Here is a 57,671-nt window from a genome sequence, read left to right on the forward strand (position 1 = left end):
AAGGCCCTGGCCGAGTGCCCGGACGTGCACACCTGCCTGGTGGTGCGCCGCACCGGCGGCGCGGTGGCCTGGAACGCCGACCACGATGTCTGGTACGACGAACTGGTGGACAGCCAGGACAATGACTGCGCACCGGAGTCCATGCCCGCCGAGGCGCCGCTGTTCATCCTGTATACCTCCGGTTCCACCGGCAAGCCCAAGGGCGTGCTGCACACCACCGGCGGCTACCTGCTGCAGAGCGCGATGACCTTCAAGTACGCCTTCGACTACCGCGAGGGCGAGGTCTACTGGTGCACCGCCGATGTCGGCTGGGTCACCGGCCACAGCTACATCGTCTACGGCCCGCTGGCCTGCGGCGCCACCTCGCTGATGTTCGAGGGCGTGCCCACCTACCCGGACCACAGCCGCTGCTGGAACGTGGTGGACAAGCACCAGGTCAATATCTTCTACACCGCCCCCACCGCCATCCGCGCCCTGCACGCGGAGGGCGACGGCCCGGTGAAGAAAACCTCCCGGGCCAGCCTGCGCCTGCTCGGCAGCGTCGGCGAGCCGATCAACCCGGAAGCCTGGGAGTGGTACTACCGCACCGTGGGCGATTCGCGCTGCCCGATCGTCGACACCTGGTGGCAGACCGAGACCGGCGCCCACATGATCACCCCGCTGCCCGGGGCCACACCGCTGAAGCCCGGCTCCGCCAGCTTCCCCTTCTTCGGGGTGGACGTGGCGCTGCTGGACGAGCAGGGCAAGGAGATCGAGGGCCCCGGCGCGGGTTACCTGGTGGTAAAAGCCTCCTGGCCGGCACAGATCCGTTCGGTCTACGGCGACCACCAGCGCATGGTGGACACCTACTTCAAGAACTACCCCGGCTACTACTTCACCGGTGACGGGGCGACCCGCGACGCCGACGGCTACTACTGGATCACCGGGCGGGTGGACGACGTGCTCAACGTCTCCGGCCACCGCATGGGCACGGCGGAGGTGGAGAGCGCGCTGGTGCTCCACGAGGACGTGGCGGAAGCCGCGGTGGTGGGCTTCCCCCACGACATCAAGGGCCAGGGTATCTACGCCTATGTCACCCTGATGCACGGCAAGGAGCCCAGTGACGCCCTGCGCAAGGAGCTGGTGGACATGTGCATCCAGGAGATCGGCCCGATCGCCAAGCCGGACGTGATCCAGTGGGCGCCGGACCTGCCGAAGACCCGCTCGGGCAAGATCATGCGGCGCATCCTGCGCAAGATTGCGGAGAACGAGCTGGGGTCGCTGGGGGATACCAGTACGCTGGCCGATCCTTCGGTGGTCGACAAGCTGATTGCCAACCGGCCAGTCTGAACTGCCTTCCAGGACTGTTCCTGTCCTACGTGAAAAGCGGAGCCCTGGATGCGGGCTCCGGTCTTGGGGGAAAAGCGGTGCCTTGAACCCGGACTCCGCTCCCACACCCCGCCCACGGCTCGAAGGACTTTTTACTCACCGTGGGCGGGGTGTGGGAGCGAAGCCCTCGTCACCAGTGAATTCGACTCTTTACCCCTGAACCTGAACCTGGCGGAATTACGCGCGGAAAGAGCAAGCGCAGGCGCCTGTTCCGTGCGTCGAGTTAAAAGTCTTTCGAGTAAGCACGGGACAGGCGCCTGCGCTTGCGTGACCGAAGCCACCCCACCAGACAACAGGAATCATCCCGCAAAGGCCTTTGACCAGAGGTCATCCATCGTTTAGCGTCAGCGAAAACCAGAACGAGCACTGCGCCATGCCCCTCGAACGCCTGTTGCAGCACATCACCCCGCTGTTCATCGCAATTGGCCTGGCGTCCTGCGCCCATGCTCCTGCCCCGGTGACGCCGGGGGTATCGCTGGAACTGGCGCAACAGCGGCGCGCGCAACTGGACGACGTGCATTACGCGCTGTTCCTCTCGCTGCCGGCTGATCCCGAGGCGCCGATACCGGGGCGGATGGCGATCAGCTTTACACTTGCCAATGGCGGCCAGCCCCTGCAGCTCGATTTTCGTGAAGACCCTGCGCTGATCGGCGGGGTGACGGTTAACGGCGCCTTGTCGTCCTGGCGCTTCGAGGCGGAGCACCTGGTGATTCCACAGGCCGAGCTCAAGCGCGGTAACAACACGGTGGAAGTCACGTTCAACGCCGGTTCCAGTTCGCTCAATCGCAACCCGGATTATCTCTACACACTATTCGTGCCGGACCGCGCCCGCACGGCATTCCCGCTGTTCGACCAGCCGGACATCAAGGCCACCTGGGATCTCACCCTGGAACTGCCCCGGGACTGGCGGGCGATCTCCGCCGGACCGCTGCTGGAAGAGCGCGTCGAAGGTGAGCGCAAGACCCTGCGCTTTGATACCTCGGACCTGCTCAGCTCCTACCTGTTTTCGTTTGTTGCCGGGCGCTTCGAGGCGGAAACCCGAGAGGTGGGCGGGCGGCAGATGACCCTGCTGTACCGCGAGCCGGACGCCGAAAAGTTCGCCCGCAATATCGACGAGATTTTCCGCCTGCACGGCCAGGCGCTGGCCTGGCTGGAGGACTATACGGGCATCGATTTTCCCTTCCAGAAGCTGGACTTCGCCGCCATCCCCGCTTTCCAGTACGGTGGCATGGAGCATGTGGGCGCCATTCAGTACAACGCCGGAGCGCTGTTCCTGGAGGAGGCGCCTTCCGATGGCCAGTTGCTCGATCGCGCCAACCTGATCGCCCACGAGGTCGCGCACATGTGGTTCGGCGACCTGGTGACTATGCGCTGGTTCGACGATGTCTGGACCAAGGAAGTGTTTGCCAATTTCATGGCGGCGAAGATCGTCAACCCGGCCTTTCCGCAGGTCGACCACGAATTGAACTTCCTGGTCAGCCACTACCCCAGTGCCTATTCGGTCGACCGCAGTGCCGGCGCCAACCCGATCCGCCAGCCGCTGGCCAACCTCAACGACGCCGGGCAGATGTACGGGTCGATCATCTACCACAAGGCGCCGATCATGATGCGCCAGCTGGAATTACTGCTGGGCGAAGAGGCGTTTCACCAGGGGATGCGTAACTACCTGCGCACCTACGCCTATGGCAACGCGGACTGGCCGGCGCTGATCGCGATCCTGGATGAACTGACGGATTACGACCTCGCCGCCTGGAGCGGGGTCTGGGTCAACACGCCCGGGCGGCCGGAGTTCAGGCTCGCCGGAAACTCCACGGCGCCGCAACTTGAGCAGATCGATCCGGCGGGTGAGGGCCGGCTCTGGCCGCAGCGCTTTTCGCTGCTGACGCTCGGCGCCCAGGGGCAGGAGGAGTTCTCCCTGCTCACCGAGGATGCCCTGACACCGCTCCCCGAGGGACTGGCTGCTACAGGGGGGTTCCAGCTATTCAGCGCTGACGGCCGGGGCTACGGCCTGTTTCCCGCGCAACTCGCGATGCTCGAGCGCTGGCAGGAACTGGATGCCGTCGCCCGCGGTACCCTGCTGATCAACCTCTACGAAAACCTTGTCGATGCCCGCGGCCCCGCCCCTGGCGAGTACCTCGACCGCCTGTCCGGCCTCTTAGAGGAAGAAGACAACCAGCTGCTCCTGGAACTCATGCTCGGCCAGATTCAGCGTATCTACTGGACCATGCTGCCGGCAGCCCAGCGCGACGCCCGCGCCGCCGCCCTGGAGGAAACCGTCTGGGAGAATTTTTCCGCGCGCGACTCCGCCAGCCAGCGCAAGCTGCTGTTCGGCGCCTACGCCCAGCTGGCGCTGACCCCGGCAGCGTTGCAGCGGGTTCACGCGGTGTGGTCGGGGGAATTCGATCCCGGTGCGCTGCCTCTGTCGGAAACGGACCGCATCGCCCTGGCCCAGCAACTGGCGATCAAACTGCCCGGCCAGGCCGCGGAGATTCTCGCCACTCAACTGGAGAACACGCGCAACCCCGACCAGCAGCGCCGCCTGCGCTACCTGCTGCCCTCACTGTCCGCCGATCCCGGCGAGCGCGATGCCTTCTTCGCCGCGCTGGCGGATGAGCGCATGCGCCGCACCGAGAGCTGGGTCACCGAGGCCGTGGCAAACCTGCACCACCCCCTGCGCCGGGAGCATTCGGTCAGGTACATTCCGGCGAGCCTGGCGCTGTTGCGGGAAATCCAGGTGACCGGGGATATCTTTTTCCCCTCCGCCTGGCTGCAGGCGACACTGGCGAATCACAACAGTGCGCAGGTAGTGGCTGATATCGAAACTTTCCTGGACGCGAACCCGGACTACTATCCCCAATTGCGGATGAAGATACTGCAGGCGGCCGATCCAGTGTTTCGCGCTAACCGCTTGTTGCACTAAAAGGGGTCTGGCCCCGTTATTGCCAAGCGGTTCAATCCAGTGTGTTTTTGTAAATCTTGCCGTCCTTCATGATCATCACAAAGTTGCGTTCCGGGTCAGCCACAAGATCGAGATTTTCGAGCGGATTGCCGTCGACCAGCAGCAGGTCAGCGAGGGCTCCTTCTTTCACCACGCCGAGCTCGCCGGGATACGGATCGCGCGGCCCGCACATCTTGACCAGTTGGGCGTTATCATAGGTGGCCATCTTCAGTGTCTCCTAGGGGGTGTACCAGCGCTTGAGCTTGGCCAGCAGTTTGCCGTGCTTCGCACCAAGCGCCGGATCGAACAGCACGTCGGTGCCGAAGGCCGTCTTCACCTTGTGCTTCTTGGCCAGCTGAATCACCTTGTCCGTGCCGTCAGTTACCTGGATCCACTTGGCCTGGTTCGCCGAGCCCGGCGGGAAATAGATTGCGTCTTCGTCGTTCAACAGCGGCTGCATGCTGAACCAGACGTCCTTCTCGGCCATCAGCTTCAAAGTCCCTTCTTCCATCAGGAAACCATGGTCGATCGACAGCACGCCCGCCTCTATCGCCTGGCGGACCGCAGCGTCCGTATTGACATGGACCGCCACATACGTATTCCAGGTCTTGGCGACATCGACGGCGGCTTTCAGTTCCTCGAAGGTGTATTCCGTCACGTCAAGGGGATCGTAGTTCGACGAAACACCGCCGCCGGCGGCAAGTTTGATCTGCGTGGCCCCCATACGCAGGTCCCGGTACTACTGCTTGACGGTGCGCCGCTGTTTGCGGTGCCGGCGCGACTCCCGGAACAACCAGTTAGTGAGCGTCTCCTCGTAATCATCCAGTTTGCTGGGCGACTTGCGCGCCGGGTAAACCGGCTCCAGGCATGCACTGGCGAGGTATTTGCGCACGGTGTTTCTGGACAGCCCGGTGCGGCGGGCGATCTCCCGGATGGGCATCTGATCCCGCAGGTGCCAACGGCGAATTACACTGACTAAAGCCACGTCTATCACTCCTTGTACCCCTGCTGAAACCTCAACAGGGGAGGGTTATACGTGGGTCAAAATTCGATGCAAATCCGGGGGGTTAGTGGGTCAATTTTGGATGCAAATCAACAGTACAGGCCACAATTACCCGGGGAAAACTTCTAGAAAACCCCTGCTATTATGACGGTTATTGCGGTTCGTAAATGTCGGTGGCCAGTGTACTGGTACTGGGATAAAAACAACGAGTCTGTTTCGCATTGCGCACGTTGCATTCTCTGCTACTTTTCTTAGACGCCAATCACCCGGGCACAAAGCCAGTGCATATTTTCTTGCCGGCGGTAATGTTGTTTTTCAGTCTGGTGACAGGATCACGTGTTGTCGCTGAAGAGCCTGCGCCGTCCGGGGAGCAGGTACTCGGTAACTTCGGTTTGCCGCTGGTCTTTTCGAGTACCAAGATGGTTCGCGACGCCGCACCCGGCTCAGCCTGGGCGGAGTATGCAACCGGCCGCTGGACCTCGGCTGCGGTCATCCCCGCGGACGCGGTAGCTATTTCGCCTTTCCATGTGCTAAACCGCCGGGTCAGCCGGGACCTGTCACTGGTGCTGGAAGATGCTGCGACCCGCAGTGCACAGGCCAGGAAGGGCACGCCGCTGCAGCAAGTGGGGGATTTCTATGCATCGGGCATGGATGTCGAGAAAATCAATGCGCTTGGCGTGCAGCCATTCGAGGCGGTAGTGAGCGATCTCGGCCCGCTGGCCACGCCGGCGGAACGTGGCCGTGCGTTCGCCCGCCTGAGCATGTTGGCCGGCGAACCGGTGATGGCCGAATTCGCCGTCGGTACCGACATCGCGGATCGTACCCGCTATGCCATTTACCTGGGTGATGCCGATCTCACGCTTATTTCGAACGACATCTACCTGAACCCGGATTACGAGTTCGCCCGCAAGGCATTGCTGGACTTTATCGGGTCTTCGCTGGTGCTGCGCGGTCTTTCCGCTGACGAGGCCCGGGCGTCTGCGCAGAAAATCCTCGCCTGGGAAACCCGTATCGCCGCAGCCAAGTTGACACCCGTCGAAAAGGCCGACCCCACCAGGCGTTTCGTGCCTATGCCCATGGCTCAGGTGCGCGAGCTGTTCTCGAATGTCGACCTCGATGCATTCCTCGGGGTTTACGGCGGTAAAGCGCCAGACAGGATTATCGTGGTTGAAGGCGAAGCGCTGGCAGAACGCAATGCCCTGCTGGGCGAGATGTCTCCCGCGGACTTGCGCCTCTTCCTTGAATGGGGGTTACTGATTCATACCCTCGGCTATCTCACCGAAGAATTCCAGGTGCCGAACCAGGCGCTCAGCCAGGCGATACTGGGGCAGTCGGCCATGCCGCCGCGCGAAACACTCGTCACCTTGAAACTTCAGGGCCTGATCGGCCATCCGATCTCGCAACTGTACATTGCCCGCCATTTTTCCGCCGAGAGCAAGGCCCGGGTGGAAGCCCTGGTGGCGCGCATCCGCGCCACCTTTCGTGATCGGCTGGAATCCAATACCTGGCTGACGCCGCCGACGCGGGAGTACGCCATCCAGAAGCTGGATAGGGCGGACATCCTGGTGGGTTATCCAGCCCGCTGGATAGACTACTCGCCGGTGGAAATCCGGCGTGATGATTACTACGGCAACGCCTTGCGCACGAACGAATATTTGCAGCGCCGGCAATGGGCAAGGCTCGGCGGCCCGGTGGTAGTGGATCGATTCTCCATTGCAGGTTCGACCTTGCCCATCGACACCAACGCGGCCTTTAACGCCGCCAACAACGGTATCGAAATTCCCGCGGCATTCCTGCAGCCCCCGTTCTATTCCCCGGAGCAGGACGTTGTAGCCAACACGTGCGCCATGGGTGCCGTGATCGGACATGAACTCACGCACGGTTTCGATACCCGTGGCCGGCTATACGATGCGGATGGCAGGTTGCGCGACTGGTGGACGAAAGAGGATGCAGAAAATTTCCTGGCCCAGGCGGATACGCTGATCGCGCAGGCCGACAGCTTTGAGGTGCTGCCCGGCTTGCACATCAACGGCAAGCTGACGGTGGGGGAAAATATGGCGGATATTGGGGGGGTCAACTTTGCCTTCCAGGCGCTGGAGAAGGAGCTTCAGGAGCATCCAGAGGACGATGTCGTGAAAGACGGGCTGACACCCCGGCAACGCTGCTTCCTGGCCTGGGCGCAGCTGTGGCCCACCCGGACCAGGGAGGGGGCGCTGCGCCAGACGGTAGCCACCGACCCTCACGCCGATGGCAATTATCGGGTGGAGGCGCCAATGCGGCATGTGGATGGCTTTTTCGAAGCGTTTGAACTCGGGCCCGATGACCCGATGTGGATCGCGCCAGACAGGCGCTCGCATATCTGGTAGGTCGTCGAGGTCGGTAATGGAGCATACCTGCCCGGTGCAGATTTTTATCCAATCATTCCTGGACCATGGAGAAACAACAGATGACGTTAAAGCAGCAGATTCTCGGCACCCTTCCAATTGCCTTGATGACCATCAGTTTTGTAGCGGAGGCTAACTTCAAGGTGTCCCGGTCCGGTGACAACTATCTGGTCACCAATAATGATGGCTGTATCGCCGTCTTCGACAAGCACGGCAGGGAGAAGTCGTCCACAGACGCCTGCTCGAGCCGCGACCTCCGCGATGCAGAGGAGGCAATAGATGACTTTCGCGACGGCAAGCATAGCGACAGCAACAGGTATAGCAGCTCCAGTCACCACTCCAGCCGGTACAGCGATACCTACTGGGAAGTGCACCGGGGTTCGGATGGCAGCCTGAGCCTCCGTCGCGATCCCTCTGAAGGTGCGAAAGCGGTGGTCAGTAAAGTTCGCAATGGAGAGCGCCTGCGCGGGCTCGGTGACTGCGAGGAACATCACGATACACAATGGTGCCGGGTTGAGTACAAGGGTGATACCGGTTGGGTCAAGAAGAAGTACCTGCGGGAAGTCAGTGGCGGGAGCGGCTACAGCCGCCACGATTCCTATGATCGACAGCACGAAAATTATAGCGGTGGCCGCGGCTCTGGCAACAAGGAGAAGTTCGCGGACCTGCAGGGCTCGCGCGCCAGCAGCGCGGACAGTGAATTGCGGCAGCGCGGATTTGACCATGTCGACACTTTCAAGAGTGGTTATACGTCCTACAGCATCTGGTATAACGACAATACCAGGCAATGTCTGCAGATGGCGGTCGCGGATGGCAAGGCCGACAGCATCGTCGATATCAAGACGCACAAGAAATGCCATTGAGGGGCGCTGCGATGGGGAGGACAACGTTCCTTGTTGTTGTGGCGGCAGGGCTGATCACGGCCCGCCTTGCTTTCGTCGTACAGGCTGAAGCCAGTGGCCCGGATTTTTTTGCCGTAGCCGGTGTGCCGGCTGATACGCCTGTGCAACTCCACGCCGGTCCCGCGATGGACGCAGATGTGGTCGGCGAATTGGGCGAGGCGGAGGTGGTGCGCAACCTCGGTTGCGAGGAAACCCCGGACAACATGCGCTGGTGCCGGGTGGGTACCCTGGCCGATGAGTCGGTGGACGGATGGGTCCTTTCACGGTATCTGTCCGAATCCGCGCCGCCCCCCGCGGAGGGGGAAGGGCGGGTATTATCTGCCGGTGATAAACCGGGCCAACCCGCGGTCTACCAGCGCGCCAGTGGTGAATTCGAAGTAAACTTCCAGGGTGGCTGTGGTGCGCTGTTTGCGAGGGACGGCAGCCGCATCACCGCGGGTTCCAGCTGTTCGGCGGATCAGTTGCAGGCGGCGGAAGATGTAATCAGTTCACTGCGGCAGCCCTGAACCGAAAAAGGGGGCAGCGCCCGTGTTAGAGGTGACGGATTAAAACGCGCTGTCCCCCTGTCTATTCAGATTCATCTTGCTTATTTTTCGCCCGCAGACTCGTCTCTATGGCGGCACCGATAGCTAATCCGACACCGATACCGAGCGTGAGGTTATCTACTGCCGCACCAATTCCCGCTCCCAGGGCGAGACCAGCAGCAACCCCAAAACCAACTGGTTTTTCAGTTTTACGATTCTTCTTCCTCAAATTCCGCATGTGGGTTCTCTGGGAAAGCAAAATTTAAACAACGACTAACCAACACTATATCAAGTCTTCCAGTTTCAAGGGCTTGTTGATTCCAGCTCCATCGAGCCCGCCGCGATAGCCGGCGATAGCAAGAAAAAGTTCAGCGGTTGCCAGCGCATCCACCAGCGCATTGTGCACCGGGTAGTCCGGCAGTCCGTAGCGCTGGCGACAGCCCGCCAGGGTCAGCTCTCCCTTGCGCGGGTGTTCCTCCCGCCGCTGGAAGCGGCGCAGCTCCAGCGTCAGGGTGTCCAGGTGGGGCAGCAGCAGGGGCACGCCGAAGTAGCGCTTGCTGGCGCGGTTGAGGTAGGCCAGGTCCAGGGGGGCGTGATGGAATACCAGCACACGGCCCCGCGCGGCGGCGCAGAAACGCGCCATGACCTGTTCTTCGCTTTCGGCGCCCTCCAGGTCGCAGTCGCGCAGCTGGTGAATGCCGGCGCTCTGGCCGACGCTTTCGTCGCTGGCGACCAGGTGGTGTTCAGCGCTGGCCAGTGCAATGCGACCGTTATCTATCGCTACCCAGCCGAGGCTCAATAATTTGCCGCTGGCGATTTCAAGCGAGGACATCTCGGCGTCGCACACCAGGTAGGACTGCGCCTGCCAGGGTTGGCGGCCATTCGGCAGCGGCGCCGACCAGCAGGCTTCGAGTGGCGTACCCGCGGCCCGCCCGCGGTAGCGCAGGCGGCGCCAGCGCAGGGTCCACATCACGCCTTGACCCTCCTCAACTTTCGACCCGCTTCAACCCAGGCCCGCCCGGTACTGCAGGCGCACGCTGCTCTGGGCGTCGTGGATGATGGAGAAAGCGTCGCGCAGCTGTTCCCGCGCCATTTTCGACAGGCCGCGGGGATTGATGAAGTTGCTCAGTTGCTCGCCGTCCAGCAGCAGGTCGGCCTGGTGCTGCAGGCGCATGCGCTGCAGGCAGTGCAGGGCATCGGTAAGGTTGCGCGCGTCCACCTTGGCCAGCGCCCCGCACTGTTCCAGTGCCCGCAGGCGCTCGTCGGTGTTCACTGCGGCAATGCCGTGGCGCAGGGCGTGCAGTCGGGCAATGTCGGTCACCGGCATGACGCCGTGTTTCTTCAGGTCCAGGCTGTCGCGGTGCTGGCCGTCGCGCTCGACCACGAAGCGGCGGAAGATGCCCAGCGGCGCGGGGCTGTCCAGCGCGTTGGCCGCGAGCGCCGCGAGAAAGATACTGTTGCGCGAGGCGGTTTCCAGCATGGTCTGCTGCAGTTGCTGGCAGAGGCTGGCGTCACCGTGGATCGCCCGCAGGTCGAAGAAAATTGATACCCGCATCACCGCGTCCGGGGTGGGGCTGCGCGACCAGCCCAGCACTTCTTCCCGCCAGCCGGACAGGGGCCGGCGCCAGCGCGCGGTTGTGGCCATGATGCCGCCGTTGCAGTAGGGATAGCCACAGGCATTGAGGCCGTCGCAGACGAAAGTCGCCAGGGCCTCAAAATAGGCGTCGTGTTCCGGGCGCGCGCTGTTGTCGAGCACCAGCCCGTTGTCCTGGTCCGCGCCCAGTAGTTGCTCCTGCCGGCCCTGGGAACCGAAGCCCAGCCAGCAGTAGGGCACCGGCGGCGGTCCCAACTGCGCCTCGGCCAGTTGCAGCAGGCGCAGGGTGATGGCATCGCTGACCGCGGTGAGTACGCGGCTGATCTGCCGTGCACGCACGCCGGCGTTGACCCACTGGGCCACCAGGGTGGGTCCGCCTACCAGCAGCTCCCTGATGCCCTCCACGCTGTCCTGGCGGGAGATGTGCTGCACCAGGTACACCGGGTCGTCGCGGCGCGCCAGCATCAGGTCCGAGGTGGTGATGACACCGGCCAGGCGGGTGTCATCCATCACCGGCAGGTGATGGCAGCCCTGGCGGGTCATGGTCAGCACCGCTTCGAAGAGGCTGGTCTGGGTGGAAATCCGGTACGGCTCGGGAGTCATGATCTCGCGCACCGGCGTGTCCGGCGCGCGGCCTGCGGCCAGCACGCGCTCGCGCAGGTCGCGGTCGGTGATGACGCCCAGCAGTTGCTCACCCTGGGTAACGAAGGCCGAAGACACCCGCCGTACGCTCATCACCTGTGCCGCCGACTGGATCGACTGGTCGGGGCCGATGGTCAGCAGGTCGCGGCTCATGATGTTTTCCACCGGCTGCGCCATCAGGTGGGGCTGCGGTTCGTAGCGGGCGGCGCGGCGCAGGCGGCGGCTGCGCTGGGTGTGGAAGTAGCGGTCGAAATCGCGGTCGGCCTCGCGCAGGCTGGCGTAGGTACTGTCGGGCAGCAGGTAGACCAGGGCGTCCTCGATCACGCTGGCGGTGACGGTGTCCTCGTGGGCGTTGCTAAGCCGCTCGAGATGGAAGTTCTCACCTTCGCCGAGGCGGTCGAGCAGCTTGTTGTTGCTGTCGCGCAGGTCCACCGCGCCGCTGCGCAATATGCGCAAGCCGCCGCCGTCATTGGCGGTTAGATGAGTGCCGTGGCGGTAATAGACCACCTCGAGTGTCGCCGCGGCCCGGCGCAGTGCATCGGTGTCGAGTTCGCTGAATGGCAGGGTCTGGGCGAGAAACTCGGCCACGGACTGCAATTCCGGTGAAAGGGGTGCCGTCGAAGAATTGTTGACTGAATGCTCCTGTGAAGACGCCATGCTTCGCAGCCTCGCAATCCCGGCTCAAAAAAAAGGGGCGACAGGCACCCCCAGGGTTGGACCCCCGTCTCAGCCTTCGCGGCTGAAGCGGGTGGAAGTCTCGGCAGTAAAGCGGTTATTCGGCGTTACCGCAACCAGCCGCAGGCGTTCGCCCTCTGCGAGGGGGGCGGCCAGCGAAAGTTGCCAGAGGGTGTTGTCGCCGCTGACGCTGCGCATAGTCTGCGGCGGCACGTCATCGCCTGCACCCTCGGGTACCACGGCGACAGCCACCGCCTGCAAGCTGACGTTGGACTGCAGTTCCAGCAGCGGCGAGGCCGCGCTGCCCAATACCTTGAGTTGCAGGCTGACGTTGCCGTTGACCAGGTCGCAGGCGCCGCTCTCGTAGCGGCAGTTGCTTTTCTCCAGCAGCGAATAGACTTCGCCGGGTTTCGCGGCGTGGGGCTTTTCACCGATCAGGTTGCCCACCGCGAACCAGGCGAGGATGGAAAGAATGGGAGCAACCAACAGGGCGACGACGACGTGTTTGTTGGTCAGTAGCATGTCAGTTGCTCCTCAAGCCCTTGCTTCAGTGGTCCTGGGCGGCGGCGGCGCCGACCGGGATGCGGATGTGTTCCACCAGTTCACGCACCGACTCCGGCGGTTCCGCAGTGACCCGCGATATCGCAAAGGCTACCGCAAAGTTCACGATCGCGCCCACCACGCCGAAGGCGTTGGGCTCGATACCGAGGAACCAGTTCTCCGGGGTGTCGCCGAGGAAGGCGGTGCCGGGGATGAACATGATGCCCTTGTGCTGGAACACGTAGAACAGGGTCACGCCGATACCGGCCACCATGCCCGCGATAGCCCCTTCCTTGTTCACGTGAGTGGAGAAGATCCCCATCATCAGTGCCGGGAAGATCGACGAGGCGGCGAGGCCGAAGGCCAGAGCCACCGTACCGGCGGCGAAGCCGGGCGGGTTGAGGCCGAGGTAACCGGCGCCGACAATGGCCAGGGCCATCGCCACGCGGCTGGCGTTCAGTTCCGCTTTTTCCGAGATGTTCGGCGCGATCATGCCCTTGAGCAGGTCGTGGGAGATCGCCGAGGAGATCGCCAGCAACAGTCCCGCCGCGGTGGACAGCGCCGCGGCCAGGCCGCCGGCAGCCACCAGGGCGATGATCCAGTTGGGCAGGCGGGCGATTTCCGGGTTGGCCAGTACCATGATGTCGTTGTCGATTTTCACCATTTCGTTGGTTTCGGCATTCGAGGTGTACTGGATCAGGCCGTCGCCGTTCTTGTCCTCGAAGCCGAGCAGGCCGGTTTTCTCCCAGTTCTTGAACCACTGCGGGCGCTCGTCATAGGCGAGGTACTGGCCCGGTTGCGGCTCGATGGTCTGCATCAGGTTGAGGCGCGCCATGCCGGCCACTGCGGGAGCGGTGGTGTAGAGGATGGCGATGAACACCAGGGCCCAACCCGCGGAGGAACGCGCGTCCTTCACCTTGGGTACGGTGAAGAAGCGGATGATCACGTGGGGCAGGCCCGCGGTGCCGATCATCAGCGAGGCGGTGTAGGCGAACATGTTGAGCATCGACAGCCGCGCGCTGGTGGTGTACTCGGCGAAGCCGAGGTCGGTGACCACCTGGTCCAGCCGGTCCAGCAGGTACACGTCGGAACCGGCCATGGTGCTGCCGAGGCCCAGTTGCGGGATCGGGTTGCCGGTCAGGTGCAGGCTGATGAAAATCGCCGGCACGGTGTAGGCGAGGATCAGCACGCAGTACTGGGCGATCTGGGTGTAGGTAATGCCCTTCATGCCGCCGAGTACCGCGTAGAAGAACACGATAATCATGCCCACGTAGAGCCCGGTATCGTAGTCCACCTCGAGGAAGCGGGAGAAAGCCACGCCGACACCTTTCATCTGGCCGATAACGTAGGTCACCGAGCAGATGATCAGGCAGATCACCGCCACCACCCGCGCCGCTTTCGAGTAGTAGCGGTCACCGATGAACTCGGGCACGGTGAACTTGCCGTACTTGCGCAGGTAGGGGGCGAGCAGCATCGCCAGGATCACGTAGCCGCCGGTCCAGCCCATCAGGAAGACCGAGCCGCCGTAACCCATGAAAGCGATCAGGCCGGCCATGGAAATGAACGAGGCCGCGGACATCCAGTCGGCCGCCGTGGCCATGCCGTTCTGGATCGGGTGAATGCCGCCGCCGGCGACGTAGAAGTCCTTGGTGGAGCCGGCACGCGCCCAGATGGCGATGCCGATGTAGAGGGCGAAGCTGGCGCCCACCACGATATAGGTCAATGTTCGCAGGTCCATGTCAGAGCCTCCTATTCGTCTTCGTCCACGCCGAACTCACGGTCCAGCGCAGCCATTTTGCGGGCGTAGTAGAAAATCAGTACCACGAATACGTAGATGGAGCCCTGTTGGGCGAACCAGAAGCCGAGCTTGTAGCCGCCGATGCGAACCTCGTTGAGCACGTCGACGAGCAGGATGCCGCAACCGTAGCTGACCACGAACCAGATGACGAACATCTTGACCACGAGGCTCAGGTTGCGGCGCCAGTAGGCGCGGGCCTGTTCTTCATTCAAGGGGGACATTGCCTATCTCCTCACTGTTGTTATGTTGTCTGACGTCCCGATACTACGCGAGACGCCAGGGCCATACTGTTGGACTTTGGTCGAACGCTCAGAACGCGTACTTGGCGGCGAACTGGAAGCGGCTCATGTCGCCGTCGCGGCCGTCCTCGAGCTCCTTGCTGGCGTAGACCAACTCGCCGCCGAACTGCAGCTTGGGCATCGGCAGGTAGTTGAGGCTGGCGTGCATGGAACGGTATTCCTTGGCCAGCGAGTCGGCGCCGGCGTAGTCACCCACACCAGGGTTGTCGGCCTCCGCCATGGAAATGGAGAATGTGCTGTTCCAGTGCGGGGTCCAGAAGTGCCGGTAGGCCAGGAAGCCGCCCCACTGGTCGATGGTGTCGATGTCGCCACCGGCGTCCACGTAGCCGTCGTTGAAGATGTTGAGGCCCATGTAGCGGCCCAGCGCGTCGCCGTAGTTGAACATGAAACGGAAGTCATCCATGCCCAGCATCCACTTGCCGGCGAAGGACAGCGCGTAGCCGTACTGGCTGTCGCTGTCGCCCTCGATGGCCGGGTCCGAGCGGTTCTCGTAACTCAACTCGCGGCCCATGCCGGCGACCGACCAGGACAGGTCGCCGAGATTGCCGTTGTAGCGCGCGATCAGGTCGGGGATGCCCTCGTGGTCGTTGTCCCAGTCGACGCCGTTCAAGCGGGTCGCGGCGTTCTCGACCGCCAGTTGCAGGCCGCCCATGGTCCAGCGCACCTGGGGCTGGCGGACGAAGATGGTGCCCACCGGGCCGACGAAGTCCAGGTTGTCGGGCAACGCGCCGACGTTGAAGAAGGTCGACCAGCTCTGGCCGGCCATGATCGAGCTGCCTTCGTCGTAATCCCACTGCAGGAAGGCGTGGCGCAGGCGCGAACTCCAGGAGTTGGAGATGCGCTCGTCACCCTGGCTGCTGAGCATGAAATCCAGTTCGATGCGCGAGGAGATCTTGCCCACGTCGGTGTTGGTCGCCGTGGTGAAGAAGAAGCGCGAACTCTTGGCGCTGAGGTTGGTGGACTGGTAGCTGTCGCTGGGACCTGACGCCGGTTCCACCGGAATCAGCGAGGCCACCAGGAAATCATCGATCAGCTTGTTGCCGGGCTTGCCGTCGCTGTAGTCAGAGGTGATGCCGTCGAGCTGGATATAGCCGCCGTAGGTGAACTTGGTGCCCTTGGCCATGGGCCGGGCTTCCTCGATCTCCACGCTCTGGGTGGCGATGGATTCCTTGTTGGAGGTGACCTGTGCCTTGAGTTCGGCGATCTGCCGTTCCAGTTCCGCGATGCGGTCGGTGACCGCGTCGGCGGACGCAGGGGTGGACAGTGCGGCGAGACTGGCGGCGGTCAGGATGGGTACTATCTGCTTGCGCATGATTATCGCTCCTGTTTTCTGGTTATGGATTGAGCCGCTAGCAGTATTGGTTGGAGGTCGCTATTGCGGTATTCGACTTTGGTCTTGATTCGACCAAAGTCGATGGTTTCGGACTTTCGTTTGCCGGTAGCGGGGTTTACATTGCATTGACCGGGTTGGAGCCTGCTCCGGCCAGTAACGAGAATGACCGGGAGCGCCGTGACTACCCATACCATCCTGATAGCCGACGACCACCCCCTGTTTCGCGCCGCTCTGCAGCAGGTGATCGTGCAACGGTTCCCCGGGCACGCGGTGGAACTGGCCTCCGATGTGAACGCGCTGCAGCAACTCGCCCAGGGTGTCGGCGCCATTGACCTGCTGCTGCTCGACCTGCACATGCCGGGGGCGGTCGGCTTTTCCGCCCTGTCCTGGTTCGGCGGGCACTTCCCGGCGGCGCCGGTGATCATGATCTCCGCCAACACCCATCCCGACACCGTGCGCCGCGCGCTGGACCACGGCGCCGCCGCGTTCCTTTCCAAGTCGGCGGATATCAACGACATCCAGTCCTGTATCGAGGCGGTGATGGCGGGGCAGCGCGGCCTGCACCCGGGCCTGAAATCAGGCAGCAGTGGGGCCAGCTTACAGGCGCTGGATGTGGCGGAGGCGCTGTCCACCCTGACACCGCAGCAGTTCCGCGTGGCCTCGATGCTGGTGGAAGGCCTGCTCAACAAGCAGATCGCCTACGAGCTGGACGTGAAGGAGGCGACGGTGAAGGCGCACATGACGGAGATATTCCGCAAGCTGGGCGTCAATTCGCGCACCCAGGCGGTGCTGGCGCTGGCCAGCCTCAGTGTTGATCCGCCGGAGGATCTGACGGCGCCGGTTTAATTGGAGGTTGGGAAAGGTTGTAAAAGGGGTTTAAAAAAGGGGTCAGAGTCACGACTCTGACCCCTTTTTTAAACCCTTTTTAACATCCCTTTTCCCTAAAATTTACTGCCGCAACAGCGCCAGCAACAACGCCCGCAGCCTCGCGGTATTCACCGGCTTGGGCAGGAACCGGAAGCCGGTATCGCGCACCCGCTGGCGCACGTCCTCGCTGTCGTCGGCAGAGAGAATCACCACCGGCGGCAACTCCATCCCCTGCGCCAGCAGGGCATCGACACCGGTGTCGCCATCGTCCAGGTGGTAGTCGGCGAGGATGATGTCGGGGCGTTCGCCGCCCAGTAGGGTGGCGAGTCCGCGGCGGTCGGTGGCGGCGGCGACCCGCGCGCCGGAATCCACCAGCAGGCGCTGCAGGCCTTCCAGCACCAGCGGTTCGTTGTCGAGGCAGACGATGCTGACGCCGGCGAGGTCGGCCTGGTTGCCATCCACCGTCGCTACCGGCAGGGCCTGGGGCGCCGTGGTCGGCACCGAAACGGCGAACAGTGTCCCCCTGGCCTCCTCTGACTCGAGGCGCAGGGGCAGCTCCAGCAGGCGGGCGCAGCGCTGTACGATCGCCAGCCCCAGCCCCAGTCCATCACTGTGCCCGGCGCCGACCTTGGTCAGGCGCTGGAATTCCTGGAAGATCGCCACCCGGTCCCGCTCCGCAATGCCGGGTCCCGTGTCCAGCACCTGCAGTTCGGCGCAGCCCGGCCGCCGGCGCACGCCCACCACGATGTGGCCGTGTGGCGCGTAGCGCAGGGCATTGGAGAGCAGGTTCTGCAGGATGCGGTGCAACAGGGCTTCGTCGCTGTGCAGCCAGAGGGAGCTCGGCATGACGGTCAGCCGCTGGGCGGGACTGTTCACCGCATCGCGAAACTCGTCGCGCAGGGCGTCCAGCAGTCGTGCGGCGGGGAAGGGCTGGCGCTGCGGTTGCAGGCGCCCGGAGTCGAGCCGGGCGATCTCTCGCAGCTCCGAGATCATCTGTTCCGCCCGGTGCAGCGAGCGATCCACCTGTTGCACCACGTGCAGGGTTTCCGGGCGGGCTTCGCCGTTCAACTGCTGGCGCAGGCTGGCGGTGAACAGGCGCGCCGCGTTGATCGGCTGCAGCAGGTCGTGGCTGGCCGCCGACATGAAGTGCGACTTACTTATGTGCGCCTCGCGCAGGCGCGATTCGGCTTCCGCGCGCAGGCGGTTTTCCTGCCGCAGCAGGGCATTGCTGGCGCTCAGCGACTCCGAGCCCGAGGCCACTTTCTGCTCCAGTTCTTCCTTGGTGTCGCGCAGCTCGGCCAGCATCTCGTGGTAGCGGGTGATGTCCATGTAGGTGGTGACGAAGCCGCCGCGGGGCATCGGCTTGCCCTGGATCTCGATCAGGCGGCCGTCCGGCAGGGTGCGTTCCAGCCGGTAGGCGCTGCCCTCGCGCAGCCAGCGCAGGCGGCGGGCGATCTGTTCCTCGGTGCTCTCCTCGCTGTTGGCGGCGAGGTAGCCGCGTTCCGCGTTGTAGCGGTAGACCCGCTCGATCGGGCAGCCGATATAGAGGAAGCGTTCGGGGTAGTTGAACATGTCCTGGTACACCGCGTTCCAGGCCACCACGCGCAGTTCCTCGTCCACTACCGAGACGCCGTGTACCAGGCTTTCCACCGTGGTTTGCAGCAGTTCCCGGTTGAAGGTGTTGAGGCGGCTGGCGTCGCTGACCATGGCCGCGAGGTCGCTGTAGGCCAGTTGCTGGAAGCTTTCCAGCTGTTCCATGGCCTTGTGTGCCGAGGAGGCGCCAATCATGCTCGCCAGCACCGACTCGGTCTGGTTGACCACGAAGCGCGGTACCCGGTCGCCCGGCAACAGGCGCTGCTGGTAGCGGTCCTCATAGGACTGCCACATGCGCTGCAGTTCGCCGGCTTCGACAAAGGGCAGCAACAGCGCCTGCAACTGGCTGGCGCGGATCAGCGACAGCTCGAAGTCATCGTTGGCATCGTTGTGCAGGTCCTCGGGGTCGGAGAGGAACAGGCGGGTCTGGCGCAGGTCGGCGTTGGAGGGCCGCAGCAGCAGCGACAGGCTCACCAGGCACAGGAGGTTCACGCCGAGGCTCCAGGCGGTGGCGTAGGCCAGCCGCGAATCGCCCTCCATGCCGAGCAGACCCATGGGCCGCAGCCAGGCCAGGTCGAAGGGCCCGCGGGTCAGCAGCGGGTCCGATACCGGCAGCAGCGCGGGCAGCAGGCCGCAGTAGAACCACAGGGCCAGCCCGGCGAGGATGCCGACCATCACCGCCACCCCGTGGGCGCGCCGCCAGTACAGCCCCGCCAGCACCGCCGGCGCCAGTTGCGCCGAGGCGAGAAAGGAGATGAAGCCGATCTGGGTCAGCCAGGGCAGGGACATCAGCTGCCCGGTGACTCCCCAGGCCGCCAGCAGGATGGCGACGATAATGATCTGCCGGGTGCGCCGCAGGCTGTCGCCCAGGTGCAGCACCGCGGTGGGCGAGCGGCGGTTGAAGCGCATCAGGAGGGGGGCGACCACCTCGTTGGTGAGCATGATGGCGAGGCTCACGGTGGCCACGATCACCATGCCGGTGGCCGCGGAAATGCCGCCGACAAAGGCGGCCACCGTGGCCAGGTCCGACTGCAGCGCGATCGGCAGCAACTGCACGAAGGTGTCCGGGTCGACATCGTCCGCCACCGCGAATACTTCGCTGCCGGCGATGCCGATAGGCACCACCAGCAGCATGAACAGCAGCAGGTAGAGCGGGAAAATCCAGCGCGCCAGGCGCACGTCGGTGCCCGGCTGCGCCTCCACCACCATGACGTGGAACTGGCGCGGCAGGCAGAGGATGGCGAGCCCGCTGATCAGGGTGCTGGCGAGAAAGTCGGGGCTCAGGTCGAATTGCCACAGGGCGCTGGTCGTCGCGGTGAGTTCTTGACCCTCGGGCAGGCGGTAGAGGTAGCCTATGGCGAGCGCAGCCACCAGGATGAAGGCCAGCAGTTTCACCAGCGATTCGACCGAGATGGCGGCCATCATGCCGAAGTGGCGCTCGTGGCCGTCGAGGCGGCGGGCGCCAAACAGGATGGTGAACACCGCCAGCAGGATGGCGGTGAACATGACGGTGTCGATACCGATCTCGCGCAGCGGCGCCTCGGAACCACCGACGATGGCCCAGGCCTGGGCGAGGGCGCGGAACTGCAGGGCAATATAGGGCAGCACCGCGGCGGTGGCGACCAGCGTGGCGAGGATCGCCAGGCTCTGGCGTTTGCCGAAGCGGGCGCCGATATAGTCGGCGATGGAGGTCACCCGGTGGCGCTCGCCCATGTCGAGCAGGCGGCGCACCAGCGGCCAGCCGACCAGGAATACCAGGATCGGGCCGAGATAGATCGGCACGTGTCCCCAGGGTTGTGCCGTGGCGCTGCCCACGGCGCCGTAGAAGGTCCAGGAGCTGCAGTAGACGCCCAGCGAGAGGGCGTAGACAAAACCGCGCCAGGTGGCGCTGCGCGTCGGGCTCAGGCCCAGGTCGGAATTGCGGTCCACCCGCCAGGCCACCGTGAACAGGACGCAGACGTACAGCAGGGCGAGACTGAGCAGGATTGAGGATGACACCAGTGGGCGGGCCTCAGCGTTGTTATGGGTCGGCCGGCGGCCGCTGTCTCCGGATGATAACAGAGGCCGCCCGCGCCCGAGTATCGGCGTCAATCGACTTTGGTCGAATGGCCCTGCGCTGCAGGTCGGACTACATTGGACAGTTACATAAAGACTGTCTGCAGGTACCCGTATGCTCTATCAGGACGAATACCGTCGCTCCATCGAACAACCCGAGGAATTCTGGGGAGAGCGGGCGGCCGCGCTGGACTGGTTCACCCCGCCCACCACAGTGCTCGGCGTGGACGACAACGGCGTGGAGCGCTGGTTCGTGGACGGTGAACTCAATACCTGCCACCTGGCGTTGGACTACCAGGTCGCCCAGGGCCGCGGCGAGCAGGTGGCCATCTACTACGATTCCCCGGTCACTGGCAGCAAGCGGGCGATTACCTACGCCGAGCTGCTCGACCAGGTCGCGCGTTTCGCCGGCGTCCTGCAGGCGCAGGGCGTGGCGAAGGGCGACCGGGTGCTGATCTACATGCCGATGGTGCCGGAGGCGGCGGTCGCCATGCTCGCCTGCGCCCGTATCGGCGCGGTGCACTCGGTGGTGTTCGGCGGTTTCGCCGCCCACGAGCTGGCCATCCGCATCGACGATGCCGAACCGGTGGTCCTGGTGTCCGCCTCCTGCGGTATCGAGGTGGACCGGGTCATTCCCTACAAGCCCCTGCTGGACGCGGCGATCGAGGCGGCCACCCACAAGCCCCGCGCCACGCTCATCCTGCAGCGGCCGCAGGTAGAGGCGGCAATGCGCGAAGGGCGCGACCACGACTGGCAGGAGGCCATGCAGCGCGCCGAGCCGGCCGGTTGCACGCCGGTCCTCGGCACCGATCCCCTCTATGTGCTCTACACCTCCGGCACCACCGGGCGGCCCAAGGGCGTGGTGCGCGACAACGGCGGCCATGCGGTGGCCATGCATTACAGCATGAAGGCGGTCTACGACATGGACCCGGGCGATGTGTTCTGGGCGGCCTCGGACGTCGGCTGGGTGGTCGGTCACTCCTACATCGTCTACGCCCCGCTGATCGCCGGCCTGTCTACGGTGTTCTACGAGGGGAAGCCGGTGAAAACCCCGGATGCCGGCGCTTTCTGGCGGGTGGTCAGCGAGTACGGGGTGAAGGCCCTGTTCGCCGCGCCCACCGCGTTCCGCGCGATCCGCAAGGAAGACCCCGAGGGCAAGTTGCTGGCCCGCTACGACGTATCCTGCATGAAAACCCTGTTCATGGCCGGCGAGCGCCTCGACCCGCCGACCTACGAGTGGGCCAGCGAATTGCTCGGCGTACCGGTGGTGGATCACTGGTGGCAGACTGAAACCGGTTGGGCGATCTGCGCCAACCCCATGGGTATCGAGCCGGTGGCGGCGCGGCCCGGTTCCTCGACCTTTCCGGTCCCCGGCTACGACGTGCGCATCCTCGACGAGCGCGGGCAGCCGGTGGAGGCGGGCGAACAGGGTATCGTCGCCCTGCGCCGGCCGTTGCCGCCCGGCTGCCTGCCGACCATCTGGGGGAACTATCCACGTTTTCGCGATGGCTACCTCGCCACCTTCGACGGCTACTACGTGACCGGAGACGGCGGCTACCGCGACGAGGACGGCTACGTCTTCATCATGGGGCGCACCGACGATGTGATGAATGTCGCCGGCCACCGCCTCTCCACCGGTGAGATGGAAGAAGTACTGGCGGCGCATCCCGCGGTGGCCGAGTGCGCGGTGATCGGCATCCACGACGAACTGAAAGGGCAGAAACCGCTGGGACTGCTGTTGCTGAAGGACGGTGTCGACATCAGTCCGCAGCAACTGCACGACGAACTGGTGGCCAGCGTGCGCCAGGAGATCGGCGCTGTCGCCAGTTTCAAGGACACACTGGTGGTGCCGCGCCTGCCGAAAACCCGCTCCGGCAAGATCCTGCGCAAGATCCTGCGGCAGATGGCGGACGGCGAGGAGTACAGCGTGCCCTCGACCATCGATGACGCGGCCTGCCTGCCGGAGCTGGAAGCGCTGCTGCGCCCGCTGGCGCAACAGGCCTGATCTCACCGCGCCGCGAGGCGCGGCAGGTCAGGCGCTGCCGAGCTGGGCCAGGGTCCAGCGCTGGATATCGGCGGCGCCCATTGCGCCGGCCTGGCGCGCCAGCTCCCGCCCGGACTTGAACAGGATCAGCGTGGGAATGCTGCGCACGGCGTAGCGCGCCGCCACCGCCTGTTCGGTTTCCGTATTCAGTTTGGCGAGCCGCACCCGCGGCTCCAGAACCTGCGCCGCCTGTGCAAAGGCCGGCGCCATCATCTTGCAGGGGCCGCACCACGCGGCCCAGAAATCCACCAGCAGGGGAATATCGCTGCGCTCCAGGTGTTGCTGGAAGCGGCGGCTGTCGAGCTCCACGGGCACGCCGGTGAAGATGGCTGCGTGGCATTTGCCGCAGCGCGGGTGGGCGGCGAGCCGCTCCGTCGGCAGCCGGTTGACCGCGTCGCAGTGGGGACAAACAATATGGCATGGGCTATTCACGAAAGCGTCCTCGCTCACTTTTTCGACTACCATCCTGTACAGGTTTACACCCGAAAGCGTAGACCGCCGGTGCCTTAAAGACCATTCCCCTACTCAGGAGTTGCCATGGAACTGCTGGAAATTACCGACAAACTCACCCTCAGCCGCGAAGCCGCCGCGGACCAGTTGCGCGCCATTGCCGACGCCCTGTCGCGTCACAACGGCCTGGAATACCTGTACGAAGGAAAGAAGCTGCACGTCCGCGTGCCGGACGAGGTCAGGCTGGAGATCGAGGTGGAGGTAAAAAAGAAAAAGGGCAGTATCGAAATCGAACTGAAGTGGAAACAATAAAAAACCTCCCGCGTGTTTTCGCGGGAGGTGTGCAATACCGGTTGCGGGCGCTATTGCTCGATCAGAACTTGTAGGCGATACCGAAGTTGTAAACCCAGGGATCGATATCCACGTCAAATTTCACCGGCGCCTTGCTGCCGTCGGCAAATTTCGCGGTGAGCGTCGCTTCGGTGTCGATATCGATGTACCACAGGCCGGCGTTCAGCGACCAGTGCTCGCCGAGCGGAATGTCCACGCCCGCCGAGGCAGACAGGCCGAAGGAATCGTCCAGCTTGAGGTTCGCATCGGTCGCCCCGAGCACCGCGTTCAGTGCGCCCTTGAGCTCGCCATCCACGTCCTCGGAGAAAAACAGCGTGTAGTTGAGGCCGATACCGAGGTAGGGCTGCCAGCCGGTTTGCCCGCCGCGCGGATACCACTGCAGGGTCAGGGTCGGCGGCAGTTGCTTGGTCTTGCCGGCGTCGAGGTTGAGGCCGCCACCGGAGACGCTGATGTCGTGGTCGAAGGGCGTGGCCGCCAGCAGTTCGAGCCCCCAGCTCTCGGTGAGCATCCACACCGGAATAATCGACAGCTGGGTGCTGGAATCGACATCGGCCTCCAGCGTCGGGACGCCTTCGACACCCAGGTCGATGGTGTCGGAGCTGGCGTCAGGGTCCACCGTGACGACACCGGCGCGCAGGATCAGGTCGCCGGTTTCGTAGGCTTGGGTGCTTGCGGCAGCGCCGGCCACCAGTGTGGCGAGCGCCAGGTTCAGTAGTTTTTTCAAGTTCAACTCTCCCTTCTTTGGACACAGGGCGAGTGGCGTCGTGCGCCTTGCCCCCCTATTGCTGTTCATCATAGGGAGGAACCCGCAGCGACTCATTGATGTGAATCAAGCAAATTGCAGTACGCGGGCGATAACGCCCGCGTTGTATTGACGGGTCAGGGCAGCGCGCGCACCGGGTGTACTTCGGCGACGTCCGCGACTCGGCCGCTGCCGTGACAGACACTGCACTGTTCGACCACGTCGGCATTGTCCAGGGCGGCCTGTGAGGTGCTGAAATTACCGCCGTTGGCGCTCATGTGCGACTTGGCCACCGTATCGTCGTGGCAGCTGGAGCATACCGCCGCGGTTGGCGAGACCACCACGTCGTCGCGTGGGTCGTCGTGCAGGGCGCCGGTATCCACGCTGCTGCCGAGCACGCCCTCCGCCAGCGGCAGGGTGAAGCCACTGCTGGTATGGCAGGCCTGGCAATTGCCGATATTCCCCGGGTAATGCACGCTGTCGGTGTCGTAGACGTAGGTAGTGCGGCCGCTGAAACCGACGACCTGCAGCGGGTTTTCACGGATTGCCGCAGCGTGGATGCCGTGGATCATGGTCTTGAAGTCCAGCGACTCCTCATCCTTGCCATCGGTCGGCGGGTTGGCGGCAATCTCGCGCACCTCGCGGTCGGTGTTGCGCGGGTTGTGGCAGGTCACGCAGCTGTCGATGCTGTTGGTGCGATTGTTGCCGTGCAGGGACAGGGTCTCGTGGCACACCTGGCACTGGCCGATGGTCACCGACTGGCGCCGGGCGACGGCGCTGCCGTCGGCCTCGTCGATACTGAAGAAGCCGTGGGCGTTGTCCAGCGGCACGCGCAGGGCTTCCCCTTCGTCCTCGACTGCGATGCGACCCTCGACGACGGCCACACCGCTGCCGCTGGCGGCGATGCCGGGCGCGGTAGCGGCATCGGGAATCGGCTGGCCAAGGGTGATGCGGTAACTGCCGTCACCGTTGGCGACCGCGTTGCCGGCCACGCTCACGGCAACCGAACTGGCGTCATCCGCCCCGTTGCCGGTGTTGTGGTAATCGGCGGTGTCCCAGGCCACCCGCACGTTGAGGGAGGTGCCGGAACCGGTAAACACCGGGTCGTTGAGGAGATCGTAGTCCTCGCCGGTCAGGGGGTTGCTCACCCGGAAGCTGATCACCGGCTGCTGGCCGGGCGCGCTGTTGTCCACCCCGATCACCGTCGCCGCAAATTCCTTGGCCCGTTCCTCCGCCGGGATACGGTGGCTTTCGGCGATGCTGCCGGCGAAGCCGCTGGCGGAGTGGCAGCTGGCGCAGCGGCTGTCGTCCTCCTGGCCGCCGGCGTGCTGGCTGAAGTCGAGGTCGTCGTGGCAGCTGCCGCAGGCGGCCTGGCTCGGGTACTCGTTCCAGTTGTCGCCCTGCGCAGTGAGGACGACAGTGCCGTCCGCATCGCCGGTGGCAGTGCCGGCGTGGCAGTTGCTGCAGTGGCGGATGTCCTGGGGGTACTGCAGCAGCGAGTAGTCGTGGGCCGCGTCGCGGAAGCCGTAAATCACGTACTCTCCGCCGGCCTGCACGCTGGGCAGGTTGGCGCCGCGGTGGATCTTGTGGGCCATCACCTTGAGGTCCACGCTGTTGCCGCTGTTGGCGTCGGTGCTGCCCGGGTTATGGCAGGTCACGCAGTATTCGATTTCCACCCGTCCCCCGCCGTGCAGGGCGAGTTGGTCGTGACAGCGGTTGCAGTTGGCGGTGGCGGCGATATCGCGATGGAAGATGTTGGCCGTGGCGCCGCTGTCGGGCACCCAGTCGTAGACCGGGTTGGCGGTGTCGCCGCTGTTGCTGAACTGGATGGCGATACGATGGGTGCGCGCCGTTTCCAGCGACAGGTCGAGCCCCTCGCTCTGGGCCTGGGCGAGGATGTCGGCGGGCAGGGCGCTGATGTCGGTAGTAAAGCGGTAGCGGTAAGTGCCGTCGCCGTTGTTGGTCAGCTCGCCACCGCTCTCGGTGGTGGCCTGCAGCCGCGGTTCGGTGCCGGTGCCGACGCCGGGTTGTTCGATCTGGTTGATGTAGGATTGCCAGTTGCCGGTGAGGTTGCCCAGCGGGCTGCCGCGCAGTTTGGCGATGATGAAGCGCACGTCATCCACGCTGAGGTCGGTAATCGCGGTGTTGCTCTCATTGGCGAGCTGGAAATTGACCACCGGGCGTCCGTCCGCCGGCAGCGCGGCGGCGGTGATGGTGGCGAACAGCTGCGTTGCGTCGGCATAGGGCGCCGGGCTGGGGTCCGGAATCTCCGGCGTCGGCGGGGTCACATCGCCGCCGGGAGCGGTCGGCCCGGGATCCACGCCCTCGGCGCGGTCGCCGCCACCGCCGCCGCCACAGGCGGCCAGCAGGCAGGCCAGCAGGGTCACCCCGGCCAGTCCGAGACGGCGGCGGCATTTTCCTGTGCTGTAGTCCGATGTGCTCATAATCCTCTCCCGCTGCCTATCGCCAGCGATAAATCACCGATGCCCCGATGTAATTGACGGCCTCGTTGGGGTTGCGCTCACCGAAACCGAGTACCTTGTCCAGGGTGTTGGGCGCGACGCCCTGCCAGGCCCAGTCGTCGCTCTGGTAGCGGTAGTACTGGTAGTCCAGCGCCAGGCTCAGGTCGTCCCGCAGGTGCCACTGGCCGCCAATAGTCAGTTGGTGCAGGCGCGTCTCGATGTCCGGCAGGTCCGCCACCGAGAGGTCGCTGGCGCCCTTGCCCGCCATGGCCTGTGCCGCGTTGCTGTCGAGGTAGCTGTAGGCCACTTCCAGCTCGATACGCTCCACCGGTTGCCAGTGCAGGGAGGCGCCGAGGTTGAAACTCTCGTCCTCCGCCGCCAGGGTCCAGTTGCGCGTCGGGTCGCTGGCCTGCGGCAGCGGGGGCGTCAGCGCAAAGGCATTTTTCTCCTGGCCGCCGCGGAAGGCGCGCGAGCGCTGGTCCGCCCGGTAGCGGTCGTAGCCGCCGTAGACGGTGGCGGTGAGCTGTTCGGCGGGGTGGTAGCTGGCACTGAGCTGCAGGCTCTGCCACTGCGCCCCGGTGAGCCCGAGATCGCTCTGGTCGTAGTCGTCGTCGCGCCACTGCAGGTCGAGGTCCAGGCCCCACTGCGCCGCCGGGCTGTAGTTGAGGCCGGCCTTCGCGGCGAGTTGCTCGCGGTTGGCGAGGTAGTACTGGCTCAGCTGCGGGTGGTTAATGAAGCGCTGGTTGTCCGGCGTGACGTTGATCAGTTCGGCGTCGAGCAGCGCGTAGTAGGACTGGTCCCAGTGGTAGGTACTGGCGGCGCGGTCGGCACCGGCCAGTTCCAGCCGCGCCTGCAGGCCGTCGAGCACGCGGAAGCGGTAGCCGAGGGTGAGGCGATTTTCCTCGGTGGTTTCCACCGCCGCATTGCGCCGGTCGATTTCCTCGTAGGCATATTCGAGGCTCAGGCGGTGGCGGCTGTTTATGCGGTAGCGCAGCTCGCCGCCCAGGGACTGGGACAGGTAGTCGTGGGCGCTGTTGTAGACCGCGAGGGCGTCCCGCGGCTGGTCGGCGCCGTCGCCGCGGATGTACAGGTAGCGGTCCCGGGGCACGTCGTAGTCGCGGTCGCGGATGCGGACCCAGCCCTCGGCTTCCAGCTTCGGCAGCAGGCGCCACCACAGCTTGCCGTTGAACACCGACTGCGCGACCTCGCCGTCGAGGCTGTTGCGGGGGACGGCTTCGGTAACGGTGAGCAGCGGGTTGACGCTGTAATCGGCGAGGGTGTCGTCCTGGCGGGCGAGGCTGTAGCTGCCGTCGAGGGTCAGGCGCAGGGTCGGGCGCAGCAGCCACACCGCGCTCAGCCGGCCGCTCCACTGGTCGTTGTCCGGGGCCAGCGCCAGGCCGCCCTCGCCATCGGGATAGCGCACCGCCGGGCCGTAGCTGCTGTAGGGGTTCTGCCAGCTGAGCAGCCGTTGGTCGTTGTCGAAGGCGCTGTAGTGAATGCTGCCGTCGACCTGCAGGCCGCCGTCGCTGAAACGCAGGCCAAATTCGCCCTCCTGGCTGAGGTAGTCAACCGGGTAGGGCAGCAGCGCCGCGTCCGCCGAGGCCGCGTCGATGTAGATCCCGGCGCCGATATCGCCGGTGCCCTCCTTGTGCTCGTATTGCCAGCTGCCGTAGAGCGACCACTGCTGCGACAGGCGGCTGTCCACGGCGAGCCGGTAGCGGTCCCGTTCGAGGACCCGGTTGAAACCGTGCAGGCTGTCTTGCAGCGCGGCGAAATCCCCGGTGACCAGGCCGCTCTGCCAGTTGTCCGGCAGGCGCAGCTGGTTGTCGCCGCGAAACGGGGTGGCGCCGCTGTCATTGCGCACCTGCTGCTGGGAGTCGAGCTCCAGGGTGACCTTCAGGCGCTCGCCGATGCCCCAGGCCACGCGGCCCTCGCGGGTCGGCAGGCCGAGGTCCTGCAGGCGGATGTCCCAGTGGCTGTCGGCGTTGCTGTAATCCTTCCACTGCAGCGCGCCGATCAGGCTGGCGCCTTTCTGCTCGAGGCCGTTGTACTGGCCGAACATGAAATTGTCCGCGCTGGTATAGCCGGCTCCCAGCTGCAGGGTGCCCCGGTAGTCGGTCTGCCAGCGGGTTGCGAGGGGCCGGGTTTCCGCCAGCAGCGCGGCGAAGGGATCCTCCTGCGGGCTGTCCGCGGACTGGGCCAGCGACGGGCCGGCGCAGCAGGCCAGCAGCGCAGCTCCCAGCCGGCGCGCGCCGTTCACCGCGTCAGCCTCGCCCCGGAGGGGTGGTTGGAGCCGTGTACCTGGCCGTGGCAGTTCAGGCAGTTCTTGCCCAGCAGGTTCTGGTTCGGCGCGGCGCCCGCCACGCCCTCGCCGCCGTAGGGCAGGCTGGGGTGAAAGGCCGCGGCGTGGCACTGCTGGCACAGGGCGGGACCGCGGGCAGTCAGCAGCCGCGGGTGCACCGAGCCGTGGGGGCGGTGGCAGAGGCTGCAGTCCTCGCTGGCCGGGGGGTGCTCCCAGAGGAAGGGTCCGCGCTTTTCGCTGTGGCAGGTGAAGCATGTGTCGTTGAGAGTCACCGCCGCCAGTTCGCCGGGAGTCGGCGAGCCGTGGGGGTTGTGGCAGTCGGTGCAGGCGGTCTTGCCCTCGGCGATGGGGTGCCGGGAGGGCAGGCGCAGTTCGGCGCGGACCTCGCTGTGGCAGGTCAGGCAGCCGGAGGTCGCCGGGTCCGGCGCTGGCGCGAGCTGCGACTGGCGGTGCAGGCTGTGGCAGTCGGTGCAGGCCAGGTCCGCCGCGGCGTGGGCGCTGCCCGCCCAGTGCAGCTGTTCACCCCCGGCGTGGCAGGTGAGGCAGCGGGCGCCGCCCTCGGCTGCAGGCATCGGCCAGTGGGGCCCAAAACTGAAATCCGGCGCGCTGCTGGCGGGGGCGGCAATGTGGCCGGCACTGTCGCCGTGGCAGGCGCGACAGGCTTCGTTGCCGCCGCCGGCGAGGGCCGCGTGGGCGCTGTGTTGTATCGCCAGTACCGGCTGGTCGGCGCTGGCCAGGTGGCAGTCGAGGCAGTCCTGCGCCGCGCCGGCCAGCGCGCTCACCAGCAGCGCGAGTGAGCACAGCGTCCGGCGGAACCATTTTCCCCTGTCAGGCATCGCTATCATCGCCGGTGTATTACTGCGCCCGGAAGTCGCTGTCATCACCCTGGAAGCCGAGCGTCTGCGGCAGGGATATCCAGTGGCGTCCGCCGGGGTTGTCCTTGCCGTGCAGGGCGATGCCGAAGGTGTAGGTGCCGTCCTGCAGCAGCGGTTTCAGGCCATCGCCGCCGGCCATGGGGCGGCTCAGGCTGACCCGCCAGCGGCCGTCCCGGTAACTGGCGCTGCCACTCAGGGCAGAGGATGAGTTCCAGGCCGGCGGCGTCAGCAGGACGGCGGTCTGGACGGATGTGGCGCTGCCATTGGCCAGTTGTACCCGCCACAGTTCGCCGAACTGGCCGGCGTCGCGCATCGCCTGCAGTTCGTCCGCGTCCTTGAACAGGGCCGGGCGGCCGATGGCGCGCTGCTGGGCGAGGGCGCCGAGCAGGTACTTGCCGCGCTCCTCGCCGCGGTCGCGGCTCATGCCGCTCATATCGCTGTGGCAGGCGGCGAAGCAGCCGGCGCGCTGGATGGTGGGGGTGTTGTCGTCGCCCCAGAGCAGGGCGATATCGGCGTCATCCGCCGGGCCCTGCCAGTCCAGCTCGACCCGCAGCGAGCCACTGGCCCGGGACACACTGACCCGGACATCGCGGGTCGCCGGCTGGAAGTCGCCGGCGAGGCTGGCGCCCATGCGCGCCTCCTCGCCGCGGTGGCACTGCTGGCAGCTGGCGCCGTGGCGCAGGGGCTGGGAGCCCGGGTGTTTGCCCAGCAGCCACTCGCTGTCGGACTGGCCGGGGAAGAACAGGTGCACGGTCTTGCTGGCCACCGCAGTGGGCACCATCGGGGCCACGGAGTCGGCGGGTGCGTGGGCGATTCCCTGGTGACAGTCGAGGCAACTGCGATCCTGCCGCGCCATCACCTTGTGATAGCTCTTGGCCTTGTCGCTGACGTCGGCCGCACTGGCCATGGCCACCAGGTCGTGGCAGCTGCGGCAGCCCGCCGAACGGTTTTCCAGGGTGGTCGCCAGCGGCGGACTCGCGTCGTGGGGGCTGTGGCAGGTGGTGCAGGCCGGGTTGCTGTCCAGGTGGCTGGAGAGGCCGTGAATGCCCTCGCGCTGGACCTTGTGGCAGACCGTGCAGACCTGGCCCTGGGTGTCCGCCGCGAGCACTTTGTCCGGCAGGTGGTGAATGTCGTGGCAGGTGGTGCAGGCGAGGTCCGAGCGGTTGTGCGGCGCGCTGTCCCAGTGGGCCAGCGCCGTGTCCTTGTGGCAGGCGAGGCACTGGCCGTCCTGGGTGCCGGTACTGGCGGTCCAGCGGGGGCCGAAGCTGACCCCGGGAGACACCTGGGTCGGTGCCGCGGCGTGGTTACCGCTGGGGCCGTGGCAGGCTTCGCAGCCTTCGTTGGCCATCGGCGTGCGCGGGTTGTCCGCGGCGCCGTGGGGGCTTTGCAGCATCGGGTGCACGGGGGATTCGGGCCCGAAGTCGTGGCAGCCCAGGCACTGGCTGCTGCCGCCCTCGGCGAACTTGTCCTGGGCCTGCAGTGCACCGCCCGCGAGCAGCAGTGCAAGCGCCAGCAGTCCGGGCAGCGCGAACCGCCCGCCGGTCAGCCTGGCGAATATGGCGGTTGCAAAAACCTTGTCCATGTCTGGGCTCCTCGCGCTTGTCAGGCTAGTTGTGGTCGGCCAGTCCCGCGGTATTGAGCGGATGGGCGATACCGGTGTGACAGTCGATGCAGGTTTTGCCCTGGCTCTCCATGGCCATGTGGTATTTGCGCGCCTGCGCGGACTGGGCGCTCGCCAGCATGCGCCCGGCGTTGTGGCAGTTGCGGCATTCCTGCGAGTCGTTGGCCCGCAGTCGGGCAATTTCCCGCGCTTTCATCGCCGGGGCGTGGGCAATGTATTTTTCCGGGGTGTCGATAATGCCGGTGAGATGCCCCCAGACTTCCCGCGAAGCCTCGATCTTGCGGATCATCTTGGGCAGGAATTCGTGCGGCACGTGACAGTCGGAGCAGCTGGCGCTGACCCCGCTGGCGTTGCTGAAGTGGCTGGTTTCCTGCAGCTGGGCGAAGGGGTTGCTGCTCATCTCATGGCAGCTGGTGCAGAAGGCCTCGCTGCTGGTGGCGTGCATGGTGGCGTTGAAGGCGAGCACACCCACCACGCCGAGCACCAGCCCCGCGGCCACCAGTGCCAGCACTGAAAACCGCGGAGAAGGTCGCAACAGACCGCGCAACCACGCCAGCATTCCTTCCCCTTAAAAAAACCTTAAAAAACTAGTGGAAATAAAGGTAGTCCAGCACCTCCGGCCATGCAATATCCGCCGGGATGTTTTTATTGCCAGGAGCGGGAGCGGCCCCGGCTCAGGTGGCCTGCAACAGGTAGTTGTCCAGCTCCCGGTGCATGTTGAGGATCAGCTTTTCCTGGTTTTCCGCCAGCCAGGCGCGCTGCATCCCCCTGGCGTGGAGGCCGGTCTGCACCCGGCCGAGGTTGGCCAGGTCCTGCTGGGGAATCAGGCCGAGGTCGGTTGTGGAATCGACCACTTCCTCGACTACCGCGCGCTGCGCCAGCTCGCCCTGTGGCAAGGTCTTCAGCGAACGGATTTCAAAGACGCACAGGTCGGGGTTGGTGGGGTGCGGCCGGGCGCGGTACATGGCGACATTGCCTGCCTGCGGCAGGATCAGGATATTGGGAAAGATGAAGTTCACGCCGCCCCACTTGCCGACGGTTTCCGGGCTCAGTTTCGGCATGGGCCGGCCCTGTTGCGCGGCCTTGGCGTACTGCAGCTTGACGTACTCGGCACCGAGGTTGGCGTCTGCCGGCAGCTCAGCGTCCTTCAGGGTGAGCAGCAGCTCGATGTCTTCTTTCAGTATCATCGCGCCGAGCCCCTCGGCGGTGAGATTCATGCGCGCGGCCATCGCCTCCACCAGGCTGGCGGTCGGCACCGGTTCCTGCACGTGGCCGCTGATCGGTGTCTTGTCGCCGCCGTAGAAGTGGCCGTGGCCGTTGGGCTGGGCGACATAGGTCAGGTTCTCGAACATCATCTCCCCGTCCTGGCGGTCGCCGTAGACGATTTCGCTGCCCACCTTCTCCAGCTGCGGGTGGGTGGCGGAGACGTGGTAGGCCTCGAAGAAGGCCTCCTGCGCCACTTTCCAGTTGCAGGGAATTTCGGCGCGCTTCCACCATACCGGGCGCATTTCTCCCAGCACGAAGTCATCAAGGAACTGTTTTACCGGGGCGATGAAGGCCTCGAAGGACTGCGGTTGTTCGGCCAGGTTGATAAACACGAAGCCGGCGTAGACCTCGCAGTGGACCTCGCGCATGGCCACATCCTCGTCGCGCAGCTGGCCGCCGGCGAATTCCTCCCGGCCGAGGACCATCTGCACCTGGCCTTCGAGATTCCAGCGCCAACCGTGGAAGGGGCAGATGATCCTGCCGTCCTGGAAGTGGCCGCAGCCCTCGCCCAGGGCGGTGCCGCGGTGCGGGCAGAAGTTGTAGTAGGCCTTGATGTCCTGTTCGTTCACTCGCACCAGCAGGATCGACTGGTCGCCGATGGTATAGGTGGTGAAGTCCCCGCGGTGGGGAATTTCATCGACGCGGGCGGCGACCTGCCAGACGCGGCTCCACAGGCGCTCGAACTCCAGCGCGGCAAATGCCGGGTCGATGTAGCGGTCCACGCCGACGCCCTGGGCGAAGGTCTGCCAGCGTTCTGGCCAGGCGCTGGCGGCCTCGCGTTTGCTGTCGGAATCCTGGTCGAGTACGGGCTGAAGGGATGCGCTCATGGTGTGTGCCTCATTATGCGTCACTGCTTATGGACGCCATCTTAGGTGCGGCTACCGCGGCATTCGTTGATCTGGATCAAGGGTCCGCTACAAAGCCGGGTGCAAGATAGATCGCAACCCAGGCCGTGAAACAGGGCAGAGCGCCCGCTTCCGGCAGGCGTCCTGCAGTTTCGCCGCGGCCAATGCCCGGTGGCGGCGAGCACCGGGGCAGCTAACGATAAAACCCTGATTGGAGGTGTCCAGCGTGACGACAGCACTGGCAAACAATTCGAACCGCCTGGCGGCGGACGAGATATCCCCCCTCATCGGCAGCCGGGTGCTGCTGGGCAAGCCGGACCTGCTGAGCGGGGAATACGCCGCAGACCTGCGCGACCTGCTGGAACAGCGCGGCGTCCTGGTGTTCCCGCGGATCAATTTCAGCGATGACGAGCAGGCTGCTTTTACCGCCACCATCGGCGAGTTCATGCCCGAGATGCAGGGACAGAAGGTCTACAACATCTCGCTGGACAAGCGGCAGAATCCCAACCGTGACTACCTCAAGGGCTCGCTGTACTGGCATATCGACGGCACCATGAATCGCAAGCCGATCGGCGCGGCGATTCTGTCCAGCAAAGTGCTCCCGACCTGGGGCGGCAATACCGAGTTCTGCAACACCTATGCCGCCTACGATGCGCTGCCCGAGGAGAAAAAGCAGGAAATCGAGAACCTCCGGGTGATTCACTCCATGTGGAATACCCAGCTCTACCACACCCCCGAGCCCACCCTGGCGCAACTGGAACAGTGGATGGCGATGGGCGAGGTTGAGTTGCCGCTGGTCTGGAACCACCGCTCCGGGCGCAAATCCCTGATCCTTGGCAACACCGCCCAGGAGGTCATCGGCATGAGCCGGATGGAGAGCGCGAAACTCCTGCACGGCCTGCGCGAATGGGCGACCCAGCCGCAATTTGTCTATAGCCACGAATGGTCGGTGGGCGATGCGGTGATGTGGGACAACACCGGCACCATGCACCGCGCCATGCCCTACGACCCCGACTGCGGGCGCCTGCTGCACCGCACCAAGACGGCGGGGGAGGAACCCTTCGCCTGATTTTCCCATCCGGTCCGACTAGAGCGTTGTTAAGCTCGGCCCCTGTCTCCGGGGGCTTTTTTTTGTCCTCGGGAAAGTGCGCGCGGGCGCCCCGGTGTCCGCCAAGTGGCCACCCTGCAGGGCGGCTGATTCCAGGAGGGCGCGGTTTCTTGATCTGGATCAATGTGATCGCGCCGCGTATCACCTACTGTTATGAACAACGGTGTTGATTTAAATCCGAATAACGAATCACAGACTTTCCCGGAGATAGCCCAATGACCCTCTACGATGTGGACCTGCCAACCGCCGAAGAAATCGATATCGCGGCACTGAAGGAAAAATACGCCCTGGAGCGCAACCGCCGCATGCGCCAGGAAGGCCAGGCCCAGTACGTCAAGCCGGTAGACGACTTCGCCTACACCTACGAGGGCGACCCCTACACCCCGCTCGCGCCGCGTGAGCCGGTAGCCAGGGACATCGAGGTCGTTATCCTCGGCGGCGGCTGGTCCGGCATCGTGACCGGCATCCAGCTGCGCAAGGCGGGCATCGACGATTTCTGCAATATCGACCACGCCGGTGATTTCGGCGGCGTCTGGTACTGGAATCGCTACCCGGGCCTGCAGTGCGACAACGACGCCTACTGCTACCTGCCGCTGCTGGAAGAAACCGGCTTCATGCCCTCGAAAAAATTCACCGATGGCTGGGAGATCCGCGAATACGCCCAGGACCTGTGCCGCCGCTACGGGCTGTATGACAACGCCCTGTTCCACACCCTGGTGGAGAGCATCACCTGGGACGAGAAGCTCAAGCGCTACCATGTGAAAACCCGCCAGGGCGACGATATCCGCGCCCGCCACCTGATCGTCGCCAACGGCCTGCTGAACATTCCCAAACTGCCGGGCATCCCGGGCATCCATGGCTTCAAGGGCCACATGTTCCACACCGCGCGCTGGGACTACGACTACACCGGGGGCAGCCAGAAGAACCCCGTGCTGGACAAGCTGGCCGACAAGAAGGTCGCCATTGTCGGCACCGGCGCCACTGCGATCCAGCTGGTGCCCTTCCTCGGCAAGTACGCGAAGCACCTCTATGTGATCCAGCGCACCCCGTCCTGTGTCGATACCCGGCGCAATTCGGAAACCGATCCCGCCTGGGCGGCCTCCCTGCAGCCGGGCTGGCAGGCGGCACGCCGGGCCAATTTCCACCGCGGGGCCAACGAGCGCTATCTCGACCGCGAGGAGGACCAGATCGTCGATATCTGGACCGAGGTGAACCACCGCCTGACCGAGGAGTTCAACGCGGATGGCTACTATCCCGACATGGCCGAGTACGCCCAGCGCCGCGATGTCATGGACTTCCGGGTGATGGAGCGCCTGCGCCGGCGGGTCGACGCTATCGTGCAGGACCCGGAGACCGCGGAACAGCTCAAGCCCTACTACCGTTACCAGTGCAAGCGTCCGACCTCCAACGACAACTACTACGAGACTTTCAACCGGCCCAATGTCAGCCTGGTCGATGTCTCTGAAACCCAGGGCCTGCAGCAACTCACCGAGCACGGTTTTATCGCCAACGGCGAGGAATTCGACTGCGACTGCATCATCTTTGCCAGCGGCTACGAGGTAACCAGCGACCTCGACCGGCGCTGGGGCTTCGAGGAGTTTACCGGTCGTAACGGCCTGTCCATGTACGACAACTGGGCCGGCGGCTACAAGACCCTGCACGGGGTGATGACCCACGGCTTCCCCAACCTCTACCTGGTGGGCCTCAACCAGGGCGGGCTCAACTCGACCCTGACCCAGAACTTCGAAACCCAGGCGGAGCACATCGCCTTCATCATCGGCGAACTGCAGCGCCGCGGCGCCGTAGCCGGGGAGGTCACCGAAGCCGCGCAAAACGCCTACGTGCAGCACCTGCGCGACACCGAGATCGACCGCACCGAGTGGATTCGCGAGTGTACGCCCAGTTATTTCAACAACGAGGGCCAGCCCGACGTCGATGAAAACGGCAACGAACGCTACCGCTTCTACCTCGGCGAAGTGTACGGCCCCGGCTGGGACGCCTTCGTGGCGCTGCTGGAAAACTGGCGCTTCAAGGGTGGCCTGGAAGGACTGGAACTGGAGATGGACGAAGCGTCCATCGCCGAGATTGCCTGACCAGCGCAAACCTGCACGCACAGCGTGCCCTCAATAATACCGGGAGCGAATGATGGACCAGCAATTCAATGTCAGCGAAGAACAACTGGGCAGCCCACTGATCTACCCGGTGGATGCCTACATTTCCCGCGACTACGCAGAGCGCGAGGGCGACTGCCTGTGGGCGAAAGTCTGGCAGCAGGCGGGCCGGGTCGAGGAAATTCCCGAGGTCGGCAGCTACATCAACTACGAGATCGGCAACGACTCGATCCTGATCGTGCGCGCCGCGGAAGACCGTATCCGCGCTTTCCACAACGTCTGCCCGCACCGGGGGCGCAAACTGGTCAGCACGCCGCCCGGCGCCAACAGTGCCTGTGGCAAGAAGGACCAGTGCGGCGAGAAAAAGCAGGGCTTTTTCTGCCCCTACCACGGCTGGACCTTTGATCTCGACGGCCAGGCGACCTTTATCCTCGACCGGGAGGACTGGCAGGGCGCCCTGAGCGACGAGCGCACCGGCCTCACCCCGGTCCAGGTGGATACCTGGGGCGGCTGGATCTGGATCAACATGGACGCGGACTGCGAATCGCTGCAGGACTACCTGTCGCCGATTGCCGGCATGCTCGATCCCTTCGAGTTCGACCGGATGCGCTACCGCTTCCGCCAGTGGGGCATCTTCGACTGCAACTGGAAGGTGGCGCTGGAGGCCTTTCTCGAGCCCTACCACGTCTTCGCCACCCATCCCCAGTTGAACAAGTACGGCGATTTTTACGCCTGGAGCCAGTCGCTGGGGTTGCACGGCAACGACGGCTTCGATTCCCGCAGCGCGGACGCCGCCAGTGCGGCGGATACCACCGTACACCGCGCCGCCAAGGGTGAGGACGCGCGGGTGACCATTGCCACCATGCAGGAGGAATTCTGGGAGACCATCGGCGCCAGCACCACGGAGACCCTGGTCAACGCCGCCAGGCGGCTGGTGGACGAGCTGCCCGAGGGTACACCGCCCGCCGAGGTACACCACCACTGGCTGGAATCCGCCCGTCGCGACGATGCCGCCCGCGGTGTGGCCTGGCCGGAGATCAGCGACGAGCAGATGACCCGCGCCGGCCTCGCGCAGAGCATTTTCCCCAACATGAACATCCTGCCCGGGCCGACGTTTGCCCTCTACTACCGGGTGCGGCCCTACGGTACCGACCCCGACAAGTGCATTTTCGAGGCGGTGGCGATCGACCGTTTCCCCGAGGGCGAGGAGCCGGCGACCGAGTGGCAGTACGCGGAGCAGGACCCGGAGCAGTGGCCCTACGTGATCGCCCAGGATATTTCCAACATGGTGGAAATGCAGAAAGGGCTCAAATCCCGCGGTTTCCGCGGCTGCCTGCCGAACCCGCACCAGGAGCAGAAAGTCTCCAACCTGCACCGCAACCTCGCCAATTACATGGGCATGGGGGGCTTGCAGGCACTGGATTGAGCCGGCCCGGCCTTCTGGCCAATGCCGGAACTAGCACGTATCATCCGCAGGGTGTGCTCTGCAGACGCACCCACGGAGATAGCATGCGCGAGCAATCCGGCCGAGTTGAGGCCATCGATGTCCTGTCCGGCTGTGACCACAGCGCCAGTGTGCGCTGCGGCGACTGCCGCCTGAGCGGCATCTGCCTGCCACTGGCCCTCGACACCGACGACGTCGACCAGCTCGACAGGATCATCCAGCGCGGCCGTCCCCTGCGCCGCGAAGCCCACCTGTTCCGCGAGGGCGATGCCTTCAACGCGGTCTTCGCGGTGCGCTCGGGCGCGCTCAAGGCCTACCGCACCACTCGCGGCGGCCAGGAGCAGGTGACCGGTTTCTACCTGCCGGGGGAGATCGTCGGCCTCGACGGCATCGCCGAGAACCGCCATATCTCCGCTGCGGTGGCCCTGGAAACCTCGGCGATCTGCGAGATTCCCTTCTCCGAGCTGGAGCGGCTCAGCGATACCCTGCCCACGGTCCGCCGGCGCCTGATGCAGGTGATCAGCAAGGAGCTCAACGTGGAGCAGGAGCTGATCTCCCTGCTCGGCAAGAACTCCTCCCGCCAGCGCATCGCCGCGCTGCTGCTCAGCCTCTCCCGCCGCAATGCGCGGCGCAGGTTGAGCGCCACCCGCCTGCGCCTGCCGATGCCGCGCGGCGACATCAGCAACTACCTCGGCCTGACCGTGGAAACCGTCAGCCGGACCTTCACCAAAATGCAGCAGGACGGCATTGTCCGGGTCAACAACAAGGATGTGGAAATCCTCGACATGGACGCCCTGTCCGCGGAGTTCACCGCCAACTGAGGGATAGCGGGGAACCGCTATCCGCCGGCTGCGGCGCCGGGGCCCCTGGCAATCAGCGCGCCTCGCCTTCGCTCCCGGCTTCAGTCCCGGGTTCTTTCTCAGCATCCTTCTCGATCATTTCCAGCACTTCGTGGGAGGTCGGCACCATCGGCTCGAAGTGCGCCTGTTCACCCATGCGCAGTACCGAGACCCGGCGCACCTGGTAGAGCGTGAAACCGCCCAGTGCGGTCAGCACCAGCGCGATATACAGCGGCAGGCCGTCGAGGCCGAGCAGGTCCATGGCACCGCCGGCCAGCATCGGCGCCAGCGCGGCGCCTGCGCCGTGCAGCACCAGCATGGTGGTGGTCCCGGAGATCACCTCGTCCGGGTGCAACTGGTCCAGCAACTGCGCCACCGACAGCGGGTAGAGCGAAAAGGCCATTCCGCCCCAGAAGAAGAACAGGGCGATCAACAGGCTTTGGCCGGAAGCCAGGGGCATCAGCACCGCCAGCGCCGCCGCGCAGAAGGCCACCCCGGTGAGGATCTTGCGCCGGTCGTGGCGGTCGGAAAAGCGACCGATAGGTATCTGCAGCAGGGCGCCGCCGACGATGGTCATGCTCATCAGCAGGCCCACGTCCGCCGTCGCGAAGCCCTGGCGGCTGGCGTACAGCGGCAGCATGCCCCAGAAGGCGCCCATGGCGAGGCCGGAGAGGGCGGCGCCGGCAATCGGCGCCGGGGCGAAACCGAGCAGCGCACGCAGGCTGCTGCGGGGCCGTTCCGGCACCTGCGGCTGGGGCTTGCGGGTGATGGTGATCGGCAGCAGGGCCCAGCAGATCAGGATCGCCGAGATCGCGAACAGGGTATCGGGGGTGGCGTTATCCAGGCGCAGGAACTGCTGTGCCAGCGCGATCCCGCCGAGGTTCACCACCATGTACACGGCGAAGACCTTGCCGCGTTCCTCGCGGGCGGCGCGGGCGTTGAGCCAGCTCTCGATGACCGTCATCAGGGTGACGAAGGCTAGTCCGTAGACGAAGCGCAGCAGCATCCAGCCGGCGGCGCTGATCCACAGGGTGTGCAGCAGCACCATCGAGGCGCAGATGGCGGCGCAGAAGGCGAAGGTGCGGATGTGTCCCATGCGCTTGATCAGGCGCCCGCTGACAAAGGTGCCGCAGGTGAAACCGGCGAAATACGATGACATGATCAGGCCGATGACGCCGGTGGGGTAACCGAGGTCGTTGGCGGTGAGTGACAGCAGGGTGTTGAGCAGGCCGCTGCCGAGCAGTAACAGTGCAACGCTGGTGAGAATTGCACGGATTGGTTGCATCAGGGACCAGATAGGAACCTCCTCGGTGCAGTTTTCCGTCTTCAGGGTGCATGGGCAGCCGCCCTGGGCCGCGCATTCGGGTTGTTTGAATGCTGCAACAACTGCGCCAGCATTCGGCAGGCGTCCCGCACAGTGCTAAGCTGCTGCCCACACTGGATGATCCTGGGGCGGAGTGCAACGCGTGGAAATACCGCTGAACCTGTGGACAGCCTTCTGGCCGTCACTGCTGGTGGTTGGCGTCACCGCCGCCCTGGTCGGCGCGGCGGGCTGGGTGGCGCGGCGCAGCCAGCAGGGTACTGCCGGGGCGCTGTTCCAGCTACTGGTCTGGGCGCTGGTGTCCCTCGGCGTGGTGGTCGTGGTCATCGTCCTGCCGATCTCCGACGAGACCCAGGGTCAGGTGCTGAGCCTGCTGGGGGTGGTGCTGACCGCCGTGATTGCCCTGTCCTCGACCACCTTTGTCACCAACGCCATGGCCGGGGTGGTGCTGCATTTCACCCGGCCTTTCCGCCCCGGCGATTACATCCGGGTGAACGACCAGTTCGGGCGGGTCACCAGGCGCTCACTGGTGCACACCCAGATCCAGACCGAGTGGCGGGATATCGCCACCCTGCCCAACCTGCTGCTGGTCAACAACCCGGTGACGGTGCTGCACCGCGACGGCACGATCATCTCCGCGGAAGTCTCCATCGGCTACGATGTGGCCTATACCGACGTCCAGGACCGCCTGCTGGAAGCAGGGGAGGCGGCGGGCCTGCAGGAACCCTTTGTGCTGGTCCAGGAACTGCTCGACCACGCCGTGGTTTACCGCATCTGCGGTTTCCTGGCGCAGATGGACTACCCCCTCAGCGCGCGCTCGAACCTGCGCAAGAAGGTGCTCGAATACCTCCACGGCAACGGTATCGAGATTGTCTCGCCGTCCTACATGAACCAGCGCCAGCTGGACCCGCAGGCGCGGGTGATGCCGCCGCAGCCGGTGCTGCACCGGGAGCAGGCGGAGGAAGAGGCGCCGGCTCCGGAAGAGAAGATTTTCGACGAGGCCGAGGAGGCCGCCAGCCTGGAGGACTTGAAACAGCGGCAGGAAGAGTTGCGCCAGCAGATCAAGCGGGAGAAGGCCCACCTGAAGGGGCTCGACCAGGAGCAGAAGGCAGTGGTGGAGGAGGTGATTGCGCGCATGGAAGCGGAGGAGTCACAGCTGGCGGAGCAGGTCGGGGCCCGTTCGGGCGATTGATCTCCGCCCCCCGCGGCGGCGTCCTGTGTGCAGGCAAGAAAAAACCCCGCGGCCAGGGACCGCGGGGTTTCTGGTGTCAGGCGAGCCCGATCAGAAGTTGAAGATGAAATCCATGCCGACAGTGCGCGGCGGCGCGGGTGCCTTACCGGCGAAGCCGAGGGCACCGTCGGTCAGGTCGAAGCCACTGGTGTACCAGAGTTCGTCAGTGAGGTTGCGCCCCCACAGCCCGACGGTGAGGCTGGTATCGCCCGGACCCTTGACCTCTTCCAGTGCGATGCGCGCGTTCCAGGCGTCATAGCTCGGGGCGGTGTTGCCGTCCACCAGGTTAGGGCCGTTGGCGGTGAGCAGGAAGTAGTCATCCACCCAGGTGTAATCCACCCGCATCACCAGGTCGCCGCCCAGAACGTCCGGCACCACGTAGCGACCGTAGAGGTTCAGGGTGTTTTCCGGGGCGTGGGCCCAGTGGTTGTTGCTGAGGTCGACATCGTCTGAGGGGTCGCCCGGTACGCCTTCGTTGATGTAGGTCTTGTACTCGGGGTCGAGGTAGCCGTAGCCGCCGCCGAAGGTGAGGTTGTCGGTAATCAGCGCGGTGAACTCGAGTTCGAGGCCCATGATTTCCGCGTCGCCCGCGTTGTCGATGTTGTTGTCGCCGGTCGGGGTCAGCTGGTTGACCTGCAGGTCGCTGTAGTCGTTGTAGAACAGCGCGCCGTTGACGATCAGCCGGTTGTCCAGCCAGGTGGTTTTCCAGCCCAGTTCATAGGTCCACACCGTTTCCTCGTCGTAGCCATTGAGCCACAGGTCCGGGCGGCTATTGGGTGCCCGCGGGTTGAAGCCGCCGCTGACATAGCCCTTGGAGACCTTGAAGTAGGTCATCAGGTCGTGGGTCCAGTTGTAGGTCAGCGAGCCCATGCCGGAGACGTCGTCGAAGTCCTGTTGGGCATCGGGCAGCACGGTCTGGGCGACGACGGTACCGGTGCTCAGCAGCACGGTGGAGTCGGTGCGGGTCTGCTCCTTGTCTTCCTGTGTGTAGCGCAGGCCGAAGGTGAGGTCGAGCTTCTCGGTCAGGCTGTAGGTGCCTTCGCCGAACAGGGCCCAGACCTCGTTCTGGGCGGTGGAGTCCAGGTTCGAGCTGATACCGTAGATCCCCAGCGCGTTGTAGCCGTAGATTCCCTTGATGTCCTCGTCCATGTAGAAGGCGCCCAGCACGTACTCGAGATCCGAGTCGAAAGCGTCACCGACCAGGCGCAGTTCCTGGGTGAAAGTTTCCGCCTCGTCACCGGAAGAGTTGTGCAGGATGTAGAACGGCGTGCTGTCCGAGTCCTGACCGTTGTCGACGTCAAATTTGCGCAGGCCGGTGATCGATACCACCGAGAGGTTGTCGTTGATGCCCCAGTTGACGGTAAAGCCGTGGCCCTCGATGTCGGCTTTCATAAAAGTGTCGAGGCGGTCGAAGTAGCGGTAGTCCTGCTGGCCGTCGTCGACGTAGTCCGCCAGTTGCGGCTGGGCTGGTCCGTAGGCGACCAGTTGCAGCGGGTACATGCCCTCGTCGATGTCGGTCTTGTCGAAGGAGTAGAGGAAGTTGAGGTCGTCGTTGGGTTCCCACATCAGCTGGAAGTGGCCGACCTCGCGCTTGCGGTCACCGAGGGTGTTATTGTTGTCGAGGCGGTTCTCCCAGTAACCATCGCGCTTCAGTGTAGCGACGTTGGCCTTTACAGCGAGGGTGTCACCCAGCGGTACATTCAACGTGGCCTTGAAGTCCTGCTGGTCGTAGGAGCCGAGGGTCGCGCTGACCTTGCCGGAGAATTCGTCGGTGCTGGGCTTCTTGGTGATGAAGTTGACCGCGCCGCCCACTGTGTTGCGGCCGTAGAGGGTACCCTGCGGTCCGCGCAGGATCTCGATCCGCTCGATATCCAGGACGTCGAACACCGAGCCGGCGCCCTTGGCGATCAGCACGCCGTCGAGGTAGAGGGCGACCTTGGGTTCGAAGCTGGAGATGGTTTCCGCGTTCTTGAAACCGCGAATGGAGATGGCGCCGCCGGCCTTGCCGGGCATCTCGTGCATGAGCACGTTGGGTGCCATGGCCGAGAGGTCGAGGTAGGACTGGATGCCCTGCTCCTCGATACTGTTTGCCGAGAATACCGACATGGAAATATCGGTGTCCTGCAGCGAAGCCTCCCTGCGCTCCGCGGTGACGATGACTTCTTCCAGCTGCGCCTGTGCGGTGGAGACGGCCAGCAGGGATTGCGTAATTGCCAGGCCCAGCCCGGCAACAAGGCGAGTGCGTTTCATGCGAACTACCCCATTTATATTTATTGAATGAGTAATACCGTACTAACTTCCCACCCTGTATCACACCGTGACACTGCGAGCTGCATTCCCCAGGGCAGGTCGGGAAAGCATATCTTAAAATTTTTTAACGTGCAGCTGTTTTGATACGCAGCCGTTTCATTGAGGGGTGGGCGTTTGCCCAACGCTACCACTTAAGAGCCCGGTCCCTTGTCTATACTCAATGGTGAAACGGGTGAGAGCCGGGTGGGATGACCGATGCGGGGGATTGTTGAGGCCGGGGTGGACCTGCTCGACGGCGAGCCTGTGCTCCTGCTGTTCCTGCTCCTGGGGCTCGGCTATGTGCTGGGCAGGCTGCGGCTCGGCAGCTTTTCTTTCGGCCCGGTAGCGGGCGTCCTGTTCGCCGGCCTGTTTTTCGGTCATTTCGGCCTGCGCATGAATCCCGGAGCCCAGGCAGTGGGATTCGCCCTGTTCATTTTCTCGGTCGGCTACCAGGCCGGGCCGCGGTTTTTTAGCGCGCTGCGCGAGGACGGGCTGCGCTACTTCGCCCTGTCCCTGTCGGTGGCAATCAGCGCGGTCCTCGTTACGGTGGTCCTGGTGCGGTTGCTGAGCTTTTCCCCGGGCACGGCCGCGGGGCTGCTGGCGGGGGGGCTGACCAGCTCCCCCACACTGGCGGCAGCGCAAAACGCGGTGCGCGAGGGAACGGTCGCCCTGCCCGCGGGTATCGAGCCCGCGCAGTTGCTCGACGCCATCGCCACCGGCTACGCCATCACCTATATATTTGGCCTGGTCGGCCTGATCAGCGCCATCCGCTACATGCCCCGGCTGCTGGGCATCGACCTGGTGGCGGAAGCCCGGGCGCTGGAGCAGGCCCAGGCCAGGGCGATCCCGGAGACCCTGGTCACTACGCGCGCCTACCGGGTGGTCAACCCCGCGTTTACCCGCTGGACCCTCGCGGAATTGAAGGAGCAGTACTGCCAGCGGGCACCGGTGCTGCAGGTGCTGCGCGAGGGGCTGGCGGTCAGCCTCGGCCCCCAGGACCGGCTGGCGCTGGGCGATATCGTCGAACTGGTCGGGCCGCGGCGCCTGTTTACCTCGGGCATCCACGAAATCGGTCCCGAGGTGTATCCCCAGTCCGATGTGGAACGCTACCGCGACACCGCCCAGGTCATCGTTACCCGCCGCGAACTGTTCGGCAGGGAACTGGCTGAATTGCGCATTCCCCAGACCTTCGGCCTGCTGGTGCTGGAGGTCACCCGCACCGGGGTGCGCCTGCCCTACAGCGAGAATCTGCAAGTGCAGAAGGGCGATATCCTCAAGGTGGTGGGCCCCGCGGACCGGATCGACCTGCTGGGAGCCTTTGCCGGGGCGGTGGAGCGGGATATCTCGGAAACCGATATGGTGACCTTCTCCTTCGGCATCGCCGCCGGCGTTGTGCTGGGCATGCTGACGCTGCACCTGGGGGTGATCGACCTGGGGCTCGGCACCGCGGGGGGCCTGCTGGCCTCCGGGCTGGTCATCGGTTACCTGCGCAGTATTCGCCCGACTTTCGGCCGGCTGCCGGAACCGGCGCGCTGGATGCTGATGGAGTTCGGCCTGTTGCTGTTCATGGCCGGGGTCGGCCTGCGCGCGGGGGGCAGCATCCTGGTCACCATGCAGACCTCCGGCCCGCTGCTGGTGGTCGCCGGAATACTGGTGACCACATTACCCCTGGCGATCGCCTACGGCGTCGGCAAATACCTTCTGCGCCTCAACCCGGCGCTGCTGATGGGGGCGCTCACCGGTGCGATGACCAGCGGTGCGGCACTCAGCGTGGTCACCCGGGAGGCGAAGAGCGCGGTGCCCGCCATCGGTTACGCAGGCACCTACGCCTTTGGCAATATCCTGCTGATGATTGCCGGGCCCCTGGTCCTGGCATTGGCCTGAGCTGCAAGGAAATTTGATCTGGCGGGAAATTGGCCTGTAGTGGCGGCCATTTCGGTAATAGTCAAAGTTCTCCTCAATTGTAACGACTGCCGCAAGCCCCTATGATCGGCGCTAATAATCCCTGGCTGTATTATTAAACCAATAAAGGCTCAATAACTTAAAAAGAAGAGGTGAACTCCATGCTCGCTAGAAAGCCCCTGTACGTATTTGTTGCCACGGCCCTGATCGGCGCCACGCCCGTGCTCCAGGCGCAGGCCCAGGAAGACGCGCCCGCGCGCCGCGCCAGCGCCGCCAGCAGCCTGCTGGAAGAGGTCCTGGTAACCGCGCGGAAGCGCGGCGCGGCCGAAGAGGCCCAGACCGTACCGGTCACTATTTCCGCCCTGAACGGCGATCAACTCGACGCGATGTTCGCCCAGAGCCTGGCCGACGTCAGTATGACCATGCCCAACGTGCGCCTGGACGCCGACGGCGCCTTCCCCGGGGTGTCCAACTTCTCCATTCGCGGTATGGGCTTCATCAGCACCATCGCCTCCAACGACCCGACCGTGGGCCTGTTCCAGGACGGCATGTACATCGGCGCAAACCTCGGCGGCTCGCCGGATACTTTTGATCTGGAGTCGGTGGAAGTACTGCGCGGGCCCCAGGGCACCCTGTTCGGACGCAACGTGACCGCCGGTGCCGTCATCATGAATTCACGCCGGCCCAACGGCGATTTTGGCGGTGTCCTGCGCGCCGGCGTCGGCAGTGGCGATCGCGTGCTGATGGCGGCGGGTGTCGAGGGCGGCATCACCGATACCCTGTCCGGCAAGATCTACGCCCAGTACAACGACATGAACGGCGACTTCGACAACCTGGTCACCGGTGACGACTATGGCGCCCACGAAATCCAGTTCGTGCGCCCGATCCTGCGCTGGCAGCCCTCCGATGCGCTGGATATCAGCCTGATTACGGAGTACAGCAAGCACCGCGGTGACGGTACCGCGACCCGCTTTATTGAATATCCCGGCCAGCTCCTGTTCGAGAGCTTCGGCAACCGCGAGCCGAAAAACGCCGACCAGGTGACCATGAGCTACGACGGTCTCACCGACATCGAGGTCAGCTCCGCCGTGCTGGATATCAGCTGGCAGGTGGGCGAGGGCACCGTCACCTCGATTACCGGTTACCGCGACGTGTCCTATTACTCCCAGGGTGATACCGACTCCGTCGGTTCCGCGGTGACCACCGACGCCTGGCTGGCCATGGAGCAGGACCAGTTCAGCCAGGAACTGCGCTACTCGGCGCGCGCCTTCAATGACAAGCTGGATTACACCATCGGCCTGTACTACTTCGAGCAGAGCATGGAGCAGCAGTACAACGTGCTGTTCTTCGGCGACCCGGCCCTGCGCTCCGACGGCGCCCTGGACCAGGAGTCGGCCTCGGTGTTCCTGCAGGCGGACTATGAATTCATCGACAACTGGTTCCTCACCCTGGGCGGCCGCTATACCTGGGAAACCAAGGAAGCGAAGAATGCCAGCTTCTCCGACTGTGTGAACCTGCCCCCGGACGGCCACAGCATTTCCTGTGACCTGAGTGATTCCGGCGATGAGGACTGGTCCAACTTCAGTCCCAAGGTCGGCGTGAACTGGCAGGTGACGGACGATGTGATGTTCTACGCCAGCTATACCCAGGGCTTCCGCAGCGGCGGCTACAACATCCGCACCACCAGCGACAACGAATCCCCCGGTCCCTATGACGAGGAGAAAGTGGACGCCTACGAGATCGGCATGAAGTCCGACCTGTGGGACGGCAAGGCGCGGGTCAACGCGGCGATTTTCCACAATGAATACGACGACCTGCAGCGCACCCGCAGCATCGGTATCGAGAACCGCATCGACAACGTGGCCGCCGCTACCACCGAGGGCGCCGAGCTCGAACTCATGATACTGCCGATCGAGAACCTGGCGATCAGTGCTTCGGTGGGTTACCTCGACGCCCAGTACGACGACTTCCCGACCCTCGACGTGGACTTCGACGGCGTGCCGGACCCGGACAAGGCGAAAGGCCTGCAACTGGTCAAGGCGCCGGAGTGGTCCTACAACGTCACCGGCATCTACGATATTCCGCTGGGTGACGCGGGCGATATCTCCACCCGGGTATCCTATACCTACAACGATGAAACCCCGATCAACGACCAGAACACCCTGATGATCGACGAGTGGGAACTGTGGGATGCGAGCCTGACCTGGCGCCCGGTCGACCTGGACCTGGAGGTCTCGGTGTGGGGCAAGAACCTGACCGATGAGGTCTACGCGGAGTCCGGCACCTACGTGCACACCCTGTGGACCAACCTCTACCAGGCGCTGCCGCGTCGCTACGGCATCGAGATGGTCTATCGTTTCTGAGTAACAGCCGGCCGGCCCGCGCAGGGCCGGCCATTTCCCCTGGGGATGAATGTCCCCGCCCTGCCAGTCAATTCACAGCCTTGCCACGACCGGGGGGGCTATTTAACCTGAGTCCCAATTCGCAGCCGGTCCCTGTATCAGCGCTGCGTGTCGCAGCGACACCGCCGAGAGGAATTCACCATGACATCCCTGAGCATCAACCCCCTGCAGGATGACCTGCCATTTGGCGCCCGGATCGGCGGCCTCACCCGCGCCGCACTGGACGATGAAGCGGTGCGCGAGGAAATCCGCGAGGTCTTCATCCGCGCCGGCGTGGTCGTGTTCGAGGGGTTGGAGAATCCCTCCAGCGAATTCCAGGTGGCACTGAGCAATGTCTTCGGTCCCCTCAAGGAGCACCCGGTAAAAATTGTCAGCCGGGTGGACAGCGACACCATGCCCGGCGTCATCGAACTCAAGACCTCGCCCAACCTGGCGATCGTGGAAATCGACGGCGAGCCGCTGATCACCTGGCAGCCCTGGCACTTCGACCACTGCTACAACAACGAACTGAACCGCGCCGGCGTACTGCGCGCCATTACCATAACGCCCGAGGGCGGCAGGACCGGCTTCGCCGACGGCATCCAGCTCTACCAGGCGATCTCGCCCGAACTGCGCGAGCAGTTCGAGGAGCGCAAGGTCATCTATACCCTGGACCTGCTGTACAAGCACATGCGCTTCGGCGTACCGAAGAACTTCCGCCAGTTGCGCGACCCGGTGAGCAATATCCTGGAGATCGCCCGCTCCATGCCGCGGGCGATTCACCCGGCGATCTGGCAGCGCGACAGCGGCGAGAAGGTGCTGCATGTTTCGCCGTGGATGGCGGTGGGCCTGGAAGGGGACGAGACCCCGGCCGGGGATGAACTGCTGCACGCCCTGTGCGAGGAGATCGTCGACAAGCTGCAGCCCTACTACCACCAGTGGCGGCCGGACCAGATGGTGGTCTGGGACAACTGGCGCATGCTGCACAAGGGCTGCGGTTGCGATCCCAAGTATGAACGCCTGATGCACCGCACCACCATCGCGGGCGACTACGGCCTCGGCTATTTTGAAAGCAAGCCGAGCGGCGCAGCGATCCCCGACGTCATGTAAACCGCAGCGGGCATCGCCGCGCCCTGGGGCGAGGCCCGTGCGCCCCGGCATTTTTGCACAGCCAGCGCGCAGCGCGCGCCTGCGGCATCGACTCAGGAAAGCCGCTTGTGGCACTATAGGCGCCGGATTCCGGCAGCGCATCGCCAGGCGGTTGTGCGGGCTTACAGCCAACACGCCATAATTACTCCCGTGCTCCTGCTCCCTGGCCCCGCCCCCGCGGGCCGGCGCCCCGCAATCCCGTCGTACCTCCTGGAGAACCTATGTCGCAACCGCCAGAGCCCGCTGTCGCCGCCAGCGCGGGTGTATTTACGCCCCTGCGCGAAGGCGTGTTCCGCAATATGTGGATCAGCAACACCATCTCCAATACCGGCAGCCTGATCCAGAGTGTGGCGGCCGCCTGGGTGATGGCGAGCATTTCGACGGCGGACTATGTCGCCCTGGTGCAAACCGCGACCTTCCTGCCGATGGCGCTGTTCGCCCTGCCCGCCGGCGCGGTGGCTGACATCTGGGACCGGCGCAAGGTGCAGATGCTGTTCTTCGCCTTCTCCCTGCTGGCCTCGATCCTGATGACCCTGGTGGCGGTGGCAGACCTGCTGACTCCCTGGGTCCTGCTCGGCCTGTGCTTCCTGGTCGGCAGCGGCAACGCCCTGGCGGCGCCGGCCCGCGGCGCCTCGGTGGCGGAGCAGGTGCCGAAGGAGCTGCTGGCGCCGGCGGTGGCGCTCAACAACATCAGCTACAACCTGGCGCGCAGCGTGGGCCCGGCGGTCGGCGGCCTGATCGTCGCCACCTTTGGCGCGACCATCGCCTTCGCCGCCAATGCCGCCAGCTATATCCCGATGCTCGAATCCCTGCGCCGCTGGAACCGCGAGGCCGAGGTCTCGCGCCTGCCGCCGGAGGGGTTGATGCGCTCCATTTCCGCCGGCTTGCGCTACGTGGCGAACATGCGCCCGGTGCGCCGGGCCATCATGCGCGGTTTCCTGCTGGCCCTGATCGGTGCCTCCCTGCAGGCCCTGATGCCCTTGGTCGCGCGGGACATGCTCGGCGGCGACGCCAGTGTCTTCGGTCTCCTGCTGGGCGCCTATGGCGTCGGCGCGGTATCGGGAATCTTCGTCCTCGAGCGCATGCGCAATGCCTACGGCAACGAGAAGACCATCAAGATCTGCTGCGTGGTGGCCGCAGCGACACTGGGCGTGCTGTCGGTCAGCGAGAACCTGATTATCGATCTGGTGACCCTGTTGGTCGCGGGGATGGCCTGGATGGTGATGATTACCTGCATCAGCATCATGGTACAGCTGTTCGTGCCGCGCTGGGTGATGGGCCGCGCCATCGCGACATCTACCGCTTCCACCACCCTCGGCATCTCCGTCGGCGCCTGGCTGTGGGGACACCTCGCGGAAGTGCACGGACTGTCCCTGGCCTTCCAGATCAGTGCGGTATTCATGCTGGCCTCGCTGGTGCTGGGCCGCTTCCTGCCGGTGGCCGACCGCACCTCGTCCACCGAATCGGACGACCGGGTATTCGATGACCCGGAGGTCAAGCTGGGCATTACCGGCCGCAGCGGCCCGATCGGCATCGAGTTGCAGTACCGCATCGCCGCCGACAAGGCGCGCGACTTCTACAACCTGATGCGCGAGATGCAGCAGGTGCGCAGCCGTAGCGGCGCCTACCAATGGTCCCTGTCGCGCAACCTGGCGGACCCGGAGTTGTGGTCCGAGAGCTACCGCCTGCCGACCTGGAACGACTACCTGCGCCAGCGCACCCGGCGCACCCTGGACGACCTGGTGCTGTTGAAGAAAGCCCACGAGATGCATATCGGCATAGAACCGATCCGGGTGCTGCGCTGGCTCGACCGGCCCTCGGGTTCGGTGCGCTGGCAGGATGACGCGCCGGACCGCGGCGACGAGACCCTGAAGATGCAGGACTGAACGAGGTCGCATCCGCAGCACGGCGTGATATTATGGCCGGGCGGGTAGTGATGTCCCCGCCTTTCCATACTTGTGATTTTTTGTCCTCAGGGGAACCCCATGGAGTCGCTGATCGAGCGTACGATGTACGCTGCCCGCTGGTTGCTGGCGCCTGTCTATCTCGGCCTGAGCCTGGCCTTGCTGTTGCTGGGCATCAAGTTTTTCGAGGAACTGCTGCACGTCTTCCCGATTATCCTGACCATGTCCGAGGCGGACCTGGTGCTGGTGATCCTCAGCCTCGTCGACCTCGCCCTGGTCGGCGGCCTGCTGGTGATGGTGATGTTTTCCGGTTACGAGAATTTCGTCTCCCAACTGGAGTTGTCCGAATCCTCGGAAAAGCTCGACTGGCTCGGCAAGATGGACTCGACCTCACTGAAGAACAAGGTGGCCGCTTCCATCGTGGCGATTTCATCGATTCACCTGCTGCAGATCTTCATGGACGCCCAGAACGTCAACAATGACAAGATTCTCTGGTACGTGATCCTGCACATGACCTTCGTGGCGTCCGCCTTCGCGATGGGATACCTGGACAAGATCACCCGCCACTGAGGTTGTTAATCAAGTGTATGCTTTACCCGAGGGCGCGCCGGACTGGTTCGTCGACAACCTGCGTCACCCCGGTGAATCCCGTACGGTGGATTACGCCGGAAGCCATGTGCATTTCCTCGCCTGGAACTGGGAGCGCCGCGAGCTGCCGGTGCTGCTCCTGCTGCACGGCTTCTCCGGCCACGCCAACTGGTGGAGTTTCCTCGCCCCCTTCTTTGCCGATCGTTACCGCATCGCGGCGGTGGACCTGCCCGGCATGGGGGACAGCGGCCGCCTCGAAGAATACGGTGAAAACAGCTACACCGAGGGCGTTCTCGCGTTCCTCCGTGAGGAAGGCCTCGAGGCTGTGACCGTGGTGGCCCACAGTTTTGGCGGTATCCAGACCTTGCGAGCGATGTACCAGGCCCCGGCGGCGTTCCGCCACAGCATCATCGTCGATTCCTTTGTCTGCCTGCCGCCGATACCGCCGCCGCCGGTTCTCAACCCGCGCGACCACCACCGCATGTACGCCAGCCGCGAGGAGTGCATGGGTCGCTTCCGGCTGGTACCGCCCCAGGGTGCCGCGGACCCGGTGATCCAGGACTTCGTCGCCTGGCATTCCTGCGAGCAGGGCCCGGAGGGCTGGCACTGGAAGTTCGATCCCCGCGCCAAGAACATGGGCGAGGCGCTGGACCCGGCGGATCTCGCCCGGATCAGCGCCCGGGTGGATTTCATCTACGGCGACAAGAGCATCTTCCACAGCGACGGCCGTCCCGGCAGCCTGCTCGAGGCCGTCGGCAACCCCGGCGAGGCGGTGATCGTGCCGGAGGCCCACCACCACCTGATGATCGACCATCCACTGGAACTGGTGGCGCAGGTTAACCGGCTGCTGGCGGCTGGCTGAGTCGCACTCCCGGTCCGGTCGCGCCAGATGCACCAGGCTTTCGTTGCGTAGCGGTTTAAAGCGAGTAACTGACCGGTGTTTGGTTTTTCCCCGGTGTTGTCTTCCCCGGCGCGGCTCGCCACAATAGGCATCGCTTCTATCATCAACACTGTTGATGAGGATCTGTGTTCGCGCCGGCCTGTCCCCAGGCGCGTTCAGCTGCCGCCCCTGAAGCCCGCATACTATAACTACAGCCGGAGTCCACGATATGGCCACCAAAGTCTACGAGCGCGTGCTCGAATTACTGGAAGCAGAGGGCATCCGCCACCTCTTCGGGATTCCCGATCCCAGTTTCTTCCATATGTTCGTTACCGCCGAGCAGCGCGGCTGGCAGGTGATCGCGCCGCACCACGAGGAGGCCGGCGCTTTCATGGCCGAGGCCATGTGGAAGATGAGTGGCACTCCCGGCGTGGTGGTCGGCAACCAGGGGCCCGGCGTGGCCAACCTGGTGCCGGCGGCGATCAATGCCGCCAAGGAAAACGCGCCGGTCATTTTCATTGGCGGCCAGCGGGCGCAGATCGCCGCGCGCCGGGTGCGTCGCGGGCGCATCCAGTACACGCCGCAATACCGCTATTTCGAGGAGGCGGTGAAGTGGGTGGCGGTGATCGAGTATCCCGAGCAGACCGATGAGATTCTCCGCGAGGCCTTTCGCCAGGCGCTGTCCGGCAAACCGGGGCCGGTGTATATCGAGATTCCCATGAATACCATGCAGGCGGAGCTCGACTTCCCTTCGGTGCTGCCCCCCGCCGCCTACCGCATGTTGCACATGCCCGCGCCTGCGGCGGCGGTTGCAGACGCGCTGGCGCTGATCCGTGCGGCGCGCAATCCCATCATGCTGGTGGGGCAGGGCGCCTTTACCGCGCGTGCCCACGACTCCCTGGCGGCGCTGGCCGACAACCTGCAGTGCCCGGTGATCCACACCTACCCGATCAGTTCCTTCCTCGCCGGCGCGGAGGAGCGCACCTTCCCCTGTGGTTTTTCCCCGGCGGGCGCCGCCGCGGTAGCCGGCTCGGACCTGGTGATCGCCATCGGCACCGAGATTGGCGAGCCGGTGCAGGAGGGGATTCGCGGCCACTGGGCGAAAGGCGATGCCGGGCGCAAGTGGATCCATATCGAGCGCGATCCCACCGGAATCGGCGTCAACCGGCACATCGATGTGCCGCTGGTCGGCGACCTGCGCGACGTGGTGCCGCAACTGGTGGCGGGCCTGGCCGATGCAGCGCGGGGATTGTCGGCGGAGGTCAGCGAACTGGTTGCGCTGCACCGGGCGCACCGCGAGGAATACCTGACCAAAGCCCCCGGCGGCCTGCAGCCGGTGCATCCCGGCCGCCTGATGGTCGAGGCCACCCGGGCATTGCCCGCCGACACGGTGTTCGTGCGCGACGGCGGCGCCACCAGCATCTACACCTGGACCTACGCCCAGCTACAACCGCAGGATTCTGTCTGGAACCAGAACTTCGGCCACCTCGGCACTGGCCTGCCCTACGCCATCGGCGCCCAGCTGGTGGTGGGCGATGCGCGCCGGGTGGTGCTGGTATCGGGTGATTCGGCCTTCCTGTTCCACACCTCCGAACTGGAGACCGCTGTGCGCAAGAACCTGCCGGTGATCTGCATCGTCGCCTGCGACTACGCCTGGGGCGTGGAAGTGCGCGGCTACCGCGGCATGCTCGGGGAGGGCAGCGCCGAGACCGAGGCCCACTGGGGCCGGCAGCTGCGCCTGGACAAGGTTGCCGAAGGCTACGGCGCCTACGGCGAATACGTGGAGCGCGAGGAAGACATTGCGCCGGCGGTGCAACGGGCGCTGGCCAGCGGTCGCCCCGCGGTGATCCAGGTGCCCATCGACGGTGCCGCCAATGCGCGCGATGTTCCCGGGCACGAGGAATACTCTACCTGGTACAACGACTTCTGGTATTGAGCCCGGGGCGCCGAAACAGGCCAGGGGTTCTTGCCCGGGCGCGGGGAACCCCGGGTGCGCGCACTGTTAGCACAGGGAAATAAGTGTAAAGTTCGGTAAACCCACGTTCCGCAACGGATTTCTGTCAGTACAATGCCAGTGCCGATAGTGTTAACACTGGTAACCCCTTGTCTCTACCTGTTCCCCATTTCGCCACGGCCGCGTGGCCGCCGATGTTGCGCCGGGCCGGTCTGGTCCTGCTCACCGTGCAGCTGGCCGCCTGCGCCAGTTCCGCGATTTCGCCGCAGGCCCGCGATCCCGAATTGCCGGACGCCTGGAGCCAGAAGCCCATTGCGGAAACGGCAGCAGCCCCGGCCGGTGCCGTCGACCTGCCCACCGAGGGCTGGCTGGTGGCGCTGGACAGCCCGCAGCTGGAAACCCTGGTGCACGAAGCCCAGGCGGGCAATTACCGGCTGGGCCGACAGTACGCGGTGGTCGAGGAACTGGGCCAGGCGATCACCAGCGCCGGCGCCGACCGCTGGCCGGGCGCCTCGCTGGGCGTCAGCGGTGGCCGCAACATGCTGGACGCGGAGCAGGGCGGCAGGACCTATACCGAATCCTGGCAGGGCAGCCTCGACCTGTCCTGGGAGCTGGATATCTGGGGCAAGCTCGGCGACCAGCAGCAGCGCGCGGAACTGGACTACGGCGCCGCGCTCGCCACCTTGCGCCAGCAGCAGATCCAGCTCACTGCCGACGTGGCCACCGGCTGGTTCGACAGCATTGCCAACACCCGCCTGCTGGCCCTGCTGCAGCAGCGCCTGGACAACGTCAGCAGCGACCTCGATAGCCTGGAGCAGGGCTATCGCCGCGGCCTGAACGAGGCCCGCGATGTCTACCTGAGCCGCAACACCGTCGCCGACAGTCGCGCCTCGCTGGCCAGCCAGCGCCAGTCCCTGCAGGAATCGATCGCCGCCCTGCAGCGCCTGCTGGCCCGCTACCCGAGCGGTGAGGGGCTGGATCTCGATGCCCGGTTGCCCGAGCTCGACCCGGTGGCCCCGGCGGGTGCGCCGGCCCTGCTGTTGCAGCGTCGCCCGGATATCCAGCAGGCCTGGCTGTCGCTGTTGTCCGCCGACGCCGGCCTTGCCGTGGCCCACAAGAACCGCTTTCCCAGCCTGTCGCTGACCGGCAGGGCGGGCACCACCTCCGCGGCGCTGGACGGCCTGGTCGACCAGGGTTTGAGCAGTTGGAGCCTCGGCGCCAGCCTGGTGCAGCCGCTGTTCGAGGCCGGGCGCCTCAAGTCGCTCGAAGGCCAGGCCCGGGCACGGGTGGTGCAGGCGGAAAAAACCTACCTGGACACGGTTTTCGACGCCTTCGCCGAGGTAGAGAGCCTGCTGAGCGCCGAGCAGACCCTGCGCGAACAGCTGCAGGCCCAGCGCGAATCCCGCGATAACGCCAATATCGCCTACGACCTGTCCCTGCAGCAGTACAACCGCGGGCTGGTGGACTACACCACGGTGCTGGAAGCCCAGCGCCGGGCCTTCGATGCCCAGACTGCCGCCATCCAGCTGCACAACCGGGTGATTGGCAACCGTATCAGCCTGTACCGGGCGCTGGGGGGCGATTTCGAGCGGCGCCAACCGGTCGCCAGCCGATGAGAGTGACTTCGAGATGACTACACCCCGAATTTCCCTGCGCAAGTTCCTGCCGCTGCTGGTGCTGGGCGGCCTGCTGGGGCTGGCGGCGCTGGCCCTGCTGAACCCGCCCGCCGCCGACCGTTCGCGGCCCAGCCAGGGTGCGCGCCTGTCGGTGGAGACCCAGCGCCTGGAACCGCTCAGCTACCAGGTGATGATTCCCAGCTACGGCCGGGTGCGCCCGCGTACCGAGAGCACGCTGGTCTCCCAGGTGGGCGGCGAGGTGATCTGGGTCAGCCCCCAGTTCCGCGACGGCGGCATTTTCCGCGCGGGTGAAACCCTGCTGCGTATCGACGACCGCGACTACCAGGCGGATGTGCAGATCGCCCGGGCCCAGCTGTTCGAAGCGCAACAGGCCCTGGCCGAGGAAGCGGCGCAGTCCCAGCAGGCGCTGGCGGACTGGCAGCGCCTCGGCGATGGCAGCGACGCCGATGCCCTGGTGCTGCGCAAGCCACAGTTGCTCGCCGCCCAGGCCCGGGTGGCTTCCGCCGAGGCACAGCTGGCCAAGGCGCAGCTGCAGCTCGACCGCACCAGCATCATCGCGCCCTTTGCCGGCCGTATCCTCTCCACCGAGGTGGACCTCGGCGAGGTGATCAACGCCAACAGCCAGCTCGGCGAGATGTACGCTACCGATTACGTGGAGATCCGCCTGCCGGTGGCCAACGCGGACCTGCCGTTCATCGACCTGCCCGAGCCGGACAGCGCCGGAGACACTGCGGTACCGCCCCCGCGGGTGCCGGTGGCCATCCATTCCTCGCTGTCCCGGGACTCCCGCTGGGAGGGCTTCCTGGTGCGCACCGAGGGCGCCATCGACGACACCTCCCGCCAGTTGCACGTGATCGCCCAGGTGGACGATCCCTTCGAGCTGCTGGCCTCTGCGGCCGCTGCGCCGGCCAGCCGCAAGCCGCTGAAAATCGGTGAGTACGTCACCGCCGAGATCGCCGGCACCACGCTGGAAGAGGCGCTGGTGATCCCCAACAGCACTATCTACCAGGGCAGTTACGTCTACGTGGTGGAGGAGGGGCTGTTGCAGCGGCGCAGCGTGGAGGTGGCCTGGCGCAACGATATCGATGCGGTGGTCGCCGCCGGCCTGCAGGCGGGCGACGAACTGGTGCTCACCGCGCTGGGACAGGTGACCTCCGGCACCCGGGTGCAGGTGGCCGGCGCCGCGCCGCTGGAGCGCGCCGCCCAGCTCGATCCGGATGGCGCTGGCCGCCCCGACTCAACCGGCGAGAAGGCCGGTCCGCCCGCCGGGGATGGCCCGCCGCCGGGCGCCCAGGGTAAATGGGGAGGGCCGCGCTCATGATCGCCTGGTTCGCGCGCAATTCGGTGGCCGCCAACCTGCTGATGGTGAGCATCATCGTCGGCGGCCTGCTGGCGCTGAAAACCGAACTCACCCTCGAGGTATTCCCGGATGCCTCGCCGGACACCATCAGCATTGCGGT

Annotated in this window: 43 protein-coding genes and 1 pseudogene (1 of these 44 running past the window's edge); 23 read left to right on the plus strand and 21 right to left on the minus strand. The window is 65.0% G+C overall.

Going from position 1 to position 57,671, the window contains the following annotated elements:
• Window positions 1-1,329, plus strand: a 1,329-nt coding sequence (gene acs, locus ACNKU3_RS17765) for an acetate--CoA ligase (protein ID WP_418260900.1), incomplete at its 5' end; no start/stop codon positions are given.
• A gap of 412 nt (window positions 1,330-1,741) precedes the next feature.
• Window positions 1,742-4,288, plus strand: coding sequence for a M1 family metallopeptidase (locus tag ACNKU3_RS17770; RefSeq protein ID WP_418260901.1), 2,547 nt, complete (start codon window positions 1,742-1,744; stop codon window positions 4,286-4,288).
• A gap of 31 nt (window positions 4,289-4,319) precedes the next feature.
• Here the strand turns inward: ACNKU3_RS17770 and ACNKU3_RS17775 are convergent, their stop codons facing one another.
• The 3 genes and pseudogenes from ACNKU3_RS17775 to ACNKU3_RS17785 all read right to left on the minus strand — a co-directional run.
• Window positions 4,320-4,532 carry a hypothetical protein gene (locus ACNKU3_RS17775; RefSeq protein ID WP_418260902.1) on the minus strand — a complete coding sequence of 71 codons (213 nt, stop codon included), beginning with the start codon at window positions 4,530-4,532 and terminating at the stop codon, window positions 4,320-4,322.
• A 12-nt stretch (window positions 4,533-4,544) separates the two neighbouring features.
• Complete coding sequence (locus ACNKU3_RS17780; protein WP_418260903.1) at window positions 4,545-5,030, minus strand: amidohydrolase family protein; 486 nt, start codon at window positions 5,028-5,030, stop codon at window positions 4,545-4,547.
• Window positions 5,031-5,048: 18 nt separating this feature from the next.
• Window positions 5,049-5,300 (minus strand): annotated as a pseudogene (locus ACNKU3_RS17785) (helix-turn-helix domain-containing protein); the annotation flags it as partial.
• A 314-nt stretch (window positions 5,301-5,614) separates the two neighbouring features.
• On the opposite strand from ACNKU3_RS17785, the gene ACNKU3_RS17790 reads away from it, so the two are divergent.
• The 3 genes from ACNKU3_RS17790 to ACNKU3_RS17800 all read left to right on the plus strand — a co-directional run bounded on the left by ACNKU3_RS17790 (window position 5,615) and on the right by ACNKU3_RS17800 (window position 9,101).
• A complete protein-coding gene (locus ACNKU3_RS17790) occupies window positions 5,615-7,675 on the plus strand; it encodes a M13 family metallopeptidase (protein WP_418260904.1) in 2,061 nt (686 codons plus the stop codon).
• Window positions 7,676-7,755: 80 nt separating this feature from the next.
• Window positions 7,756-8,556, plus strand: coding sequence for an SH3 domain-containing protein (locus tag ACNKU3_RS17795; protein ID WP_418260905.1), 801 nt, complete (start codon window positions 7,756-7,758; stop codon window positions 8,554-8,556).
• A gap of 11 nt (window positions 8,557-8,567) precedes the next feature.
• A complete protein-coding gene (locus tag ACNKU3_RS17800) occupies window positions 8,568-9,101 on the plus strand; it encodes a hypothetical protein (protein WP_418260906.1) in 534 nt (177 codons plus the stop codon).
• Between the two features lie 61 nt (window positions 9,102-9,162).
• On the opposite strand, the gene ACNKU3_RS17805 is transcribed toward ACNKU3_RS17800, so the two are convergent.
• The 7 genes from ACNKU3_RS17805 to ACNKU3_RS17835 form a co-directional block, all read right to left on the minus strand.
• Window positions 9,163-9,357 carry a hypothetical protein gene (locus ACNKU3_RS17805; RefSeq protein WP_418260907.1) on the minus strand — a complete coding sequence of 65 codons (195 nt, stop codon included), beginning with the start codon at window positions 9,355-9,357 and terminating at the stop codon, window positions 9,163-9,165.
• A gap of 45 nt (window positions 9,358-9,402) precedes the next feature.
• Entirely contained in the window at window positions 9,403-10,089 is a 687-nt protein-coding gene (locus ACNKU3_RS17810; protein WP_418261072.1) for an exonuclease domain-containing protein, read from the minus strand.
• Window positions 10,090-10,122: 33 nt separating this feature from the next.
• A complete protein-coding gene (locus ACNKU3_RS17815; protein ID WP_418260908.1) occupies window positions 10,123-11,943 on the minus strand; it encodes a DUF294 nucleotidyltransferase-like domain-containing protein in 1,821 nt (606 codons plus the stop codon).
• Window positions 11,944-12,081: 138 nt separating this feature from the next.
• Window positions 12,082-12,552: a hypothetical protein gene (locus tag ACNKU3_RS17820; RefSeq protein WP_418260909.1), complete on the minus strand. Its 471-nt coding sequence runs from the start codon at window positions 12,550-12,552 to the stop codon at window positions 12,082-12,084.
• Between the two features lie 25 nt (window positions 12,553-12,577).
• Complete coding sequence (locus ACNKU3_RS17825) at window positions 12,578-14,308, minus strand: sodium:solute symporter family protein (protein ID WP_418260910.1); 1,731 nt, start codon at window positions 14,306-14,308, stop codon at window positions 12,578-12,580.
• Between the two features lie 11 nt (window positions 14,309-14,319).
• Window positions 14,320-14,589, minus strand: coding sequence for a DUF4212 domain-containing protein (locus ACNKU3_RS17830; RefSeq protein WP_418260911.1), 270 nt, complete (start codon window positions 14,587-14,589; stop codon window positions 14,320-14,322).
• Window positions 14,590-14,677: 88 nt separating this feature from the next.
• The gene (locus ACNKU3_RS17835; protein ID WP_418260912.1) at window positions 14,678-15,979 is read right to left on the minus strand and encodes a DcaP family trimeric outer membrane transporter; all 1,302 of its coding nucleotides are present in this window, start codon (window positions 15,977-15,979) and stop codon (window positions 14,678-14,680) included.
• A 198-nt stretch (window positions 15,980-16,177) separates the two neighbouring features.
• On the opposite strand from ACNKU3_RS17835, the gene ACNKU3_RS17840 reads away from it, so the two are divergent.
• On the plus strand, window positions 16,178-16,846 hold the full coding sequence (locus ACNKU3_RS17840; RefSeq protein WP_418260913.1) for a response regulator transcription factor: 669 nt from the start codon (window positions 16,178-16,180) through the stop codon (window positions 16,844-16,846).
• Between the two features lie 102 nt (window positions 16,847-16,948).
• On the opposite strand, the gene ACNKU3_RS17845 is transcribed toward ACNKU3_RS17840, so the two are convergent.
• Window positions 16,949-20,458, minus strand: coding sequence for a PAS-domain containing protein (locus tag ACNKU3_RS17845; protein WP_418260914.1), 3,510 nt, complete (start codon window positions 20,456-20,458; stop codon window positions 16,949-16,951).
• Window positions 20,459-20,630: 172 nt separating this feature from the next.
• Between ACNKU3_RS17845 and ACNKU3_RS17850 the strand changes: the two genes are divergently transcribed.
• Entirely contained in the window at window positions 20,631-22,520 is a 1,890-nt protein-coding gene (locus ACNKU3_RS17850; protein ID WP_418260915.1) for a propionyl-CoA synthetase, read from the plus strand.
• 27 nt (window positions 22,521-22,547) lie between these two features.
• On the opposite strand, the gene trxC is transcribed toward ACNKU3_RS17850, so the two are convergent.
• Complete coding sequence (gene trxC, locus ACNKU3_RS17855) at window positions 22,548-22,991, minus strand: thioredoxin TrxC (RefSeq protein ID WP_418260916.1); 444 nt, start codon at window positions 22,989-22,991, stop codon at window positions 22,548-22,550.
• A gap of 105 nt (window positions 22,992-23,096) precedes the next feature.
• Here trxC and ACNKU3_RS17860 point away from each other — a divergent pair, with 105 nt between their 5' ends.
• Window positions 23,097-23,321, plus strand: a complete 225-nt coding sequence (locus tag ACNKU3_RS17860; RefSeq protein WP_418260917.1) for an amphi-Trp domain-containing protein — start codon at window positions 23,097-23,099, stop codon at window positions 23,319-23,321.
• A 61-nt stretch (window positions 23,322-23,382) separates the two neighbouring features.
• On the opposite strand, the gene ACNKU3_RS17865 is transcribed toward ACNKU3_RS17860, so the two are convergent.
• From ACNKU3_RS17865 to ACNKU3_RS17895, 7 genes are all read right to left on the minus strand, one after another.
• Entirely contained in the window at window positions 23,383-24,084 is a 702-nt protein-coding gene (locus ACNKU3_RS17865; RefSeq protein ID WP_418260918.1) for an OmpW/AlkL family protein, read from the minus strand.
• A gap of 155 nt (window positions 24,085-24,239) precedes the next feature.
• On the minus strand, window positions 24,240-26,546 hold the full coding sequence (locus tag ACNKU3_RS17870) for an OmcA/MtrC family decaheme c-type cytochrome (RefSeq protein WP_418260919.1): 2,307 nt from the start codon (window positions 26,544-26,546) through the stop codon (window positions 24,240-24,242).
• Between the two features lie 16 nt (window positions 26,547-26,562).
• A complete protein-coding gene (locus ACNKU3_RS17875) occupies window positions 26,563-28,824 on the minus strand; it encodes an MtrB/PioB family decaheme-associated outer membrane protein (RefSeq protein WP_418260920.1) in 2,262 nt (753 codons plus the stop codon).
• A complete protein-coding gene (locus tag ACNKU3_RS17880) occupies window positions 28,821-29,702 on the minus strand; it encodes a DmsE family decaheme c-type cytochrome (RefSeq protein ID WP_418260921.1) in 882 nt (293 codons plus the stop codon). Before ACNKU3_RS17880 ends, ACNKU3_RS17875 begins: the two co-directional genes overlap by 4 nt.
• Before the next feature lie 19 nt (window positions 29,703-29,721).
• Window positions 29,722-31,323, minus strand: coding sequence for a cytochrome c3 family protein (locus tag ACNKU3_RS17885; RefSeq protein WP_418260922.1), 1,602 nt, complete (start codon window positions 31,321-31,323; stop codon window positions 29,722-29,724).
• A gap of 25 nt (window positions 31,324-31,348) precedes the next feature.
• Window positions 31,349-31,921: a NapC/NirT family cytochrome c gene (locus tag ACNKU3_RS17890; protein WP_418260923.1), complete on the minus strand. Its 573-nt coding sequence runs from the start codon at window positions 31,919-31,921 to the stop codon at window positions 31,349-31,351.
• A gap of 115 nt (window positions 31,922-32,036) precedes the next feature.
• A complete protein-coding gene (locus tag ACNKU3_RS17895; protein WP_418260924.1) occupies window positions 32,037-33,455 on the minus strand; it encodes an aromatic ring-hydroxylating oxygenase subunit alpha in 1,419 nt (472 codons plus the stop codon).
• Window positions 33,456-33,699: 244 nt separating this feature from the next.
• On the opposite strand from ACNKU3_RS17895, the gene ACNKU3_RS17900 reads away from it, so the two are divergent.
• The 4 genes from ACNKU3_RS17900 to fnr all read left to right on the plus strand — a co-directional run bounded on the left by ACNKU3_RS17900 (window position 33,700) and on the right by fnr (window position 38,957).
• Window positions 33,700-34,542: a TauD/TfdA dioxygenase family protein gene (locus ACNKU3_RS17900; RefSeq protein WP_418260925.1), complete on the plus strand. Its 843-nt coding sequence runs from the start codon at window positions 33,700-33,702 to the stop codon at window positions 34,540-34,542.
• 254 nt (window positions 34,543-34,796) lie between these two features.
• Window positions 34,797-36,674 (plus strand): flavin-containing monooxygenase, encoded by a 1,878-nt coding sequence (locus ACNKU3_RS17905; RefSeq protein ID WP_418260926.1) that lies wholly within the window; start codon window positions 34,797-34,799, stop codon window positions 36,672-36,674.
• 52 nt (window positions 36,675-36,726) lie between these two features.
• Entirely contained in the window at window positions 36,727-38,118 is a 1,392-nt protein-coding gene (locus ACNKU3_RS17910) for an aromatic ring-hydroxylating oxygenase subunit alpha (RefSeq protein WP_418260927.1), read from the plus strand.
• Between the two features lie 83 nt (window positions 38,119-38,201).
• A complete protein-coding gene (gene fnr / locus ACNKU3_RS17915) occupies window positions 38,202-38,957 on the plus strand; it encodes a fumarate/nitrate reduction transcriptional regulator Fnr (protein ID WP_418260928.1) in 756 nt (251 codons plus the stop codon).
• Between the two features lie 52 nt (window positions 38,958-39,009).
• On the opposite strand, the gene ACNKU3_RS17920 is transcribed toward fnr, so the two are convergent.
• Complete coding sequence (locus tag ACNKU3_RS17920; protein WP_418260929.1) at window positions 39,010-40,260, minus strand: MFS transporter; 1,251 nt, start codon at window positions 40,258-40,260, stop codon at window positions 39,010-39,012.
• Between the two features lie 181 nt (window positions 40,261-40,441).
• Here ACNKU3_RS17920 and ACNKU3_RS17925 point away from each other — a divergent pair, with 181 nt between their 5' ends.
• Complete coding sequence (locus tag ACNKU3_RS17925) at window positions 40,442-41,488, plus strand: mechanosensitive ion channel domain-containing protein (protein WP_418260930.1); 1,047 nt, start codon at window positions 40,442-40,444, stop codon at window positions 41,486-41,488.
• 90 nt (window positions 41,489-41,578) lie between these two features.
• Here the strand turns inward: ACNKU3_RS17925 and ACNKU3_RS17930 are convergent, their stop codons facing one another.
• On the minus strand, window positions 41,579-43,777 hold the full coding sequence (locus ACNKU3_RS17930) for a TonB-dependent receptor (protein ID WP_418260931.1): 2,199 nt from the start codon (window positions 43,775-43,777) through the stop codon (window positions 41,579-41,581).
• 255 nt (window positions 43,778-44,032) lie between these two features.
• Here ACNKU3_RS17930 and ACNKU3_RS17935 point away from each other — a divergent pair, with 255 nt between their 5' ends.
• From ACNKU3_RS17935 to ACNKU3_RS17980, 10 genes are all read left to right on the plus strand, one after another.
• The gene (locus ACNKU3_RS17935; protein ID WP_418260932.1) at window positions 44,033-45,700 is read left to right on the plus strand and encodes an aspartate:alanine exchanger family transporter; all 1,668 of its coding nucleotides are present in this window, start codon (window positions 44,033-44,035) and stop codon (window positions 45,698-45,700) included.
• A gap of 179 nt (window positions 45,701-45,879) precedes the next feature.
• On the plus strand, window positions 45,880-48,081 hold the full coding sequence (locus ACNKU3_RS17940; protein ID WP_418260933.1) for a TonB-dependent receptor: 2,202 nt from the start codon (window positions 45,880-45,882) through the stop codon (window positions 48,079-48,081).
• 180 nt (window positions 48,082-48,261) lie between these two features.
• The gene (locus ACNKU3_RS17945; protein ID WP_418260934.1) at window positions 48,262-49,209 is read left to right on the plus strand and encodes a TauD/TfdA dioxygenase family protein; all 948 of its coding nucleotides are present in this window, start codon (window positions 48,262-48,264) and stop codon (window positions 49,207-49,209) included.
• A gap of 260 nt (window positions 49,210-49,469) precedes the next feature.
• On the plus strand, window positions 49,470-51,134 hold the full coding sequence (locus tag ACNKU3_RS17950; RefSeq protein ID WP_418260935.1) for an MFS transporter: 1,665 nt from the start codon (window positions 49,470-49,472) through the stop codon (window positions 51,132-51,134).
• A gap of 99 nt (window positions 51,135-51,233) precedes the next feature.
• Window positions 51,234-51,722, plus strand: a complete 489-nt coding sequence (locus tag ACNKU3_RS17955) for a TIGR00645 family protein (RefSeq protein ID WP_418260936.1) — start codon at window positions 51,234-51,236, stop codon at window positions 51,720-51,722.
• Between the two features lie 13 nt (window positions 51,723-51,735).
• Window positions 51,736-52,602, plus strand: a complete 867-nt coding sequence (locus ACNKU3_RS17960; protein ID WP_418260937.1) for an alpha/beta fold hydrolase — start codon at window positions 51,736-51,738, stop codon at window positions 52,600-52,602.
• A gap of 247 nt (window positions 52,603-52,849) precedes the next feature.
• On the plus strand, window positions 52,850-54,556 hold the full coding sequence (locus ACNKU3_RS17965) for a thiamine pyrophosphate-binding protein (RefSeq protein WP_418260938.1): 1,707 nt from the start codon (window positions 52,850-52,852) through the stop codon (window positions 54,554-54,556).
• A gap of 167 nt (window positions 54,557-54,723) precedes the next feature.
• Window positions 54,724-56,190, plus strand: coding sequence for an efflux transporter outer membrane subunit (locus ACNKU3_RS17970; protein ID WP_418260939.1), 1,467 nt, complete (start codon window positions 54,724-54,726; stop codon window positions 56,188-56,190).
• 13 nt (window positions 56,191-56,203) lie between these two features.
• A complete protein-coding gene (locus ACNKU3_RS17975; RefSeq protein ID WP_418260940.1) occupies window positions 56,204-57,532 on the plus strand; it encodes an efflux RND transporter periplasmic adaptor subunit in 1,329 nt (442 codons plus the stop codon).
• Window positions 57,529-57,671, plus strand: the beginning of a protein-coding gene (locus tag ACNKU3_RS17980) for an efflux RND transporter permease subunit (protein ID WP_418260941.1). It continues 2,998 nt past the right edge of the window; 143 of the gene's 3,141 nt are visible here — the first part of the coding sequence; its start codon is at window positions 57,529-57,531; its stop codon lies beyond the right edge, outside the window. Before ACNKU3_RS17975 ends, ACNKU3_RS17980 begins: the two co-directional genes overlap by 4 nt.

The sequence above is a fragment of the Haliea sp. E17 genome (assembly GCF_048323675.1).
In the GTDB taxonomy this organism is placed as follows: Bacteria; Pseudomonadota; Gammaproteobacteria; order Pseudomonadales; family Halieaceae; genus Mangrovimicrobium.

Bases quoted from the DNA above. Each gene is read 5' to 3' on its own strand.
- ACNKU3_RS17975 (WP_418260940.1), top strand. From the start codon at position 56,204: ATGACTACACCCCGAATTTCCCTGCGCAAGTTCCTGCCGCTGCTGGTG.
- ACNKU3_RS17775 (WP_418260902.1), bottom strand. From the start codon at position 4,532: ATGGCCACCTATGATAACGCCCAACTGGTCAAGATGTGCGGGCCGCGC.
- ACNKU3_RS17920 (WP_418260929.1), bottom strand. From the start codon at position 40,260: ATGCAACCAATCCGTGCAATTCTCACCAGCGTTGCACTGTTACTGCTC.
- ACNKU3_RS17805 (WP_418260907.1), bottom strand. From the start codon at position 9,357: ATGCGGAATTTGAGGAAGAAGAATCGTAAAACTGAAAAACCAGTTGGT.
- ACNKU3_RS17935 (WP_418260932.1), top strand. From the start codon at position 44,033: ATGCGGGGGATTGTTGAGGCCGGGGTGGACCTGCTCGACGGCGAGCCT.
- ACNKU3_RS17870 (WP_418260919.1), bottom strand. From the start codon at position 26,546: ATGAGCACATCGGACTACAGCACAGGAAAATGCCGCCGCCGTCTCGGA.
- ACNKU3_RS17825 (WP_418260910.1), bottom strand. From the start codon at position 14,308: ATGGACCTGCGAACATTGACCTATATCGTGGTGGGCGCCAGCTTCGCC.
- ACNKU3_RS17880 (WP_418260921.1), bottom strand. From the start codon at position 29,702: ATGCCTGACAGGGGAAAATGGTTCCGCCGGACGCTGTGCTCACTCGCG.
- ACNKU3_RS17795 (WP_418260905.1), top strand. From the start codon at position 7,756: ATGACGTTAAAGCAGCAGATTCTCGGCACCCTTCCAATTGCCTTGATG.
- fnr (WP_418260928.1), top strand. From the start codon at position 38,202: ATGCGCGAGCAATCCGGCCGAGTTGAGGCCATCGATGTCCTGTCCGGC.
- ACNKU3_RS17835 (WP_418260912.1), bottom strand. From the start codon at position 15,979: ATGCGCAAGCAGATAGTACCCATCCTGACCGCCGCCAGTCTCGCCGCA.
- ACNKU3_RS17860 (WP_418260917.1), top strand. From the start codon at position 23,097: ATGGAACTGCTGGAAATTACCGACAAACTCACCCTCAGCCGCGAAGCC.
- ACNKU3_RS17770 (WP_418260901.1), top strand. From the start codon at position 1,742: ATGCCCCTCGAACGCCTGTTGCAGCACATCACCCCGCTGTTCATCGCA.
- ACNKU3_RS17905 (WP_418260926.1), top strand. From the start codon at position 34,797: ATGACCCTCTACGATGTGGACCTGCCAACCGCCGAAGAAATCGATATC.
- ACNKU3_RS17895 (WP_418260924.1), bottom strand. From the start codon at position 33,455: ATGAGCGCATCCCTTCAGCCCGTACTCGACCAGGATTCCGACAGCAAA.
- ACNKU3_RS17820 (WP_418260909.1), bottom strand. From the start codon at position 12,552: ATGCTACTGACCAACAAACACGTCGTCGTCGCCCTGTTGGTTGCTCCC.
- ACNKU3_RS17885 (WP_418260922.1), bottom strand. From the start codon at position 31,323: ATGGACAAGGTTTTTGCAACCGCCATATTCGCCAGGCTGACCGGCGGG.
- ACNKU3_RS17800 (WP_418260906.1), top strand. From the start codon at position 8,568: ATGGGGAGGACAACGTTCCTTGTTGTTGTGGCGGCAGGGCTGATCACG.
- ACNKU3_RS17830 (WP_418260911.1), bottom strand. From the start codon at position 14,589: ATGTCCCCCTTGAATGAAGAACAGGCCCGCGCCTACTGGCGCCGCAAC.
- ACNKU3_RS17890 (WP_418260923.1), bottom strand. From the start codon at position 31,921: ATGCTGGCGTGGTTGCGCGGTCTGTTGCGACCTTCTCCGCGGTTTTCA.
- ACNKU3_RS17950 (WP_418260935.1), top strand. From the start codon at position 49,470: ATGTCGCAACCGCCAGAGCCCGCTGTCGCCGCCAGCGCGGGTGTATTT.
- ACNKU3_RS17810 (WP_418261072.1), bottom strand. From the start codon at position 10,089: ATGTGGACCCTGCGCTGGCGCCGCCTGCGCTACCGCGGGCGGGCCGCG.
- ACNKU3_RS17965 (WP_418260938.1), top strand. From the start codon at position 52,850: ATGGCCACCAAAGTCTACGAGCGCGTGCTCGAATTACTGGAAGCAGAG.
- ACNKU3_RS17790 (WP_418260904.1), top strand. From the start codon at position 5,615: ATGTTGTTTTTCAGTCTGGTGACAGGATCACGTGTTGTCGCTGAAGAG.
- ACNKU3_RS17940 (WP_418260933.1), top strand. From the start codon at position 45,880: ATGCTCGCTAGAAAGCCCCTGTACGTATTTGTTGCCACGGCCCTGATC.
- ACNKU3_RS17930 (WP_418260931.1), bottom strand. From the start codon at position 43,777: ATGAAACGCACTCGCCTTGTTGCCGGGCTGGGCCTGGCAATTACGCAA.
- ACNKU3_RS17910 (WP_418260927.1), top strand. From the start codon at position 36,727: ATGGACCAGCAATTCAATGTCAGCGAAGAACAACTGGGCAGCCCACTG.
- ACNKU3_RS17850 (WP_418260915.1), top strand. From the start codon at position 20,631: ATGCTCTATCAGGACGAATACCGTCGCTCCATCGAACAACCCGAGGAA.
- ACNKU3_RS17945 (WP_418260934.1), top strand. From the start codon at position 48,262: ATGACATCCCTGAGCATCAACCCCCTGCAGGATGACCTGCCATTTGGC.
- ACNKU3_RS17955 (WP_418260936.1), top strand. From the start codon at position 51,234: ATGGAGTCGCTGATCGAGCGTACGATGTACGCTGCCCGCTGGTTGCTG.
- ACNKU3_RS17780 (WP_418260903.1), bottom strand. From the start codon at position 5,030: ATGGGGGCCACGCAGATCAAACTTGCCGCCGGCGGCGGTGTTTCGTCG.